At 62.0% G+C, this 56,654-nt stretch carries 53 protein-coding genes, 3 pseudogenes, 1 CRISPR repeat array and 2 riboswitches (2 of these 59 only partly in view); of the genes and pseudogenes, 40 read left to right on the top strand and 16 right to left on the bottom strand.

The features are described from left to right. A protein-coding gene (locus RAH42_RS12920; RefSeq protein ID WP_317539696.1) for an aminotransferase class I/II-fold pyridoxal phosphate-dependent enzyme crosses the window boundary here: on the bottom strand, positions 1 to 445 show its 5' portion. It extends 23 nt beyond the left edge of the window; 445 of the gene's 468 nt are visible here — the first part of the coding sequence; its start codon is at positions 443 to 445; its stop codon lies beyond the left edge, outside the window. A gap of 596 nt (positions 446 to 1,041) precedes the next feature. On the opposite strand from RAH42_RS12920, the gene RAH42_RS12915 reads away from it, so the two are divergent. The 9 genes from RAH42_RS12915 to RAH42_RS12880 all read left to right on the top strand — a co-directional run bounded on the left by RAH42_RS12915 (position 1,042) and on the right by RAH42_RS12880 (position 6,749). Next, positions 1,042 to 1,443: an NAD(P)-binding domain-containing protein gene (locus RAH42_RS12915; RefSeq protein WP_343228912.1), complete on the top strand. Its 402-nt coding sequence runs from the start codon at positions 1,042 to 1,044 to the stop codon at positions 1,441 to 1,443. Further along, a complete protein-coding gene (locus tag RAH42_RS13240; RefSeq protein ID WP_343228920.1) occupies positions 1,362 to 1,610 on the top strand; it encodes an NAD(P)-binding domain-containing protein in 249 nt (82 codons plus the stop codon). Before RAH42_RS12915 ends, RAH42_RS13240 begins: the two co-directional genes overlap by 82 nt. Continuing rightward, positions 1,523 to 1,816: an NAD-binding protein gene (locus RAH42_RS12910; RefSeq protein WP_317539695.1), complete on the top strand. Its 294-nt coding sequence runs from the start codon at positions 1,523 to 1,525 to the stop codon at positions 1,814 to 1,816. Before RAH42_RS13240 ends, RAH42_RS12910 begins: the two co-directional genes overlap by 88 nt. After that, on the top strand, positions 1,774 to 2,262 hold the full coding sequence (locus RAH42_RS12905) for a hypothetical protein (RefSeq protein ID WP_317540265.1): 489 nt from the start codon (positions 1,774 to 1,776) through the stop codon (positions 2,260 to 2,262). The genes RAH42_RS12910 and RAH42_RS12905 overlap by 43 nt, the downstream gene beginning before the upstream one ends. 486 nt (positions 2,263 to 2,748) lie before the next feature. Continuing rightward, positions 2,749 to 4,038: a CRISPR direct-repeat array (repeat unit 27 nt; unit sequence GTCGCGCTCCGCGAGGAGCGCGTGAAT). A gap of 128 nt (positions 4,039 to 4,166) precedes the next feature. Next, on the top strand, positions 4,167 to 4,610 hold the full coding sequence (locus tag RAH42_RS12900) for a hypothetical protein (protein ID WP_317539694.1): 444 nt from the start codon (positions 4,167 to 4,169) through the stop codon (positions 4,608 to 4,610). Next, complete coding sequence (locus RAH42_RS12895) at positions 4,604 to 4,861, top strand: hypothetical protein (RefSeq protein ID WP_317539693.1); 258 nt, start codon at positions 4,604 to 4,606, stop codon at positions 4,859 to 4,861. The genes RAH42_RS12900 and RAH42_RS12895 overlap by 7 nt, the downstream gene beginning before the upstream one ends. 225 nt (positions 4,862 to 5,086) lie before the next feature. Continuing rightward, positions 5,087 to 5,233 carry a hypothetical protein gene (locus RAH42_RS12890; protein WP_317539692.1) on the top strand — a complete coding sequence of 49 codons (147 nt, stop codon included), beginning with the start codon at positions 5,087 to 5,089 and terminating at the stop codon, positions 5,231 to 5,233. Between the two features lie 752 nt (positions 5,234 to 5,985). Beyond that, complete coding sequence (locus RAH42_RS12885; RefSeq protein WP_317539691.1) at positions 5,986 to 6,237, top strand: hypothetical protein; 252 nt, start codon at positions 5,986 to 5,988, stop codon at positions 6,235 to 6,237. Positions 6,238 to 6,374: 137 nt separating this feature from the next. After that, the gene (locus RAH42_RS12880) at positions 6,375 to 6,749 is read left to right on the top strand and encodes a hypothetical protein (RefSeq protein ID WP_317539690.1); all 375 of its coding nucleotides are present in this window, start codon (positions 6,375 to 6,377) and stop codon (positions 6,747 to 6,749) included. Positions 6,750 to 7,404: 655 nt separating this feature from the next. Here the strand turns inward: RAH42_RS12880 and RAH42_RS12875 are convergent. After that, positions 7,405 to 7,992 (bottom strand): hypothetical protein, encoded by a 588-nt coding sequence (locus RAH42_RS12875; RefSeq protein ID WP_317539689.1) that lies wholly within the window; start codon positions 7,990 to 7,992, stop codon positions 7,405 to 7,407. A gap of 848 nt (positions 7,993 to 8,840) precedes the next feature. Between RAH42_RS12875 and RAH42_RS12870 the strand changes: the two genes are divergently transcribed. Beyond that, positions 8,841 to 8,993 (top strand): hypothetical protein, encoded by a 153-nt coding sequence (locus RAH42_RS12870; RefSeq protein ID WP_317539688.1) that lies wholly within the window; start codon positions 8,841 to 8,843, stop codon positions 8,991 to 8,993. 16 nt (positions 8,994 to 9,009) lie between these two features. Here RAH42_RS12870 and RAH42_RS12865 read toward each other — a convergent pair whose 3' ends face one another. The 3 genes and pseudogenes from RAH42_RS12865 to RAH42_RS12855 all read right to left on the bottom strand — a co-directional run bounded on the left by RAH42_RS12865 (position 9,010) and on the right by RAH42_RS12855 (position 12,118). Then, positions 9,010 to 9,447, bottom strand: a complete 438-nt coding sequence (locus tag RAH42_RS12865; RefSeq protein ID WP_317539687.1) for a hypothetical protein — start codon at positions 9,445 to 9,447, stop codon at positions 9,010 to 9,012. 853 nt (positions 9,448 to 10,300) lie between these two features. After that, positions 10,301 to 10,567 carry a hypothetical protein gene (locus RAH42_RS12860; protein ID WP_317539686.1) on the bottom strand — a complete coding sequence of 89 codons (267 nt, stop codon included), beginning with the start codon at positions 10,565 to 10,567 and terminating at the stop codon, positions 10,301 to 10,303. A 106-nt stretch (positions 10,568 to 10,673) separates the two neighbouring features. Next, positions 10,674 to 12,118, bottom strand: a pseudogene (locus RAH42_RS12855) (sodium/glutamate symporter). A gap of 334 nt (positions 12,119 to 12,452) precedes the next feature. Here RAH42_RS12855 and RAH42_RS12850 point away from each other — a divergent pair. From RAH42_RS12850 to RAH42_RS12815, 8 genes and pseudogenes are all read left to right on the top strand, one after another. Beyond that, the gene (locus RAH42_RS12850) at positions 12,453 to 13,151 is read left to right on the top strand and encodes an amidohydrolase family protein (RefSeq protein WP_317539685.1); all 699 of its coding nucleotides are present in this window, start codon (positions 12,453 to 12,455) and stop codon (positions 13,149 to 13,151) included. A gap of 267 nt (positions 13,152 to 13,418) precedes the next feature. Further along, entirely contained in the window at positions 13,419 to 13,691 is a 273-nt protein-coding gene (locus tag RAH42_RS12845; RefSeq protein WP_317539684.1) for a hypothetical protein, read from the top strand. 97 nt (positions 13,692 to 13,788) lie between these two features. Further along, a pseudogene (ftcD, locus tag RAH42_RS12840) lies at positions 13,789 to 14,698 on the top strand (glutamate formimidoyltransferase). A 14-nt stretch (positions 14,699 to 14,712) separates the two neighbouring features. After that, positions 14,713 to 15,342, top strand: a complete 630-nt coding sequence (locus RAH42_RS12835) for a cyclodeaminase/cyclohydrolase family protein (RefSeq protein ID WP_317539683.1) — start codon at positions 14,713 to 14,715, stop codon at positions 15,340 to 15,342. Positions 15,343 to 15,890: 548 nt separating this feature from the next. After that, positions 15,891 to 16,235, top strand: coding sequence for a hypothetical protein (locus tag RAH42_RS12830; protein ID WP_317539682.1), 345 nt, complete (start codon positions 15,891 to 15,893; stop codon positions 16,233 to 16,235). Next, complete coding sequence (locus RAH42_RS12825; RefSeq protein WP_317539681.1) at positions 16,220 to 16,861, top strand: WYL domain-containing protein; 642 nt, start codon at positions 16,220 to 16,222, stop codon at positions 16,859 to 16,861. The genes RAH42_RS12830 and RAH42_RS12825 overlap by 16 nt, the downstream gene beginning before the upstream one ends. A gap of 239 nt (positions 16,862 to 17,100) precedes the next feature. Further along, positions 17,101 to 18,873 (top strand): YadA-like family protein, encoded by a 1,773-nt coding sequence (locus tag RAH42_RS12820; RefSeq protein WP_317539680.1) that lies wholly within the window; start codon positions 17,101 to 17,103, stop codon positions 18,871 to 18,873. A gap of 174 nt (positions 18,874 to 19,047) precedes the next feature. Continuing rightward, the gene (locus RAH42_RS12815; protein WP_317539679.1) at positions 19,048 to 19,548 is read left to right on the top strand and encodes a hypothetical protein; all 501 of its coding nucleotides are present in this window, start codon (positions 19,048 to 19,050) and stop codon (positions 19,546 to 19,548) included. 148 nt (positions 19,549 to 19,696) lie between these two features. On the opposite strand, the gene RAH42_RS12810 is transcribed toward RAH42_RS12815, so the two are convergent. Continuing rightward, positions 19,697 to 20,224, bottom strand: coding sequence for a GNAT family N-acetyltransferase (locus tag RAH42_RS12810; protein WP_317539678.1), 528 nt, complete (start codon positions 20,222 to 20,224; stop codon positions 19,697 to 19,699). A 28-nt stretch (positions 20,225 to 20,252) separates the two neighbouring features. Then, a complete protein-coding gene (locus RAH42_RS12805; protein ID WP_317539677.1) occupies positions 20,253 to 20,786 on the bottom strand; it encodes a GNAT family N-acetyltransferase in 534 nt (177 codons plus the stop codon). 162 nt (positions 20,787 to 20,948) lie between these two features. Continuing rightward, positions 20,949 to 21,033: riboswitch (NiCo riboswitch) on the top strand. Between the two features lie 85 nt (positions 21,034 to 21,118). On the opposite strand from RAH42_RS12805, the gene RAH42_RS12800 reads away from it, so the two are divergent. Continuing rightward, positions 21,119 to 22,024 carry a cation diffusion facilitator family transporter gene (locus tag RAH42_RS12800; protein WP_317539676.1) on the top strand — a complete coding sequence of 302 codons (906 nt, stop codon included), beginning with the start codon at positions 21,119 to 21,121 and terminating at the stop codon, positions 22,022 to 22,024. Positions 22,025 to 22,277: 253 nt separating this feature from the next. Continuing rightward, a complete protein-coding gene (locus RAH42_RS12795) occupies positions 22,278 to 23,435 on the top strand; it encodes an iron-containing alcohol dehydrogenase (protein WP_078016980.1) in 1,158 nt (385 codons plus the stop codon). 231 nt (positions 23,436 to 23,666) lie between these two features. Here RAH42_RS12795 and RAH42_RS12790 read toward each other — a convergent pair whose 3' ends face one another. Beyond that, entirely contained in the window at positions 23,667 to 25,283 is a 1,617-nt protein-coding gene (locus tag RAH42_RS12790) for a C69 family dipeptidase (protein WP_078016981.1), read from the bottom strand. Between the two features lie 217 nt (positions 25,284 to 25,500). Continuing rightward, the gene (locus RAH42_RS12785) at positions 25,501 to 26,670 is read right to left on the bottom strand and encodes a PLP-dependent aminotransferase family protein (RefSeq protein ID WP_317539675.1); all 1,170 of its coding nucleotides are present in this window, start codon (positions 26,668 to 26,670) and stop codon (positions 25,501 to 25,503) included. A 184-nt stretch (positions 26,671 to 26,854) separates the two neighbouring features. On the opposite strand from RAH42_RS12785, the gene RAH42_RS12780 reads away from it, so the two are divergent. Continuing rightward, positions 26,855 to 27,733, top strand: a complete 879-nt coding sequence (locus RAH42_RS12780; protein ID WP_078016983.1) for an NAD(P)-dependent oxidoreductase — start codon at positions 26,855 to 26,857, stop codon at positions 27,731 to 27,733. Here RAH42_RS12780 and RAH42_RS12775 read toward each other — a convergent pair. Together RAH42_RS12775 and RAH42_RS12770 are read right to left on the bottom strand one after the other, a co-directional pair. After that, a complete protein-coding gene (locus RAH42_RS12775; protein WP_317539674.1) occupies positions 27,730 to 28,296 on the bottom strand; it encodes a hypothetical protein in 567 nt (188 codons plus the stop codon). The two genes, RAH42_RS12780 and RAH42_RS12775, sit on opposite strands and share 4 nt — an antisense overlap. Continuing rightward, on the bottom strand, positions 28,260 to 29,123 hold the full coding sequence (locus RAH42_RS12770; RefSeq protein WP_317539673.1) for an ISNCY family transposase: 864 nt from the start codon (positions 29,121 to 29,123) through the stop codon (positions 28,260 to 28,262). Before RAH42_RS12770 ends, RAH42_RS12775 begins: the two co-directional genes overlap by 37 nt. Positions 29,124 to 29,249: 126 nt before the next feature. Next, positions 29,250 to 29,498, top strand: a riboswitch (cobalamin riboswitch). Positions 29,499 to 29,650: 152 nt separating this feature from the next. Between RAH42_RS12770 and RAH42_RS12765 the strand changes: the two genes are divergently transcribed. The 14 genes and pseudogenes from RAH42_RS12765 to RAH42_RS12700 all read left to right on the top strand — a co-directional run bounded on the left by RAH42_RS12765 (position 29,651) and on the right by RAH42_RS12700 (position 46,437). Then, the gene (locus tag RAH42_RS12765; RefSeq protein WP_317539672.1) at positions 29,651 to 31,195 is read left to right on the top strand and encodes an ABC transporter substrate-binding protein; all 1,545 of its coding nucleotides are present in this window, start codon (positions 29,651 to 29,653) and stop codon (positions 31,193 to 31,195) included. Between the two features lie 87 nt (positions 31,196 to 31,282). Then, a complete protein-coding gene (locus RAH42_RS12760; RefSeq protein WP_199674641.1) occupies positions 31,283 to 32,272 on the top strand; it encodes an ABC transporter permease in 990 nt (329 codons plus the stop codon). Further along, on the top strand, positions 32,265 to 33,119 hold the full coding sequence (locus RAH42_RS12755; protein WP_199674642.1) for an ABC transporter permease: 855 nt from the start codon (positions 32,265 to 32,267) through the stop codon (positions 33,117 to 33,119). The genes RAH42_RS12760 and RAH42_RS12755 overlap by 8 nt, the downstream gene beginning before the upstream one ends. 9 nt (positions 33,120 to 33,128) lie before the next feature. Then, entirely contained in the window at positions 33,129 to 33,995 is an 867-nt protein-coding gene (locus tag RAH42_RS12750) for an ABC transporter ATP-binding protein (RefSeq protein ID WP_078016414.1), read from the top strand. Then, positions 33,988 to 34,617, top strand: a complete 630-nt coding sequence (locus tag RAH42_RS12745) for an ATP-binding cassette domain-containing protein (protein ID WP_317539671.1) — start codon at positions 33,988 to 33,990, stop codon at positions 34,615 to 34,617. Before RAH42_RS12750 ends, RAH42_RS12745 begins: the two co-directional genes overlap by 8 nt. 260 nt (positions 34,618 to 34,877) lie before the next feature. Continuing rightward, positions 34,878 to 36,257, top strand: a complete 1,380-nt coding sequence (locus RAH42_RS12740) for an FAD-binding protein (protein WP_078016416.1) — start codon at positions 34,878 to 34,880, stop codon at positions 36,255 to 36,257. 119 nt (positions 36,258 to 36,376) lie between these two features. Then, complete coding sequence (nudC, locus tag RAH42_RS12735) at positions 36,377 to 37,177, top strand: NAD(+) diphosphatase (protein ID WP_078016417.1); 801 nt, start codon at positions 36,377 to 36,379, stop codon at positions 37,175 to 37,177. A gap of 352 nt (positions 37,178 to 37,529) precedes the next feature. Further along, entirely contained in the window at positions 37,530 to 38,660 is a 1,131-nt protein-coding gene (locus tag RAH42_RS12730) for an ABC transporter substrate-binding protein (protein WP_317539670.1), read from the top strand. A gap of 170 nt (positions 38,661 to 38,830) precedes the next feature. Then, the gene (locus RAH42_RS12725) at positions 38,831 to 39,712 is read left to right on the top strand and encodes a branched-chain amino acid ABC transporter permease (protein ID WP_078016419.1); all 882 of its coding nucleotides are present in this window, start codon (positions 38,831 to 38,833) and stop codon (positions 39,710 to 39,712) included. Between the two features lie 2 nt (positions 39,713 to 39,714). Continuing rightward, positions 39,715 to 40,785 carry a branched-chain amino acid ABC transporter permease gene (locus RAH42_RS12720; RefSeq protein ID WP_078016420.1) on the top strand — a complete coding sequence of 357 codons (1,071 nt, stop codon included), beginning with the start codon at positions 39,715 to 39,717 and terminating at the stop codon, positions 40,783 to 40,785. Then, a complete protein-coding gene (locus RAH42_RS12715; protein ID WP_317539669.1) occupies positions 40,775 to 41,608 on the top strand; it encodes an ABC transporter ATP-binding protein in 834 nt (277 codons plus the stop codon). Before RAH42_RS12720 ends, RAH42_RS12715 begins: the two co-directional genes overlap by 11 nt. Positions 41,609 to 41,610: 2 nt before the next feature. Next, positions 41,611 to 42,330, top strand: a complete 720-nt coding sequence (locus tag RAH42_RS12710) for an ABC transporter ATP-binding protein (RefSeq protein ID WP_296428841.1) — start codon at positions 41,611 to 41,613, stop codon at positions 42,328 to 42,330. Positions 42,331 to 42,944: 614 nt separating this feature from the next. Then, a pseudogene (locus tag RAH42_RS12705) lies at positions 42,945 to 44,648 on the top strand (NAD(P)-binding protein); the annotation flags it as partial. Positions 44,649 to 44,703: 55 nt separating this feature from the next. Next, complete coding sequence (locus tag RAH42_RS12700) at positions 44,704 to 46,437, top strand: NADH-dependent [FeFe] hydrogenase, group A6 (protein ID WP_078016423.1); 1,734 nt, start codon at positions 44,704 to 44,706, stop codon at positions 46,435 to 46,437. On the opposite strand, the gene RAH42_RS12695 is transcribed toward RAH42_RS12700, so the two are convergent. Further along, a complete protein-coding gene (locus RAH42_RS12695) occupies positions 46,386 to 46,826 on the bottom strand; it encodes a hypothetical protein (RefSeq protein WP_317539668.1) in 441 nt (146 codons plus the stop codon). The two genes, RAH42_RS12700 and RAH42_RS12695, sit on opposite strands and share 52 nt — an antisense overlap. Positions 46,827 to 46,933: 107 nt before the next feature. Between RAH42_RS12695 and RAH42_RS12690 the strand changes: the two genes are divergently transcribed. The 3 genes from RAH42_RS12690 to RAH42_RS12680 all read left to right on the top strand — a co-directional run bounded on the left by RAH42_RS12690 (position 46,934) and on the right by RAH42_RS12680 (position 50,256). Continuing rightward, on the top strand, positions 46,934 to 47,449 hold the full coding sequence (locus tag RAH42_RS12690; RefSeq protein ID WP_317539667.1) for a hypothetical protein: 516 nt from the start codon (positions 46,934 to 46,936) through the stop codon (positions 47,447 to 47,449). Positions 47,450 to 47,573: 124 nt separating this feature from the next. Further along, a complete protein-coding gene (locus RAH42_RS12685) occupies positions 47,574 to 48,758 on the top strand; it encodes an aminotransferase class I/II-fold pyridoxal phosphate-dependent enzyme (RefSeq protein ID WP_317539666.1) in 1,185 nt (394 codons plus the stop codon). Between the two features lie 76 nt (positions 48,759 to 48,834). Next, positions 48,835 to 50,256, top strand: a complete 1,422-nt coding sequence (locus RAH42_RS12680) for a TIGR00366 family protein (RefSeq protein ID WP_317539665.1) — start codon at positions 48,835 to 48,837, stop codon at positions 50,254 to 50,256. Positions 50,257 to 50,426: 170 nt separating this feature from the next. Here RAH42_RS12680 and RAH42_RS12675 read toward each other — a convergent pair whose 3' ends face one another. The 3 genes from RAH42_RS12675 to RAH42_RS12665 all read right to left on the bottom strand — a co-directional run bounded on the left by RAH42_RS12675 (position 50,427) and on the right by RAH42_RS12665 (position 54,459). Continuing rightward, positions 50,427 to 51,881, bottom strand: a complete 1,455-nt coding sequence (locus tag RAH42_RS12675; protein WP_078016427.1) for a Na+/H+ antiporter NhaC family protein — start codon at positions 51,879 to 51,881, stop codon at positions 50,427 to 50,429. Between the two features lie 270 nt (positions 51,882 to 52,151). Then, a complete protein-coding gene (locus RAH42_RS12670; protein WP_317539664.1) occupies positions 52,152 to 52,745 on the bottom strand; it encodes a hypothetical protein in 594 nt (197 codons plus the stop codon). A 229-nt stretch (positions 52,746 to 52,974) separates the two neighbouring features. Then, a complete protein-coding gene (locus RAH42_RS12665; RefSeq protein WP_317539663.1) occupies positions 52,975 to 54,459 on the bottom strand; it encodes an ankyrin repeat domain-containing protein in 1,485 nt (494 codons plus the stop codon). Between the two features lie 206 nt (positions 54,460 to 54,665). Between RAH42_RS12665 and RAH42_RS12660 the strand changes: the two genes are divergently transcribed. Both RAH42_RS12660 and RAH42_RS12655 read left to right on the top strand, forming a co-directional pair. Next, entirely contained in the window at positions 54,666 to 55,169 is a 504-nt protein-coding gene (locus RAH42_RS12660) for a winged helix-turn-helix domain-containing protein (RefSeq protein WP_317539175.1), read from the top strand. Positions 55,170 to 55,201: 32 nt separating this feature from the next. Further along, a complete protein-coding gene (locus tag RAH42_RS12655; RefSeq protein ID WP_317539662.1) occupies positions 55,202 to 55,705 on the top strand; it encodes an IS630 family transposase in 504 nt (167 codons plus the stop codon). Positions 55,706 to 55,896: 191 nt separating this feature from the next. Here RAH42_RS12655 and RAH42_RS12650 read toward each other — a convergent pair whose 3' ends face one another. Then, positions 55,897 to 56,654: the 3' portion of a M20 family metallopeptidase gene (locus RAH42_RS12650; RefSeq protein WP_317539661.1), read on the bottom strand. It continues 388 nt past the right edge of the window; the window shows 758 of its 1,146 coding nt (coding positions 389-1,146); its start codon lies off the right edge, out of view; it ends in the stop codon at positions 55,897 to 55,899.

Below are 56,654 nucleotides of genomic sequence, written 5' to 3'. Positions count from 1 at the left end.
GATCGCGGCATAACTCGGCGACGTGAGCGTCGAACTGAGGATGTTCGAGCACGCGCGCGGCGGCGCGGTGGAGCAGGGCGGGATAACACAGCGCCGTGGCCTTGAGCGTCATCACGGCGCGCTCGACCAGCTCGTCCGGCAGCACCAGCCAGCCGATGCGCATTCCCGGCGCGATGGTCTTGGAGAGGCTGCCCATGGAGATCGTGCAGTCGGGCGCCAGCGAATGATAGGAAGGCGGCGGCGCGGCGTCGAAGCTCAGCTCGCGATAGGGATCGTCCTCGACGATGAAGAAGCCGTACCGGCGCGCGATCTCCGCGACGGCGCGGCGGCGTTCGGGCGAGGTGCAGCGCCCCGTGGGGTTCTGAAGTTGGGGATGACATAAAGAAGCGCGGCCGGCACTTTTGCGCCAGGCGTTCGAGCTCGTCGGGCAGCGGCCCGCCGGCATCCATGGAGACGCCTGCGAGGCGCGCGCCGGATTTGGTGAAGCAGTCCAGCGTCTCCGGGAACGTGGGCGTTTCGCTCAGCACCGTGTCGCCGGGATCGATAAATAACTGGGCGAGCAGATCGGCGCCGCCGGTGCCGCCGTTGGTGACGACGATCTGTTCCGCCCGGATGCCGGCGCCGCCGTCGAGGCGGTTCTGGCGTTCGGCCAGGGCTTTGCGCAGTTCTTCGTCGCCCTGCGAACCGGGGTAGGCGAGTATCTGCGGCTCCTCGGCGAGCAGCTCGTCGAGGACGGCGCGCAGCAGGGCGCGAGGATAAAGATCCGCCGCGGGCTGTCCTGAGTTGAAGAAGATCATGTCCTTCGCGTCGCGCAGATGAAAGGCGTCCATCATGCAGCGGCGCAGGTTCTGGGCGCGGTGACTGAGTCTGTATTCCATGGTCAGGCCTCCTGACTGGGTTTTTCAAATTTGCGCCATTATAACATTTTCATACCGGCTTGATAAATATCCAGCGGAGAAACTCGTGGCTCTTCATGCGAACGATCCGTGCTAGAATAAAACAAAAAGGAAGACGAGCGCGGCTTGCGCCGCGCGGGATCTGATGAAAAGGAGAGATTCTGATGACTTTGAAGAAGATCGGTTTGTCGGGCTGGGCGTGATGGGGAGAGCGATGGCGGCGAACCTGATGAAAGCCGGTTTCGAGCTGACAGTCTATAATCGCACGAAAGCTTCCGCCGAAACGTTGCTGGCATCCGGCGCGGCATGGGCCGACAGCCCCGCCGCGGTGATGCGCGCGGCCGAGGCGGTGATCACGGTCGTCGGCTATCCGCGCGACGTGGAGCAGGTCTACTTCGGCGAAAAAGGTCTGTTCGCGGGCTTTGCTCTGGGCAAGCTGGTCATCGATATGACACCTCGTCGCCGCTGCTGGCCGCGAAAATCGGCGCCAAAGCGCGGGAGCTGGGCGGCGAGGCGCTCGACGCGCCCGTTTCCGGCGGCGACGTAGGGGCGCGCGAGGCCAAGCTGACGATCATGGCCGGCGGCCGGAAGCGGCGTTCAAGCTGGCGGAGCCGCTGTTCGCCGCCATGGGCAAAGAATGGAGGCTTCAGGGCACATGGGGCGCGGGGCAGCATACCAAGATGGCCAACCAGATCGCCATCGCGTCCAACATGATGGGCGTCTGCGAAGCGCTGGCCTACGCGCGCACGGCCGGGCTCGATCCGCAGTCGGTTCTGACCAGCATCTCCGGCGGCGCGGCGGGCAGCTTTTCGATGAGCAACTTGGCGCCGCGCATGCTGAAGGGCGATTTCAAGCCGGGTTTTACGTCAAGCACTTCATCAAGGACATGGGCATCGCCCTCGACTGCGCGCGGGAGATGAAGCTCGACCTGCCCGGGCTGGAGCTGGCCGACAAACTTTACCGCCGCCTGGCTGACGAAGGCGGCGAAAACGACGGTACCCAGGCGCTGTACAACTGTATCTTGCTTCGCGTGCTAGTTCCTTCGCAAACGACCCCGGCGTCGCGGCAGTGGCACCGGACGGCCATTGGGACGCTTTCCCTGGACAATGCTGCGGGTAAGCACGCTTTCTTTGACGCTGGGAATGAGGATTCCGGCGGTGTGCGCTTTCACAAGCCCGCTTTTCCGTTTCTTTGCCGATGCCTCATCGGAGTTGACTCGTTTTTGACTTTCAACCTCCTTCATCTCGATCCGTCTGCCCTTGGAAACACCCCAGATCCGCCGGTCGACGTTTCACGCACCTCAACCGTCGTTTGGGCCATCCCGAGGCAATCGTCCGCCGCCGGAACGTACCGACGACCTCCGTAGGAGATCATGCCGCCGTGATCCGTCCTGCGAGATTCGCGACGCGCAAAGAGAAAATCCAAATCGACTTTTCCTTCCGGCTTCACATAAACGTCCTCTCCTCAGCCGGATTGACGGCAAACTTCCGATTGTGCCTGGCGATGAGCTTGGGCAAAACCTCGTTGGCCGCCGTCTGCGTTTTTACCTCCTCGGCAACAACTGGGAAAAACGAGTGGAACACATAGGCGCGAAGAAAAGTTACAACCCGGAATCGGCACTCATTCTGTAAGCGCGAACCCCAAGCGCGCAAAAATCGGTGATCCGGCAAACGCACGCCCAACCATTCAGCTGTGAAGAAATTCGTCATACTATTCCTAGGCCGTCGCGGTTAATGGGAACACGGAAATCCCTGTAAGATACACTGTGAAAGCCACAAGGAAATAGAGCTTGCGACGAACTTCGCGGGAACGCTTCGAGAAAGCGGGGAAATACCGTCTCAAAAGTACCACTGTCGCGCTCCGCGAGGAGCGCGTGAATTGAAACAAATGAGTAACCGCACGACCATCTTCGAACAGCTGTCGCGCTCCGCGAGGAGCGCGTGAATTGAAACACCATGGGCGCGGGCATGGTCCTCAACGGCGTTGGTCGCGCTCCGGAGGAGCGCGTGAATTGAAACTCTGATGCAGCTTCGCGACGTCGCGAAGCTGATCGTCGCGCTCCGCGAGGAGCGCGTGAATTGAAACGGAGAAGTCTGAACTGGTGGTGCTCACGTCCGTCGCGCTCCGCGAGGAGCGCGTGAATTGAACGAGTGCTGCAAAGATGCTTGCGACCTCACCGCGTCGCGCTCCGCGAGGAGCGCGTGAATGAAACCGCAGCAAGCGGAACCGATGTTCCGAACGATAGCGTGTCGCGCTCCGCGAGGAGCGCGTGAATTGAAACGCGGAAGCTGAAAAGGAGGCGGGGAACGGCATGACGTCGCGCTCCGCGAGGAGCGCGTGAATTGAAACTGCGAGCGCTTGCTGCGCCTGTGCCACGAGGCGTGTGCGCTCCGCGAGGAGCGCGTGAATTGAAACCCGTAGCGGCTGGCGTCAATTCCAGCTTGTGCCCGTCGCGCTCCGCGAGGAGCGCGTGAATTGAAACCACGGAGGAGACGAAGACCACATCCGCCCGTGTCGCGCTCCGCGAGAGCGCGTGAATTGAAACCGCATGACGTGAGGCGCCCTCGGAGATCGCCAGGGTCGCGCTCCGCGAGGAGCGGTGAATTGAAACTGAGTCTCGACGATATGGACGAGCGCGCGCCGTGTCGCGCTCCGCGAGGACGCGTGAATTGAAACTCGTGAAAAACGTCTTCAGCAGGTAGCTCTTCGGCGAGTCGCGCTCCGCGAGGAGCGCGTGATTGAAACGACGACGCGGTCCCGCTGCGGGCCGTGGTCTCGTCGCGCTCCGCGAGGAGCGCGTGAATTGAAACGACTTCGGCGACGCGCCGGGGGTCTCGGCGTTGTGGTCGCGCTCCGCGAGGAGCGCGTGAATTGAAACGTCAGCCGTTCGGCGTCCAGCCCGGCAAAAAGCGGTCGCGCTCCGCGAGGAGCGCGTGAATTGAAACATCGGCGTCGCACGTGGATAACCTGAAAGATCGGTCGCGCTCCGCGAGGAGCGCGTGAATTGAACGTCGCTTACGCGCTGAATAACCCTCAAAGCGGCGGTCGCGCTCCGCGAGGAGCGCGTGAATTGAAACATGAATCTTAGCATACAGGAAATTGACTGTCAAGGTCGCGCTCCGCGAGTGTCGTTGTTCAGTGATAAAGTCACCATAACTGTTCCAAGAAAATGTCACTCTGAGATATACCGTTCATGAAACAGGAGCGAATGACATTGTCACAAAGGAACTGGATCGTATCAGGATTATCGGAGCGCTTGTCGACGGACGCATGACGAACAGGGAGGCGGCGGAAAAGCTGGGCTCTGTCAACGGCAAATCATCAGGATCAAGAAGGTTCGTCGCTCAGGGGGCGGGGCTTGTTCACGGCAACCGCGGCAGAACGTCTCGGCGCAGGATCGGAGATGAGGTTCGGGAGTCGGTGCTGAAGGCGTATGAGGAGGTCTATTACGATTTCAACTTCTCTCACTTTGCGGAATGCCTGAACGAACGGGAGGGGATCAGGATCAGCCGTTCGAGTGTCGTCCGCATCCTGAAGGACGAGGGGATCAGGAGCAAGAGAGTGTGCGGCGACGGCCGAAGCTTCACCGTTCCCGACCGCGGAAGGTGGCCGCGGGGATGTTGTGGCAGACTGACGCCACGTCGTTTGAATGTTTGGCAGGGGGACGGGCGTGCGACGCTGCACGCTTATATGACGATGCGACGGGGATGGTGACTGGCGCCTATTTCACTGAGAACGAATGTATGGCGGGCTATGTCGCCGCGCTGGGGATGGGGATCGAGGGTATGGCTGCCGATGGCGATTTACAGCGACCGGCATACGATTTTCCGCTCTCCAAGGCACGGGCGCAGGATGATGAGGATCGGATCGAAGGGAATGAAAGAACTAAAGGGAATGAAAGGAATGAAAGGAATGAAAGGAATGAAGAAAATGAAGGGAATGAGGCGGGGAAGGAGAGCCGTTAAGTTGTTCGGACGGGGCTGAAGGATCTGGATCGGGCAGATCTTTGCCTTGACGCCGGAGGCGAAGGGGCGTGTCGAACGTCTTTGGAACACGATGCAGGACAGGCTGCCGGGGACTGAGGCTGCTTGGCGTCTCGGATATCACGGCGGCCAACGAGGTTTTGCCCAAGCTCATCGCCAGGCACAATCGGAAGTTGCCGTCAATCCGGCTGAGGAGAGGACGTTTATGTGAAGCCGGAAGGAAAAGTCGATTTGGATTTTCTCTTTGCGCGTCGCGAATCTCGCAGGACGGATCACGGCGGCATGATCTCCTACGGAGGTCGTCGGTACGTTCCGGCGGGGACGATTGCCTCGGGATGGCCAAACGACGGTTGAGGTGCGTGAAACGTCGACCGGGCGGATCTGGGGTGTTTCCAAGGGCAGACGGATCGAGATGAAGGAGGTGAAAGTCAAAACGAGTCGACTCCGATGAGGCATCGGCAAAGAAACGGAAAAGCGGGCTTGTGAAAGCGCACAAGCCGCTCCGGACCACCATGGCGGCGTGGCGTCGTCAAAGGCAGGGATATCATAGCACAGTCGGGATAAATGTACGTTCGCGTAGACGTTGTTATGGGGCACGATGGGGAGTTCTTTCGAGGTGTCTGCTGTGATGAGAGTGTGATGGGGTGACTTTTCAATGAGCAGTTATGGTGACTTTTTTATTGGTATTGACAGGTCGCGCTCCGCGAGAGCGCGTGAATGAAACGCAAGCCCGAGCTTGCGCCGTGCTGATTCCGGAGGGTCGCGCTCCGCGAGGAGCGCGTGAATTGAAACACTGCGAACGACTGTCGCGCTGGCGGTCTACAACGCGTCGCGCTCCGTGAGAGCGCGCGAATTGAAGCAGCAACGACGACGAATGGGCCGACAAAAGCCGCTGTTGCACCTCACGGACGCGCGAATTAGCTGGCTGATTTACCAGTTGTGGTTGATTCTGGTTGCGTTCGATCTCGAGCGTCTTTTGCGGATCTTTCGCATTTCACCCGATCGGGCGATGTGGAATGGCGGCGGATAGGGTATATGCGACTATGAAAGATCGTCCGCGCGCGAATGTGCGGAGCTTTCAAACTGGAAGACAAGGGGAGATGGAGATGGGGATGGGACTCTTCGGCAACTTTTCGAGAAAAGATCTGTTCCATCTGCGGCGGCGAGATCGGCTGCTTGGCAATCGCAGGCTGGCGGACGGCAATCTGTGCAAGAAGTGCGCCAGAGCTTTCGCATGGTTCGATGAGCGCCGCGAGAGAGGTGGCGCAGATCGACGAACAGTTCGGGACCGCGAACGTAACCTCGAGAACTGCGCGGCTTCTCGAGCTCGCGCGAAGTCGGTAACGGTGGGCGGCTGATGATCGACGAAGCGGGGGGACCTTCGTGTGCTCGAAGATGCCGATGACGACCTGCTGGCCGTCAATCCCGACCTCGTCCTCTGGGCAGGTCGAGCGCGTCGAGCTGGAGGTGAGCACATCAGCCACAGGAGAAGCGCATGATCGACGGCAAGAAGCAGAGTTACGACCGCCGGTTTTCTTCATTACTTCGATTCTGGGAGTCATCACGACAGCCACCATGGGCGAAGCGGATCCGCTTCCGTCTCACGTCCTTCGTTGCCGTGCACGCGAAGCATTGCGCGCCGTCAGCCCATCTCGACGCGTATCACGAGGTAAAAGCGCACATTGAGCGCCTCCGCGGGTTCTTACCGACCTCGGCTCAACGCGCCGTCGCGCTCGATTATGCACCCGGCAGGAGCTGGACGAGTGCGACCGCTGTTGCGAATGCACGCGCTGATCCGGTCCTTGCTGGACGCATGCGGGCGGATCATAAAACTAAAACAGTTTGCCGGATCACTTCAAAGGAGAGATGAGAAGGCAATTTACTGACACCTGCGGAAAGAAGTTCGAAAACGACGAGCAGCACTTTTGCCCTACTGCGGTGCGACCGTCCCGTCGAACAGCCAAGCCGTCGTGAAGACGCCTGCAGACCGGATCCCAAGCGCGTGCGCGTTGACGAAGCGCGCGGTCGTGGCGCCGAAAAGACACAGCGCCGCGGAAGAGCCGCTTCTGGTTCTGGCTGGCTGTCGTTGTCGTTGCCGTGGCGCGGTGGGCTACTTCTTCCCCGCAAGCCGAGTCCCTTCCAGCGCCTCTTCGCGGCGAACCTTTCAGCGTCGTTTTCGACGACACCGTCAAGCAGATTGCGGCGCTCTTCGGCCGATAGAGGAAATCAGTCCGCCGCGGCGCCGGGAAAACAGAAACGTCGAGCGGCGGTGTCCGCGTGGAACGCGCCGCTGCGAAGAATCTGCCGACCTTCCGAAACGCAGGCGGAGCGAACGATACCCGTTCGCTCCGCCTGCGTTCGTTTTCAGGCACGGATAAAGAAGCCCTTCATAATCCTTCGTACTAATTCTTGATAGAAGTATTAACATAGTTTCTGGGCGCCGCGGGGAATTCAGTCGCTCAGAAGGAGCTCGACTGCTGCGCAGCTCGCTTGTGAATCTCCCGCAGCGCTCTTGCGTTCGGCTTTTAAGTAGAAATAATATCAGGCCCGTCGCAGGTTATTGGAGTTCGTTTGTCTTCAGACTGTAGTGTGTACGGTCTGCAGTCGCGGCGGATCGCGATCTCGGCGGTCAACTGCGTGTTGTTGTAAAGGACGGACCACTGCTGTTGCTGGTCACGTCCCCTCTTTGGAGCCTGCGAGGCGTCGATGAGGGCTTTCCAGGCGATCTGCGGCGTGACGTTGTTCTCGTGCTCGGTAAGGATCTTCTCGATGGTGTCGTAGCGTCGCGGCCGCGTCCGAATACGCCGTTCTCTGATAGGGCAGCACTTTGTCCTTGTAGAGCGCGTAAAAATTCGTGATGGCGCGCATGGGCGTGGCGACAAGCGACGCTTTTCGTCGAGACAGTCGAACTCGACGACGCGGCCGTCGCCGGCGGCATCGGTGATGTAGAATGATAATCGGTCCGCTGGTGGCGAACATGTCGTAAGCTTCCAGCAGCTTGACCGCTCGGCGGTGCTGGCCGCCTTGTCGAGCACGAGGCGAATGGCCAGCGTGGTGGCGATGACAGGCTTGCCGGTGTGCTGGCGCGTCGGCGGGCTGTCGAGCGTCAGCACTGCGATGGAGACGCCCTTTTCGTGACGCCGTCGAGACAGACGAAGGGAGCGGCCAGGCATGAGAGTTTGGCTTTGAGGCTTTGATCGGGAGCATTGGCATGAGGTTGTCAAGCGCGGCGAAAGCGACCGATTTGTAGCCGTCTTTCAGCGTTGCGTAGACCAGCATCGCCGAAGTGTTGTTTTGAAATCGTAGTTTCGCCCCATCAGCGCGTCGCCGTCGGCGTCTTGACGCTGAAAGCGCATTCGGCGCCTTGAGGCGCAGCGGCAGGAAAGGAAGCGCTTCCGACATCGTAGCGTCGACGATCGATTGGTCGTCGGCGATGCCGGACGCGATGACATCGTCGAGACGGTAGTCGTACCGACGTTCATACGGTAGAGATTGTAGCCGGAGTCGTAGAAGTGATGCGCCGGATCGACGCGACCGTCTTCAGCCGTGTGCCGTAAACGCCTCCGGCGACGCCGGCGAGCACACGACGAGTGCCGCCCTATCAGTAGCTGCCTTTTGAGTCCTTTCATCCTGATTCCCCTTGGTCATATTGATTTCCCACCGCGCGCCACGCCACCGTAAAACGGCTTGCACGGCGGCTCTGTATTATTGAAAGTGATGATACCTGATGATGGCGAAAAATCAACGCAGAATCCGTCCCCCGCCTTTCATCTCCGGGCTTTCGCCGCGTTTGCCTTGTGCGGCACTGTCGGTTCGCGTCGTTTTGATCGATCTGTTTGTATTTATATCGTTCGAAATGCACTCTTTTATATGCCCTCGTGCGAGGACTTCACGCGGAAGGAGGTGATCGTGATGGAGGTGTGAAGCTGCTGGTCGCTCTGGCGGCGCTCGTGGTCCCGCTTTGACGGGAGAATCGGGCGGCACGCCGGGCGCCGCCCGAGGCGACAGCGGAAGCGAGCCGCATGCTGCGGCTCTGGCGGAACTGGACGCCCGCCAGATGGAATCGCTGTGCTGCCGCTGCTGTGGCGCGGCAGGCATGGACGCCGTTTTTTGAAGAAGCTGGCAGAGCTTCAGGCGAGCTGGAAAAAGCGCCTGACCTTTACCAGCGGGCGGCGCTGCCCCCGCCATAACGCCCGCGTCGGCGGCGTGCCGCATAGCCGGCATCTGACCGGCCAGGCGGCCGACGTGGCGATCGGGCCGCGAACAAGCGCGTTTCTGCGCGCTGGCGCGGCGGCTTGGTTTTCGTTCCGTGCTGCCGGATCCGCGGCGGAATTATGTACATCTGTCGCTGGAGGCGCTGCGGGAATTTTCTGCAAAAAGAGAAGATGATTCGTCGTATCTGCCAGACATAAAACATTTTTCAGGCCAAGAGCAACTCCCCGAAAAATGGCGCCGGCGCGGTTTTTGACGACGCGCCGAACAACCCGCTCGAGGCGGAAGTGACCGAGCGCGCCACCGCGGTTTTGCTGAACACCGAGTAATCGAAACAGAGCGGCCTCCACGTCCACGGGACGCCGCCATGAAAAAAGAGGCGGCGGAAGTTTTTCTTCCGCGCGGAGTGAAATAAATGCCCGACGCTAACATGTCAACCGTTAGCGCGGGCATTTTTGTCATGTGACGGGAGGAGTCCGAGGCGCGGCGGAACGGCGAAGGACTCGCGGTTCTTGATCCAATCAAAGATCCCATACTATTTCTCATTAAATGCCGAATACAGAGGCGCTGCGGGGGAGATTCATAAGCGAGCTGCGCAGACCGTACAGCGGTCGAAATAGTCTGAGCGACTGAACTCCCCGCAGCGCCCGGGAAACTATGTTAATACTTTCTATCAAGAATTAGTATCAGTGCTTCACGGGTCTTGGAAAACGATGCCCGTCGTCTGTTTTTTCAGCCGGGAAGCGAAAACTAAAACTGCCACTTCCCCGTCAGAGCGGCACCGAAGCTGTGCTGGTGGGAACTCAGCGTGCCGCTTAGTTTGACGCCCAGCGAAACCATTTTTTCTGAGCTTCGAGTTTAAAGGGCGCGGAACTGTTTCGTCGGCCATCGCCGTGTTGAAATCCACTGCGCCTGCGCCGCCCGATATGCGGCGCAGCTTGGTGCGGAAGTCCACATCGCCGGCCGCGCGCACGTAGCCAGCTCGAGCGACGGTCTGAGCGACCAGCCCGTCGGCGTATGCGCGGCATCCCAGTCCAAATGCAGCCCGAGAGGAAATGTCCATTGGCTGAATGAGCCGCTGCCCGTGTCGATCAGGGGACGAGCCGCTATCGAGACAGTAAAGGCGTCCTCGCCGTAATGGCGTAGTTGACGCCGAGAAATGGCGTAACCTTGAGACTGCCTGTACGATGCAGCCCCAAAACGACCCCTTCAGCCCGCCGTGAAAATGCGCGCCTTCACCGCGTCGGACTGAAAAGGAATGCCGCGCACCGAACCGCGCAGATTGCCGTCCAGCCAGTGATGCGACAGGCTGGCCGTGACGTTCCACGTGCCCAGCCGCGTGCCGAAAAACGTACCGAAGCCGGCGACGTTGCCCTCCGCGCTGCTGCCGTCAGCCTGCCTTCCTTGAGCGTCGTACCTGCCGAGGTTGAGAACGGCCCCCAGCAGACCTGCGGGAGTGAGCTTGCTGTAGCCCAACGTGACGCCATAGAGTTTGGTGTCGGAGTCCCAAGTTCCAGCGTTTGAGTGGAAGCCGTCGATGCTGTTCTTATAATAGAAAGGAGTCAGCCAGATGCGTTGGGCTTCAACCCAGCGCGCGCCTCTGCATGCTCGGGCTTCCTCCGTTCCGCATGCCGGCAGACAGAACATGACGACTGACAGGATCGCAAATACCGCTTTTCTCAATTGGACGATCTCCTTTTTGGGTCACCCAGACCCGACATAGGTGCCTCTGCTGCCGAAGCGTGCTTGCAGGATTCCAAAAATTCCGAGTTACTTGGCCGCGGCCGTGCACCAGTTGATGAACCAGACGATGTTGGGCAGCCCGACCAGATCGATCAGCACCGCGCCGCAGAGCGGCACGATCAGGAACGCCTTGTGCGACATCACGCCGTAGCGTTCGCAGACGGCCCCATGTTGGCGACGGCGTTGGGCGTGGCGCCCAGACGTGGCCGACGAAGCCGGCGCACATGACGGCGGCGTCGTAATCCCTGCCCAGCAGCGGGAACAGCACGAGGGCGCCGAGCGTCGCGATCAGCAGCGTCTGGAACAGCAGGATGCCCATCAGCGGCAGGACCAGATCGTACAGATCCCAGATGCGCAGGCTCATCATCGCCATGGTCAGGAACACGCCGAGAGCGACGTCGCTGATCAGGTCGACGCAGCGGGTGTTGATCTTGACCAGATGGAGATGATCGTTGAGATTGCGGAAGATCACGGCCACGAACATGGCGGTGACGTAACCGGGCAGGCTGAAGTTCGTTCCCTTGGTGAAGCGGGCGATATAGCCGGAAAGCAGCGAGCCGAGCGCCATGATGACGAGCACGAGGCACAGCGATTTCATGAAGCCGTCGGCGGTGACCTCGCTGTTGCCGCCCTCGTGCATGACTTCGGCGGCGCTCTTTTGATAGATGGCGTCGTCGCTGGCCTGGATGTCGACGTGGTTTTTGTCGATCAGCCATTTGCAGATCGGGCCGCCGAGCAGGCCGCCGGCGATCAGGCCGTAAGTGGCGGAAGCGATGGCGACGGCGGCCGCGCCGGCGACGCCGAGATTTTCGGTGAGAGGGCCGAAAGAAGCGGCCGCGCCGTGTCCGCCTTCGAGCGAGACGGCTCCGGCCATGACGCCGAGGGCGGGATGGATGCGAAGAGCTTTGCCAGCGCCGCGCCCGCGCCGTTCTGGACGACGGCGAGGATCCAGCAGAAGACCAGATAGACGATCAGCGCCTTGCCGCCGCGCCGCAGCAGCGCCAAGCTGCCGCCGATGCCGACGGTGGTGAAGAAGGCCAGCATCATCGGCGACTGCAGCGAGGTGGTGAACTTGACGCTGGCGCCGCCGTTATGATGCAGGACCAGGGCGAGGATGGCCATGAGCAGGCCGCCGACGACCGGCGCGGGGATGCAGAACGTTTCGAAAAAGCGCAGGCGGCGGCGCAGCCCATAGCCGACGATGAGCAGCAGCAGGGCGACGGCGGTGGTCCACAGCGCGTCGAACTTGAGCGATAAAACGTTTTCGGCAAAACTCCACGACATTGACATCACTCCTGGATCAAAAGATATTTTTCGGGCCGCACGGTCCGAATGGATCGAAATCTTGAAATCGAAAAAATTTTATCATATTGTTAGATTCAATACAATGGAAAATTCACGGCATAAAATCACTTGAAAGGCGGTAACGCGCCGCGCCGCCGGCGAGGAAAACGCCATTCGTTGCGGAAAGCCGCGCAGGGCCGGAGACTTGCATAGTTGATAATAAAATGTTTAAATGACAACAGGGACGTGTCGGCGGCGCGCCTGACCGAAAAATTTCAGGGCGGCCGCGGGAAAACGGAACTTCGTAAAAGATTTTTTCGAAGGAGTGATGACCATGGTTCAGCTCACGGGCTGGATCGACGACGGCGCGTCGGTCTTTTACGGACGGATCGGGTGGGACGAGCGCGGCCTCGTGACCGAACTGACGCCGCTCGGCGGCGCGGGCAAATGCCCGTCGGACGCCGCCGTGATCCGGGCGGGGCTTTTCAACGCCCATTCTCATCCCGAGCAGTCGATCTACACCGATATCGCCGACAAAAGCTGGGATCTCGGGACGTGGTGCCGGCACACGATCTACCGCTATTCCACGGCGATGACGCCGCGGCGGGTGCGTCTGGCCTGCGAGCGGGCCTTCGCGCGCATGATGGCTTTCGGTACGACGAGCGTGATGGCGAGTTATTATCTGCACGGCGGGCGCGGCAACGAGCTGGACCGCGAGGTGCTGGCGGCGGCGCGGTCGGTAGGCATCCGTTTGGTCTTCGGCCGCATGAATTACGACGTCGTCAACGAAGACGCCTCCGCGGGCAAAAAAGCCTCGCAGCGCTCCTATTACGAGACGCCGGAAACGGCGGAGCGGTATCTGCGCGAGCTGACGGCGCTCGAAGACGAGGCGCTGATGATCTGTCCGGCGCTGCACAGCATGCACGCCTCCACGGAAGCCGCGATCGCGCGCGGCATCGCGCTGGGCTGGGAACTGCGCCGTCCGTGCAGTTCCATCTTTCTGAGGATCGGGGCGACGTGGATCTGTCGCTGAAGCGGCACGGCTGCCGGCCGATGGTGTTTTTGCAGCGCCTGCTCGACGAGGGGCGCGTGCCGTCGTTGTCGCACGTGATCCTGTCGGATTGCTGCTGGCTCGACGACGAAGAACGCCGCCTCATTGCCCGCAACGGCATGAAGGTCGTGCTCGACGCGCGCATGAACGCGCGCGTCAAGACGGGCTTCCCGACGTGCCGGCGCTGCTGGCCTCGGGATCCCTCTGTGGTGCGGCACCGACGGCGAGGCCAGCAACGACGATCTGAACGTGCAGGGCGAGCGCGAGTTCCTCAAGGCGCGCTACCGCGGCGAGATCGATCCGCGGGTGATCGAAGGCTTCGGCCGCCAGCGCTTCGACTTCGGCGCCGGATATATCGGCGCCCTCGGCGTGGGCGGCTGGGCCGACCTGCAAGTCGTCAGGAGCGGCATGGTACGCGACGTGTACGTGGGCGGGCGCAAAACCATGGAAGACGGCCGTCTGCTCGGGCTGGACGTGGAGCGCGACGTGGAGCGCCGCTGCGCGAGGAAGTCGCCGCGATGACGGCGGCCGCGGCCGAGCCGGAGGTGTAATATCGGTTGAATCAGCCGTCCGCGACGGCGGGAGGTATTTTCGTAAAATCGAGGAGGTTTTGTCACACATGTCTGTACTGATCGAATGCGTCCCAATTTCAGTGAAGGACGGCGCAAGGACGTCATCGAGGCGATCGTCGCCCCGTTCAAGAACCGCAAAGGCTGCTATCTGTTCGATTACCGTGCCGACGAAGACCACAACCGTCTGGTCGTCTCGCTCTGCGGCGAACCGAACGCCATCTGCGACGCCCTGATCGAGGCCGGCAGAGTTGCCGTCGCCAACATCGACCTGAACACCCACAAGGGCGCGCATCCTCGCATGGGCGCCGTCGACGTGATCCCTTCACGCCTATCAAAGGCATCACCATGGACGAATGCGTCGAGTTGTCGCACACGTTCGCGCAGCGCTTCTACGACGAGCTGAAAGTGCCTGTGTTCTATTACGAAGCGTCGTCCGTGCGCCCGACCGCACCCGCCTCGAGCAGGTGCGCAAGGGCCAGTACGAAGCTCTGAAAGAGCTCGTCAAGACCGACCCGACCCGCGCCGCCGACGTTGGCCCCAACGAGCTGCATCCCACCGCGGGCGGCACCGCCATCGGCGCGCGCAAGTTCCTGGTCGCCTTCAACGTCAACCTCAACACCACCAACGTGGAAATCGCCAAGATCATCGGCAAGCGCGTCCGCGCCAGCAACGGCGGTTTCTCCTGCGTCAAGGGCATGGGCGTCGACCTGCCGAGAAAGGCCTCGTTCAGGTCTCCATGAATCTCGTCGATTACGAGAAAACGGCCATGTACCGCGTGCTCGAGTTCATCCGCATGGAAGCGGCCCGCTGGGGCGTCACCGTCAACGGCACCGAAGTTTACGGCATGATCCCGCCGGCGCCATGCTCGACAGCGCCGCCTACTACCTGCAGGTCGACGACTTCCACAACGAGCAGGTGCTCGAATTGAAGCTGCTCGACCTGATGCAGCAGGACTAAGGGAGGCTCCCGCGATGATCCTTCATGAGATGACTCTTCCCGCTTTCGTCACGGAACTGGCTTCCAACTCGCCTGCGCCCGGCGGCGGCAGCATCGCCGCGCTCGGCGGCGCGCTGGCGGCCGGCCTCGTCTCCATGGTCGGCGAGCTCACCCGCGGCCGCGAAAAGTACGCCGCCGTCCAGGCCGACATGGACGCGCTCTGCGCCAAGGGCAAGAAATACGCCGAAACGCTGCTGAAGCTGATCGACGAGGACACCGCGGCCTTCAACGACTTCATGGCCGCCATGAAACTGCCCAAGGACACCGACGAACAGAAAGCCGCCCGCAGGGCCGCTATGCAGGAGGCCGCCAAGAGCACCGTAGAAGTGCCGCTGCGCACGCTGAACCTCTGCGCCGAGGTGGCCAAGCTGGCGCTCGTGGCTGTGCGGGAGGGCAACGTCAACGCCGTAAGCGACGCCGGCACCGCCGGCCAGTTCGCCCGCGCCGCCGGCACCTGCGCCGCTTACAACGTGCGCATCAACCTGCTCGGCATCAAGGACGAGGCTTACGCCGCCGAAAAACGCGCCGCCATGAACGCCGCCCTGAGCGCCATCGACGCCGCCATGGCCGAGCTGACTGAGCTGATGGAAAAAAGACTCGGCTGATTTTCAGCCGCCGCGAAAAAAGCGCGCGTCATCACACAGCGCCCTGACAGACACTGTCAGGGCGCTGTGTTTTTCGTTTTTATCGCCGTGCCGCCCAACCGCGTCGTATCAGGCGTTATGTCGTGCCCGGCAATAATAAAGAAGGGCATTCTTGGCATAGCGCCTGGGGCCAGCGCCGACGCTTCCAATGCGAAAACGCGTTCTCGGCCGAATGGCGGAACTTCTAAAAACGCCTCTTGCGTTCTCACAATCCTTGCGGTTTCTTCTCCGGCAGAATCGCAATTTCTATTTCTCCCTTTCCGGGCCGGATTCACGACCGTATCCGTGACGAAGAAACCGTTGTTCCGCGCTTTCCTTCTCCAGAAAACCTTATGTTGCCCAGAGCCGCGGCGCTGGCTTGCCGTAAGAATCGAGAACGTGCCTTTCTTGTTCCGGCGCATGTTTCGCAAAAACTCAGCGGAAAATTTTTATTTCAATTTTAAGTGACAGAAGCTGTCATAGCGAAACACTATAATGGCGAAAAAAGAGTTCCGTGAAAGGAGAGGGGCATGGAACAGTCAGGAAGTCGAAACAAGATACAGCGCGTATTAAGCCTTTACCAACGCCTGATGGGCGGCTCCACCGTCAACAAGAACGACGAGGCCAAGCGCTTCTGCGTCAACGCACGCAGCATTCAGCGCGACATCGACGATCTCAGAGCCTATCTGTCCAACGCGGCGGCCGAAGGCGAGATACTCAACGACGTTGTATATGACCGGCGCAGCAAAGGCTATCGCCTGCGACGGAGCGAAAACATCAAACTGAGCAACAGCGAAATCCTTGCCGTCTGCAAATTCTGCTGGACAGCCGCGCCTTTGCCCGGCGCGAGATGCTTGCCGTGCTGCAGAAGTTGATCGACAGTTCCGTTCCGAAGGAAGAGCGCAAACGGATCGAGGACTTGATCCGTAACGAGGCCCTTCATTATGTCGAGCTGCGTCATCGCCGCGCTTTTATCGACAAACTTTGGGCCATCGGCGAGGCTATCCGCGACCGGCATTACATCGAAATCGAGTATCGACTCCCTAAAGATAAAACTTTCGTTACGCGCAAATTGCGCCCCGTGGCCGTCATGTTCTCCGAATACTACTTCTACGTGGCCGTCTTCATCGACGACGAAGAGATCCGCCGCGACTTGGGCGGGCCTCGCGAAAATTTTCCCGTCATTTACCGCGTCGACCGCATCATCAATCTGAAGGTCCTCGGAGGGACCTTCGGCGTTCCCTACAGAGACCGCTTTGAAGAGAACAAACTGCGCAAGCGTATTCAGTTTATGTCCGGCGGTCGCCTGCAGCGCGTCATTTTCACCTGCCGGACCTCCGGCGCGGAAGCCGCCCTCGACCGTCTGCCCACGGCAAAAGTCCTGAAGCAGAAAGACGGCGTATATACCATCGCCGCCGAAGCGTTCGGCTCCGGCATCGACTTCTGGCTGCGCAGCCAGGGCGACGCCGTCGCCGTGATCCGGCGCGAAACCCTCTCGTAGCGAAAACGGTCGAAAAAACGCCGCCCCGTGCGGCGAGTTCGTCATCATGCGCTGCAAGGAGGCGATGCCGCAACCATACAGCCAGCTTACGCACTGCGCCGCCGGAAGGCCCCTTCGCTTCGGCCTTCGGCGCCGCGCCGCAGGACGCTCTTTGGGAAGACCGCGGCCCGTCCGCGTGGAAACAACGCCGCGCCAACACCGCGACGCTGAGTTGGAAGAACTTTCAGGAGGAAGAACACATGGCAGAAAATACAAGGATTTACAGAAACAGGCAGCGAAAAGCCGGCATTGTTGCCGCATTGGCCCTGAGCTCGGCTCTACTCACGGTCGGCGCAGGATATGCGAATAATAGTATTTATATTGTTGGTGGTTCTACCTCGAAGGAGTTGTTGACGAGCGGCAATCCATCTGCGCAGCTGATCTTTGAGGGTGCCACGGTAACACAGGCCCCGAATGGTGATGTCACAGTCAGCGGCCTGGGCGGCGGCATCAGCTCGGCCAATGCGGGGAAGAATATTACCATCGGCGACAACAAGATCAACGTTGTTGACGCTCCCACTTTTGACGGTACAGTGACGGCCAAAGGCTTCGACGCTACCGACAATAAGATTGTCAATGTGCTCGCCGGTACGGAAGACACCGACGCGGTTAACTATGCCCAGCTCAAGGCAGTCGAGGACAAGGCCAGCAGCGCCATGCAGAGCTGGAAGCTGAGGGTTGGCAATCAATCGTTTGATGTGAAAAACGGTGACAATGTTAATTTCACATCATCGGATTCCAATCTTACGATTGGATTGAATCAATCTATCGGCGGCGGAGCGAAGACGGGCAATGTTACCATCGCTCTGGCCAAAAACGTCGACCTGACTCCCGAGGGTAGTTTGAAGGCCGGTATCAATACGTTGGATGAGGATGGTCTGAAGATTGGCAGCAACACGACCATCGGCGACGGTACGGCAAAGATCGGCGGCATCACGATTAATGGTACGGGGACTGCTGGCACGATCACCGGGCTGAGCAACACGACCTGGGATCCCAGCGCCATTGTGCGCGGCCAGGCGGCGACGGAAGACCAGCTCAAGGTTCTGGCCGACACGCCGCTGACCTTTATTGACAACGAAGGGAACGAGCTTGACCGCAAACTGGGCGAGAAGCTCAAGATCTACGGCGGCGCCACGACGGCGGGGGAGTACAGCGGCAACAATCTCAAGACGGCGGCGACAGACGGCAGGCTCGAGCTTCGGATGGCGGAAGCGCCCGTATTCGCCGGCAGGGTAACGGCCAAAGGCTTCGACGCCGCGGGCAATAAGATCGAAAACGTCAAAGCCGGGGACGTTAGCGAGACAAGTACCGACGCGATCAACGGTTCCCAGCTCTGGGGCCTCTCGTCGAGCGTTTCCAACCACTTCGGCGGCGGCTCCGCGGTCAACGCCGACGGCACGGTTTCCGCGCCGAGCTACATCATCCGCGGCGGCGCTTACGACAATGTCGGCGACGCGCTCAGCGCCGTGGACCGTGAGTTCGGCAAAGTATACGACAACTTCGACAATGTCTATAATCAGATGGGCGAATTGAGAAAAGACATCAAGAACGTGGGCGCGCTCAGCTCCGCGCTGTCGGGGCTGAAGCCGATGCAGTTTGACCCGATCGCTCCCAGCCAGCTGATGGCGGGCTTCGGCAGCTACCGGGGCGAATGGGCTCTGGCGCTTGGCTTTGCCCATTATCTCAAAGAAGATTTCATGGTGCACGCGGGCGTGGCAATCGCCGACCACGGCGAGTCGATGGCCAACGCCGGCTTTACCTGGAAGATCGGGCGCAAGGCGGAGCGCGATGCGATCCCGGAGCGCTACCGTTCCGGCCCGATCAGCAGCATTTACGTGATGCAGAAGGAGAACGCCGAACTGCAGGCTCAGGTGGCGTCACAGGCTCACGAGATTGCCGAGCTGAAGGCGACGATGCAGGAGCGCGTGGAGAGACTCGAGCGCATGCTGGAGGACTCCAGAAGAAAGTAACCTTTATCGTCGGATGCGAAGGGCGGCGGCGTCATGGCCTGCCGCCTTTCTTGTGGTATGGGGAACGAGTTCTGTTTTTTCGGGAAGCGGAAGGAATGTTTGCCTTTTTCCGACGGGAGCGGCGCCGTGCGGCGCCGCAGCACGTTTTGCCGAGGCAAAAGGCGGTTGCGTGACATGAAACGTTTGGCGTTTCTCGTTCTGTTGGTGGCGGCTATGGCCGGAACGGCGCGGGGTACTGAGATCGCCGTGGTGAACGCGGAGCGGATTCTCGATCAGTCGCTCCCCGGCAGGAAGGGGCAGGAGCATCTGAAGGCGGTGCAGAAGGTGCTGCAGAAGGGGTACGATGATCTGCGGGAACTGTACCGCGGCCGCGAGAACACGGCGGAGGCGGAGATCTGGCGCAAGAAGAACGCCAGGTATCAGGCGGTGATGGGGCGGCAGTTGTTCCTCACGGTCGATCCGCGGCTTGACTTCACTTCTGCGGTGATGAGAGAGATGAACCGGAAGACGCCGAAATTCCCCAAGCTGCCGGTAGTGACGGTGACTAAACCATCGTCGGGGGGAAAGAAAGTAGCTTCGTCAAAACCGAACGGCGGAAACAAAAGCTGCCACGGAGGCACGGAGAAAGTCAAAGACCTTACCGCGGCTTCACCGCGAAAAACGGAACTGGCTTGACATTGCGTCAAAGGCACGACGCTCGATTGGGCGTCGTGCCTTTTTGTCGGTACTGATCTTCAATTATGGTGACTTTGCCGCGAAGCGACAGTCCCGCCCTTTCTTTTGTTTTTCTCCGTGCCTCCGCGTCTTCGTGGCGGCCTTTGTTTTACAGCGCGTATTCGAAGAGGCGCACGATGGTGTCGCCGAGGTCGTCGTAGTGGACGCGCCGGGTTCCCGCAAAGGCGAAGCCGGCTTCGAGGTAGAGTTTTTCGGCGGCCAGGTTGCCTTCGATCACGTCGAGGTGAACGGCGCGCAGGCCTCGCGCGCGGGCGCGCTCGAACAGGGATGCCAGCATTTCCCGCGCCGCGCCCCGGCCGCGAAAGTCCGGGTGGACGGCGAAAAGGTGCAGCGCCGCGACCTGTTCGGGAGGCGCGCCCAGCGGCCACGGCACGCCGAGGTACATCTCGTCCTCGCCGCCGGTAACGGCCATGGCGGCGGCGAGGCGGCCGTCTTTCCAGCCGGTGAGGATCTCGCCGGCGGCGACGTGTCCTTTCAGGTCCGCGGCGGCGGGATAGACGCCGAGGTGCCAGTCGGGCCCGTATTCGTCGCGTTCCTGGGCGCGGCAGACGTCTTCGTAAAAGCGCCAGAGCGCGCCGAAGTCTTCCGTGCCGGCGGTGCGTATATGGTCGAGCATGGGCGGTCTCCTTCCCGGCGAACGGGCGTCACTCGACGGCGATCCAGTAGCGCTGGATCGTGCCCGAGCGCCCCATGCCGACGTCGTCTTCGATCTCGTTTTCCAGCACGCCGCCGTTGGCGGCGATCGTGCGCGCAGAGGCGACGTTGGCCTTGTCGCAGGTGAGGAGCACGCGATCGAGGTCCAGCTTCCGGCACTCTTCCAGGGCGAGGCGGAGCATTTCTGTGGCGCAGCCCCGGCGCCGCTGCGAGGGCAGGACGCTGTAGCCGATGTGCCCGCCGTAGCGGAGCAGGAAAGGGGTAAGGCGGTGGCGGATCTCGAGGATGCCGGCGAGCGTTTCGTCCTCCGTCCTCACGGCGAGGAACACCGAGGAGGGGACGTAGCCGTCGCCGTACTTTTTCGAAAGACGGTTTTCGAAGTCGAGCCACTCGGCGTAGTTTTCGACGTCTTCGAGCCCGGCGCAGCCGGCGAAATATTCGCCGTTTTCCAGAAAAACGCGGCGGTAGTCCATGACCTGCGCTTCGTGCGCCGCGTCCGGACGGATCAGTTTCAATCTGTTCATAAGGGGCCCCTCCTCTGGGCGATGTCCGCGCCGCGGCGCGGCGGGATTTTGTCGTTCATTATAGCGGCGCCCCCTCGTTCCGGCAAGCGCGCGGCGATATGCCTTGACTAATCCCGAGGCCGGTTGTTAAGATTTATTCAAGGCTTTGACACGGCCTTCAACACAGCATAAACTGAACAGGCCGTCCCCTCGGGGAGCGGGCCGGGCCGCCGCGGCGCGGCAGCGGACGACGATCCGCGGGACGGAAGCGATTCGAGCGCGTCCCGCGGATTTTTTCGTGCTCCGCGAGGCGGGCGGATCTCATGAAACCATCCGTTCAGGAGGAAATTGTCATGAATCGGGAAACGCGCGCCGACGCGCCGGAAAAAACTCAGTTCGAAAAAATCGCCACGCGCGTCTCCGTCGTCTGCGGCGCGGGCAATCTGCTGCTGGCGGCGTTCAAGTTCGCATCCGGCGCGATCGGGCATTCCGGCGCCATGATCAGCGACGCCGTCCACTCTACGTCCGACATCCTCGGCAGCGTCATCGTCGTCGCGGGAGTCAAGGTCTCGGCGCGGCCGTCGGACCGCTCGCATCCTTACGGGCACGAGCGGCTCGAATGCGTGGCGGGGCTGATCCTCGGCGGCATCCTGGCGGCGGTCGGACTGCTGATCGGCTGGGGCGCCGTGGAAAAGATCTGGAGCGGCGCGTACCGGAACATGCCGCAGCCGGGCGGCATCGCGCTCTTCGCGGCGGCCCTGTCGATCGCCGTCAAGGAGTCGATGTTCTGGTACACGTGGCTGCGGGCGCGGCGCATCGACTCCACGGCGCTGAAAGCCGAAGCGTGGCATCACCGCTCCGACGCGCTGTCGTCGGTGGGCGCTCTGATCGGCATCGGCGGCGCGCGCATGGGATCTCCGGTGCTGGAACCGGCGGCCAGCCTCGTCATCTGTCTGTTCATCGTCAAAGCGGCGATCGACATCTTCAAGGACGCCACCGACAAGATGGTCGATCACGCCTGCGACGAGGCTACCGAATGGGCGCTGCGCGAGTGCGTGGCCGCTCAGGCGGGCGTGCGCCGCATCGACCTGATGAACACGCGCGAGTTCGGCAGCCGCGTCTACGTCGACATCGAGATCGGCGTGGACGGCCGCTGTTCGCTGGCCGCCGCCCACGCCGTCGCCGAAAGGGTCCATGACGCGGTCGAAACGAACTTTCCGCAGGTCAAGCACGTGATGGTCCACGTCAATCCGCTTTGAGTCCTCGCGGAATAAAAGTCGCCGCTAAGCCGCGAAAAAGATATCATTTGTATGACATGCTTTTTGACTCGTTGTAAATACATGAACGAAGAAAAATGTTCCACGTGGAACGCTAAAAACGTTTCCTCTTTTGCCGCAGACGGCGGCGATTTTTTCTTCACGCCGCGACATCCTGGCGGTGGACTTTGCGCGGCTTTCCCCTTAAACTGACGATAGGTGCAAACGATCCCGATCTGCAAAGGAGGTCTTTCTCATGCGCGATTTTGTCTTTTCCTATCCGACCGTCACCTATTTCGGCGCGGACGCCGCCGTCCGCGCGCTGCGGGCCGAACTCCCCAAGTACGGCCGTACGGTGATGCTCGCCTACGGCGGCGGCTCCGTCAAAAGAAACGGCGTCTACGGTACGGTCATGAAGCTTCTGGGCGAAGCCAATAAAGACGTGGTCGAGTTCAGCGGCATCATGCCCAACCCGACGTACGCCAAAGTCCGGGAGGGCGCGCGCCTGGCCCGCGAGAAGCGCGTCGACCTGATCCTCGCCGTCGGCGGCGGTTCGGTGAGCGACTGTTGCAAGGTCGTGGCCGCTCAGGCCCTGACCGACGAAGACCTGTGGGAGATGAAGTTCCGCTTTCAGGCCGCCCCGGCGCAGTTCATCCCCCTCGGCGTCGTCGTTACCGTGGCCGGTACCGGCTCCGAGCAAAACGACATCGCCGTGATCACCAACGAAGAGAAGAAGATCAAGGGCAGCATGACCGGCGCGGCGCCGTCCTTCGCGGCGCTCGATCCCGCCTATACGCTCTCCGCGCCGAGGGCGCAGGTCCTTTCGGGCGCGTTCGACACGCTCTCGCACTGCATGGAGAGCTACTTCGGCAAGCCGCTCGACGACAACCTCACCGACGAGATCGCCGAGGCCATGATGCGCCACGTCATCCGCAGCACGCGCGCCCTCGTGAAAGATCCGGGCGATCTGCGCGTGCGCGGCGAGCTGATGTGGGCGGCGGCCGTGAGCGAAAACGGTCTGCTCAAGATCGGCAAAGTCACCGACTTTCAGGCCCACCAGATCGAGCATCAGGTCGGCGCGTACACCAACTGCAACCACGGCATGGGGCTGGCCGTGATCCAGCCGATCCTCTACCGTCACCTCTACAAGGCCGCGCCGCAGCGTTTCGCGCGCTGGGCGAAAAACGTCTGGGGCGTAGCCGACCGCGGCGACGACCGCGAGACCGCGCTGGCCGGCATCGCCGCGCTGGAACAGTTCGTGATTGACGTCGGCCTGCCCAACAGCTTCCGCAAGATGGGCATCGCCGACCGCTCCTTCTACAACGCCGTCGCCCGCAGCACCAACATCAAGGAAGGCTGCTGCCGCCAGCTCACCGTCGGCGAGATTTTCGACATCCTCACCGAATGTTATTGAGCCGGGCGCAGTCAGTTTTAAACGGAACCGACTGCGGAGAAGCGGCGAAGCGGAGAAAAGCGAAAATTGAATGATCAATTACAGAAAAAGAGTCGATGATCAACGTGACCATCGGCTCTTTTCATTGCTCAAAGAATCCCCTGACGGTCGTCGCCCGTCAGGGATTTGTGTCGGTTGTCGTCTTCGTTTTCGCTTTTCTCCGTGTCTTCGTTTCTCCGTTGCGTTCTTAGGTTACTTGGTGCCGTCGGGACGGAGGAAGGGGCCTTTCCAGATCAGACGGCTCCACTCTTCGGGATAGGTTTTGTACTCCATGTTGGTGCCGTTCAGGCAGTATTTGGCGAAGAGACGGTTGCCCAGTTCGTTCCAGCCCTTGTGGCGGGCGACGGCGTTGCCGCAGGCGTAGTCGGTGATCAAGTCGAGAGCTTTGTCGCTCTGGCCGTTTTTGATCAGCTCGGCCGCCTGCTTTTGAATCTCGTGCGCCTTGACGTAATCGGCTTCCATGAGGGGCGTGCGGTAGTCGATGATCTCCTTGCGGATGTCCTGGTAGCGCAGTTCGGCGATGTGCTGCACGCGGATGCACTCCCACCAGGCGGACTTGGGGTCGAAGGGGCCTTTGCGCGTGCCGGTGGTGAAGGGCTCGGGCAGAGCTTTCATGCTGGCCCAGAAGGGCGTCAGATAGGTGGTGTCGGCGGCGCCGTAACCGAACCAGACGATGCCGCGCACGGCTTCGGGCAGGGTGGGATCGACCTCGCAGATCTGCACGTAGGTGTGGCGGTAGTCGTTGATGGCGCGGGGGAATTCGTTGTCGTTCCAGCCCAGTTTGATCTCTTTGCGGTAGCGGTTGGGATTGCCGTAGGGACCGGCGGCGGGGCCTTTGCTGAGGTCGAACTCGGTGCCTTCGTACCAGTCGCCGTAAATACGGAACAGGTCGGCGACGGTGACGGGTTTGTCGGGCTTGACCGACTTGGGGAAATAGTGGGCGTAGGGATCGAGTTTGAGGGAGGGTGCGAAGAGGGTGAGCGCGCGCCATTCGCGCAGCGCGGAGTAAAGGCGCAGCGTGGGATAGAACACGTCGGCGGGGCTGAAGCTCTTCATGTTCACGTCTTTGGCGTCGATGAAGCCCTGCTCGACGGCGTACTCGACCATGCCGGGAGCGTAGGCGACGTTTTCCGTATCGGTCAGGTCGAGTTCGCGCAGACGGGCGCGGTTCGCGGCCACGAAAATCTCGTCGTCGGGCACGCGCCAGGCGGCCCACATCTTGTTGCCGTAGGCTTCGACGATCCATACTTCGTCGCCGTCGGTGATCGGCATGGTCTCGCCGGCCTCGTACCAGCCGTATTCGTCGATCAGATCGCCGATGACCTTTACGGCCTCGCGGGCGGTGCCGGCGCGTTCGAGGGCGATGTCCTGAACGATATGGCAGTTCGTCATGCCGAAAGCGTTGGTTTCCATGACTTCCAGCACTTTTTCGCTGCGTTTGTCGTCGGCGGTCATCGTCATGGTCGATTCGCCCATGGCCAGTCCCTTGTCGTTGAGGAACGAGTAGCGGCTGGTCAGATACTGATTGGTCTGCGGAACTTCGGGGATTTTGCCGATCACGCCGGGATCGGCGCCGGCGTCGCAGCCTTTGCCTTCTTTGAGCAAAAAGCGCTCAGCGCCCGCTTCATGCGACGCGGCGGGAATCAGGTGCAGCTGAAACGTGTCCGACATGGAGTCGCAGGAATGCGAAACCATGGCGTGCCCCGTCGCGGACACATTCTTTCCGACGCCAAAAACGGTGCAGCCCAGAGCCGCTTCACAGGTGATTCCGATCAGAAGGAGCAGAACGCTTAAAAATTTCTTCGACATTGCATTGCCTCCTTTTCGTTTTGTGAAACAAGGTGCAATGAATCTAACATATATTTTATGAATATGTCAAGAAGCAGCGCTTCATCGTTTCCCGTTGAATAGAGACCGTACGGTCCCGTCCTTTTCACAGGGCTGTGCCGCAAACCGCGCGACGCATGTTTATGCGAGTCCTGTCCCCACGGCGCCGAAACTCTGCGTCAGTTCGCGGCGAAGCTCTTCAGCGCCGCGGCGATGCGGCGTACGCCTTCGGCCATCTGGGCGTCGGTCTGGCGCGCGAAGGTAAGGCGCAGCGAGAAGTCTTCCCCTTCGTAGTTGGGTGTGAAACACACGCCGGGGAAAAAGGCCACGTGCCAACGATCGCGGGCGCGCACGGCGAAGTCCATGGCCGAGACGCCGTCATGCAGGCGGCACCACAGGAACATTCCCCCAGCGGCGTTTCCCACGTCAGCCATCCCGTTGGGATCTGTGCGCTCATCAATCCAGTCAAAAGCTGGTAACGTCGCTTCAGATCGCGGCATAACTCGGCGACGTGAGCGTCGAACTGAGGATGTTCGAGCACGCGCGCGGCGGCGCGGTGGAGCAGGGCGGGATAACACAGCGCCGTGGCCTTGAGCGTCATCACGGCGCGCTCGACCAGCTCGTCCGGCAGCACCAGCCAGCCGATGCGCATTCCCGGCGCGATGGTCTTGGAGAGGCTGCCCATGGAGATCGTGCAGTCGGGCGCCAGCGAATGATAGGAAGGCGGCGGCGCGGCGTCGAAGCTCAGCTCGCGATAGGGATCGTCCTCGACGATGAAGAAGCCGTACCGGCGCGCGATCTCCGCGACGGCGCGGCGGCGTTCGGGCGAGGTGCAGCGCCCCGTGGGGTTCTGAAAGTTGGGGATGACATAAAAGAAGCGCGGCCGGCACTTTTGCGCCAGGCGTTCGAGCTCGTCGGGCAGCGGCCCGCCGGCATCCATGGAGACGCCTGCGAGGCGCGCGCCGGATTTGGTGAAGCAGTCCAGCGTCTCCGGGAACGTGGGCGTTTCGCTCAGCACCGTGTCGCCGGGATCGATAAATAACTGGGCGAGCAGATCGGCGCCGCCGGTGCCGCCGTTGGTGACGACGATCTGTTCCGCCCGGATGCCGGCGCCGCCGTCGAGGCGGTTCTGGCGTTCGGCCAGGGCTTTGCGCAGTTCTTCGTCGCCCTGCGAACCGGGGTAGGCGAGTATCTGCGGCTCCTCGGCGAGCAGCTCGTCGAGGACGGCGCGCAGCAGGGCGCGAGGATAAAGATCCGCCGCGGGCTGTCCTGAGTTGAAGAAGATCATGTCCTTCGCGTCGCGCAGATGAAAGGCGTCCATCATGCAGCGGCGCAGGTTCTGGGCGCGGTGACTGAGTCTGTATTCCATGGTCAGGCCTCCTGACTGGGTTTTTCAAATTTGCGCCATTATAACATTTTCATACCGGCTTGATAAATATCCAGCGGAGAAAACTCGTGGCTCTTCATGCGAACGATCCGTGCTAGAATAAAACAAAAAGGAAGACGAGCGCGGCTTGCGCCGCGCGGGATCTGATGAAAAAGGAGAGATTCTGATGACTTTGAAGAAGATCGGTTTTGTCGGGCTGGGCGTGATGGGGAGAGCGATGGCGGCGAACCTGATGAAAGCCGGTTTCGAGCTGACAGTCTATAATCGCACGAAAGCTTCCGCCGAAACGTTGCTGGCATCCGGCGCGGCATGGGCCGACAGCCCCGCCGCGGTGATGCGCGCGGCCGAGGCGGTGATCACGGTCGTCGGCTATCCGCGCGACGTGGAGCAGGTCTACTTCGGCGAAAAAGGTCTGTTCGCGGGCTTTGCTCTGGGCAAGCTGGTCATCGATATGACCACCTCGTCGCCGCTGCTGGCCGCGAAAATCGGCGCCAAAGCGCGGGAGCTGGGCGGCGAGGCGCTCGACGCGCCCGTTTCCGGCGGCGACGTAGGGGCGCGCGAGGCCAAGCTGACGATCATGGCCGGCGGCCCGGAAGCGGCGTTCAAGCTGGCGGAGCCGCTGTTCGCCGCCATGGGCAAAGAATGGAGGCTTCAGGGCACATGGGGCGCGGGGCAGCATACCAAGATGGCCAACCAGATCGCCATCGCGTCCAACATGATGGGCGTCTGCGAAGCGCTGGCCTACGCGCGCACGGCCGGGCTCGATCCGCAGTCGGTTCTGACCAGCATCTCCGGCGGCGCGGCGGGCAGCTTTTCGATGAGCAACTTGGCGCCGCGCATGCTGAAGGGCGATTTCAAGCCCGGGTTTTACGTCAAGCACTTCATCAAGGACATGGGCATCGCCCTCGACTGCGCGCGGGAGATGAAGCTCGACCTGCCCGGGCTGGAGCTGGCCGACAAACTTTACCGCCGCCTGGCTGACGAAGGCGGCGAAAACGACGGTACCCAGGCGCTGTACAAACTGTATCTTGCTTCGCGTGCCTAGTTCCTTCGCAAACGACCCCCGGCGTCGCGGCAGTGGCACCGGACGGGCCATTGGGACGCTTTCCCTGGACAATGCTGCGGGTAAGCCACGCTTTCTTTGACGCTGGGAATGAGGATTCCGGCGGTGTGCGCTTTCACAAGCCCGCTTTTCCGTTTCTTTGCCGATGCCTCATCGGAGTTGACTCGTTTTTGACTTTCAACCTCCTTCATCTCGATCCGTCTGCCCTTGGAAACACCCCAGATCCGCCCGGTCGACGTTTCACGCACCTCAACCGTCGTTTGGGCCATCCCGAGGCAATCGTCCGCCGCCGGAACGTACCGACGACCTCCGTAGGAGATCATGCCGCCGTGATCCGTCCTGCGAGATTCGCGACGCGCAAAGAGAAAATCCAAATCGACTTTTCCTTCCGGCTTCACATAAACGTCCTCTCCCTCAGCCGGATTGACGGCAAACTTCCGATTGTGCCTGGCGATGAGCTTGGGCAAAACCTCGTTGGCCGCCGTGATATCCGAGACGCCAAGCAGCCTCAGCTCCCCGGCAGCCTGTCCTGCATCGTGTTCCAAAGACGTTCGACACGCCCCTTCGCCTCCGGCGTCAAGGCAAAGATCTGCCCGATCCCAAGATCCTTCAGCCCCCGTCCGAAACAACTTAACGGCTCCTCCTTCCCCGCCTCATTCCCTTCATTTTCTTCATTCCCTTCGATCCGATCCTCATCATCCTGCGCCCGTGCCTTTGGAGAGCGGAAAATCGTATGCCGGTCGCTGTAAATCGCCATCGGCAGCCCATACCCCTCGATCCCCATCCCCAGCGCGGCGACATAGCCCGCCATACATTCGTTCTCAGTGAAACAGGCGCCAGTCACGATCCCCGTCGCATCGTCAATATAAGCGTGCAGCGTCGCACGCCCGTTCCCCCTGCCAAACCATTCAAACGACGTGGCGTCAGTCTGCCACAACATCCCCGCGGCCACCTTCCGCGGTCGAGAACGGTGAAGCTTCGGCCGCCGCCGCGCACTCTTCTTGCTCCTGATCCCCTCGTCCTTCAGAATGCGGACGACACTCGAACGACTGATCCCGATCCCCTCTCGTTCGTTCAGGCATTCCGCAAAGTGAGAGAAGTTGAAATCGTAATAGACCTCCTCATACGCCTTCAGCACCGACTCCCGAACCTCATCTCCGATCCTGCGCCGAGACGTTCTGCCGCGGTTGCCGTGAACAAGCCCCGCCGCCCCTTGAACGACGAACCTCTTTTTGATCCTGATGATTTGCCGTTGACAGAGCCCCAGCTTTTCCGCCGCCTCCCTGTTCGTCATGCGTCCGTCGACAAGCGCTCCGATAATCCTGATACGATCCAGTTCCTTTTGTGACAATGTCATTCGCTCCTGTTTCATGAACGGTATTATCTCAGAGTGACATTTTCTTGGAACAGTTATGGGGGACTTTATCACTGAACAACGACATCTCTTCTTTGTCGTCAATTGATTTTTTCACGAAGTTATATTAAACTCGCTGCATGGAAAGAATTGCGGAAAATGTGTCGCCGTTTCCCTTCCGTTCGGCGGAAACGGCGTAAATGGAATGGGGTGAAAATCCCCGCGCGGCCGGCACTGTAAGCGCGAGGTCACGCCGAAGCGCCGCCGTGGTATGGGCGCCGGGACGAAAGTCCGTCACTGTGGCTTCGCCATGGGAAGACAGGCGTGAACGCGGCAAGACCATCGTCTTCCAGAGCGCGAGTCAGGAGACTTACACATTTTCGAAAGAAGCGTTCGCCGTGCCCAAAGCGAGCGCCGAGTGCGCGTGAAAACGGACGCGCCGGTTTGTGTCCTTGCGGACGCAGCCGGCGTGTTTTTTCGTTTTCACTCTCCGGCCAAAGCGCCAAGAGCGCGGTTTTCCGCGCAAGCATACTTTGGAGGCAGACATGAAAAAGAGTTTTCTTGCGGCGTTGGCTCTGGCAGCCGTGCTCTGCGGCACGGCCATGGCGAAGGACGAGATCGTGATCTCTACGGGCGTCAACATGGTGGCGGGCAAATTCGATCCCATTCTCGGGCACGGCGTATGGGGGCCCGATATTTTTCACTGCCACCTGCTGAAGTCGGGAAAGGACAACGTGCTCGAAAAAGATCTGGCGATACGCGAGAAAATCAGCGGCGACGGTCTCAGCTACACGTATGAGATCCGCCGCGACGCAAAGTTCGCCGACGGCACGCCGCTGACCGCCCAAGACATCGTCTTCACCTACGAGAAGACCAAGGCCAGCGCTTCGGCCGCCGACCTGACGGTCATGGAGAGCGTGAAGGCCCTCGACGATTTCACGGTAGAATTCACGTTGAGCGAGCCTTCGTCGCTGTTCCCTTACGCTCTGAGCTTTGTGGGCATCGTGCCGGCGCACGCTTATCACGAAGCGTACGGCGACCGGCCGGTGTGTTCGGGAGCCTGGCGCGTCGTCGATTTCCAGAAAGATCAGCAGTTGATTCTCGAACCGAACCCCTATTATTACGGCACAAAATCGCCGTTCCGGCGTGTCACGATTCTCAAGATCGACGAAGACGCGGCGTTGGCCGCCGCTCAATCGGGGCAGCTGGATCTCGTCCTCGTCAATTCCGAGTACGCGCACTCGGCGGTGGAAGGGATGGAGCTGCTGAGCCTCGACGTCCTGGGGACGTTGGCGGTGAACCTGCCGGTCATTCCGGAGGGAACGGCCCCCGACGGAAGCAAGACGGGCAACAACGTGACGTGCGACCCCGCGATCCGCAAGGCGCTGGATATCGGCATCAACCGCCGGCAGCTGGTGGAACGCGCTCTGAACGGCATGGGCACGCCGGCCTGCTCGATTGGCAGCGACACGCTTCCTTGGGCGGCTCATATCGATTTTGAGGACAATCGCGTCGAAGAAGCCAAAAAGCTCCTCGAAGACGCCGGCTGGAAAGATACCGACGGAGACGGCATCCGCGAGAAAAACGGCGTCAAGGCCGAGTTCACCGTCACCGGCCGCAGCAACGATCTGGATCGCTACAATACGGTGGTGGCGCTGGCTGATAACGCCAAAGCTCTCGGCATCCGCATCATCGCCAGATCGGCGCCCTGGGCGGAATGCCGAAAAGCCCGCGCGGTCCCTACGTGTTGGAGCGTCGGCGCTCCCAGCCCCATGGACTTCAGACTGTATTACCATTCCTCCAACATCAACAAGGCCGTCATCAACAATCCGTCGTCCTACAGCAATCCCGACGTCGACGCGCTCATCGACCAGGCGATGCGCGCCACGGACCAGAACACGGCCAGCGCGTTCTGGAGCAAGGCCGAGGCCCGTGCCGCCGCGGACGTGCCGTTTCTGTACATCAGCCGTCCCCGGAACAATTATCTCGTCCGCAAGGGGCTACGCCTCCCCCCGCTGAATAAGATCCCCGTACGCAATCAGGGACTTTCGGTCGTCGAGAACATGAACGAGTGGTCCTGGGACGACTGAGGCTTTTCATGAAGTTCTGCCGAAAGGCGGAATTCAGCCATGCTTTCGTTTTTTCGACACAGGACAAAGGAAGGAGCTCCCGTTCCCGTGAATAAAAGCCTTCTGAAATATCTGAGCGGCTCGCTGACGCGAATGCTGCTCTTGCTTGCATCCGCTTCGATGCTCAGTTTCTTTCTGGTCACCGCCTCGCCGATGAACGCCGTCGACGCCTTTCTGGGCGAGATCAACGTCTCCGACGAACAGCGGGCCCACATCGAAGAACAATGGGATTTGGACAAGCCGCCGCTCCAGCGCTATGTGATCTGGGCAAAACGCGCGCTTCACGGCGATTTGGGCAGGTCGGTGTCGCTGCATCAGCCGGTTGCGTCGGTGCTGCGCGAGCGTTTCAAGGCCTCGCTGCTGCTGATGGGCACGGCATGGACGCTCTCCGGCGCGCTGGGGCTCGTTCTTGGCGTCGCCGCCGGCACGTATCGCGACAGCTGGCTCGATAAGATCGTCAGGACGTTCAGCCTCGTGCTGGCGTCGACGCCGACGTTCTGGATCGGTCTGCTGGTGCTGGTGGTCTTCGCCGTCGAGCTGCGCTGGTTCCCGCTGGGACTCTCCATTCCGATCGGGCGCCTCGCCTCGGAGGTCACCTGGGGCGAACGGCTCCATCACCTCGTCCTGCCGGCGCTGACATTGTCCATCACAGGCGTGGCCAACATCGCGCTGCACACGCGGCAGAAGCTGATCGACGTGCTCGAGAGCGAGTACGTCGTCTTCGCCCGCGCCCGCGGCGAGACGCTCGGCCAGATCATCCGCCGCCACGGCCTGCGCAACATCGCCCTGCCGGCGGTGACGCTGCAGTGCGCTTCGGTGAGCGAACTGTTCGGCGGCTCGGTGCTGGCGGAGAAAGTTTTCTCCTATCCAGGGCTTGGCGCCACCGCCGTCGAGGCGGGGCTTCACGCCGACGCGCCGCTGCTGATGGGAATCGCGTTGTTCAGCGTCCTTTTCGTGTTCGCCGGCAACCTCGCGGCCAACCTCATTTACGGCTTCGTCGACCCGCAGATCCGCGAGGGAGGGCGCTCCAGTGTCTGAGCTTGCCTGCGCAAAACCGGCGAGGGCCTGGCTGAATCGCCGCCGCAAAACGCTGCTGATGATCGGCACGGGAACGCTGATCCTGTCGGGCGTATTCGTCTGGGGGCTGCTGCTGCCGCCGGAAAGTTTCGAGGCAAACTATTCGGCCCGCCGCCTGGCGCCGTCGCTGGCGCATCTGTTCGGCACGGACAATCTCGGGCGAGACATGTTCTACCGCACGGTCGCGGGGCTGTCGCTGAGCATCCGTATCGGCCTGCTGTCGGCGGCGATCAGTTCGGTGATCGCACTGGTCCTCGGCAGTCTGTCGGCGATCTTCGGCGGCACGGTGGACGCCGTGGTCAACTATCTCGTCGATCTGTGCATGGGCGTGCCGCACCTGATCCTGCTCATTCTGATTTCCATCGCCATGGGCGGCGGCGCGGCCGGCGTCATCACGGGCGTGGCGGTGACGCACTGGCCCAACCTGACGCGACTGATTCGCGCCGAGGTCATGCAGATCCGTTCGGCCCAGTACGTGCAGGTGGCCCGCAGGCTGGGCAAAGGGCCGCTGCACATCGCCGTACGGCACATCGTCCCGCACGTCTTCCCGCAGTACGTGGTGGGTCTGATCCTGCTGTTTCCGCACGCGATCCTGCACGAAGCGGGCATCACCTTCCTCGGCTACGGTCTGCCGCTGGACACGCCGGCCATGGGCGTGATCCTCTCGGAATCGATGAAGTATCTGGCGGCGGGGATGTGGTGGCCGGCGTTCTTCCCCGGAGTCGCGCTGCTGCTGGTGACGCAGCTTTTCGACGGCGTCGGCGACTATCTGCGGGTACTGATCGACCCGCACAGCGCCCGCGAATAGGAGGCCCTCATGAACGAAGACAAGCACATCCTGCTTGACGTGCGCCACCTGTCGGTCGGTTTCGAGAGCTACGACGCGCGGCTGGAGAAAGTGACGTTCCAGGCCATCGCCGATCTGAGCGTGACGCTGAGCGCGGGCGAGATTCTCGCCGTGGTCGGTTCCAGCGGTTCCGGCAAAAGCCTGCTGGCGCACGCGGTGATGGGCATTCTGCCCGGCAACGCGCGCACCGGCGGCGAGATGTTCTACCGCGGCGAAGCGATGACGGCGGAAACGAAAGCGCGGCTGCGCGGGCGCGAGATCGCCTTCATCCCCCAGTCGGTGGCGTTTCTCGACCCGCTGATGCGCGTCGGTCCCCAAGTCTGCGGCGTCCCGGGCAGGGGACGGTGTGCGAAGATGCGCGAAGCGTTCGCCCATTTCGGTCTGAAGCCGGGCGTGGAAAAACTCTATCCATTCCAGCTTTCGGGCGGCATGGCGCGGCGCGTGCTGCTCTCCACGGCCTACGTGGCCGACGCCGAACTGATCATCGCCGACGAGCCGACGCCGGGGCTCGATTTGGAGATCGCGCTGGAGGCGCTCAAAGACTTCCGCGTCATGGCCGATCACGGCAAGGCGGTGCTGCTGATCACGCACGACATCGACCTGGCGCTGCACGTCGCCGACGCGATCTCGATCTTTTACGACGGACGCGTCGTGGAGACGGCGGCCGTCAGCTCTTTCAGCGGCGACGGAGAAGGGCTGAAGCACCCGTACAGCCGCGCGCTGTTCCGGGCGCTGCCGCAGAACGGCTTTCGCCTCGACCGCTGCGCGGCGTGCGGTTCCAGCGGCGCGACCTGGGACGTGGACGAACGGGGAATGAGGTGCGGCTGCCATGCTTGAGGTGAAAAAAATTTCTTTCCGCTACGGCAGCGGTCCGTGGATTTTGAAGGACGTCAGCCTCTCCGTGGCGGAAGGCGAGCGCGTCGCCATTCTCGGCCCCAGCGGCTACGGCAAGAGCACGCTGGCCAAGGTGATGGCCGGCTACGAGCGTCCCGGCAGCGGCGCAGTGCTGTGGAACGGCGCGCCGCTGCCGGCGAGAGGCTACTGCCCCGTGCAGCTCGTCTATCAGCATCCTGAAAAAGCGCTCAACCCGCGCTGGAAGATGGAAAGATCTCTGTACGAAGCGGGGCCGTTGGACGGCGAGGTGCTGAACGAAATGGGCATCCGTTCCATCTGGTACGACCGCTGGCCCGTCGAGCTGTCCGGCGGCGAACTGCAGCGCTTCTGCGTCGCCCGCGTGATGCGCCCCGAGACGCGCCTGCTGATCGCCGACGAGATGACCACCATGCTCGACGCGCTCAATCAGGCGCACATCTGGAACTTCGTGCTGAACTACGCCGAGCGCCATCGCATGGGACTCGTCGCCATCACGCACAATCCTTCGCTGGCCGAGCGCGTGGCCACGCGGATTATCCGCATCCCCGAACTGAACCGCGTGGAAGTGGACCGCCGCGACCTGTAACAGACCGGGCACTGACGGCAAACGGCCGCGCGACGATGGATTTTTTCATCGTCGCGCGGCCGTTTATATTGTTCCACGTGGAACATTTTCGCCTGAATCCTCTCGGCGTCAGGATCGAAGAGTTTCTCGCCCAGGGCAGTTCGACGAGAGCGCACCGCTTTTTCCGCGCCGACATTTTTGTTTTTCCCGGCATGCTATAATTCATCAAGATCTCGAACGGTAAAATCAAACGTTCCCAAAAAGAACTTGGGGGAAGAATCATGAACTACGATGCGATCATCGTCGGCGCGGGGCCGGCGGGGATTTTCGCGGCGCAGGAACTGGCCGGCGCCGGCAAAAGAGTGCTGATCGTCGACAAGGGGCGGCTGATCAGGGAACGAATCTGCCCGATCATGGCGGGGCAAGCCGACCGCTGCGTCAACTGCCCGTCCTGCGCGGTGGTGTCCGGCTGGGGCGGCGCGGGGTCGGCTTCCGACGGCAAGCTGACGATCACGACCGGCTACGGCGGCAACCTCGAAGAGTACGTCGGCACGGCGGAGCTGGAGCGCCTGATGAAAGCCGTGGACGACCGTTTCGTCGCCGACGGCGCCGATCCCCATCTTTACGAGCCGAGCGGGCAGAACGTGCACGACACGATCCGCCGGGCCGCCTCGAAAGGCATCAAGGTGCTGCCGGCCAGGATCCGCCACATCGGCACCGACGCCTCGCGCGAGGTGCTCGACGCCATGTACCGCTCCCTGCGCGACAAATGCGACATCCTCATGAACACCTTCGTACAGGACATCCTTGTCGAAAACGGCGCCGCCGTCGGCGTGGTCACGAGCGACGGCACGGAACACCGAGCCGCCGACGTCATCGTCGCGCCGGGACGCGACGGCGCTTCGTGGCTGGAGGGGATCGTCAGACGACTGAAGCTGCCGATCGCCTCGATGCCGGTGGACATCGGCGTGCGCGTCGAAGTGCCCGACAGCGCCTGCGAAGAGCTGACCCGCGACTTTTACGAAGTCAAATGTCTCTACAACACGCCCACGTTCGACGACCGCGTGCGCACTTTCTGCATGAACCCGTCGGGCTTCGTGGTCTCCGAGTTCAACCGCACGCACGGCCTCGTCACCGTCAACGGGCACAGTCTCAAGAACACCAAGTCGCACAACACCAACTTCGCCGTGCTCGTCACCAAGAATTTCACGCGCCCGTTCACCGACCCGATCGGCTACGCCACGCACATCGCCCGCCTCGCCAACATGCTGGCCGGCGGCGGATTGCTGGTGCAGCGCCTCGGCGACCTGCGCGACGGTCGCCGCTCCACGCCCGACCGCATCGCCCGCGGCATGATCGAGCAGACCGGTCCCGCCGTCCCCGGCGACCTCAGCCTCGTGCTGCCCCACCGCCACATGACCGACATCGTCGAGTTCCTCGACGCGCTGAACGTGATCATGCCCGGCGTCAACCAGAACGACACGCTGCTCTACGGCGTGGAGATCAAGCTCTATTCGCTGCGTCTCGAGCTGGGAAACAACCTCGCCGTGCCCAACGTCAAACATCTGTACATGGCCGGCGACGGGGCCGGCGTCAGCCGCGGCATCATCCAGGCGGCGGCCAGCGGACTTGTGGCCGGAAGGGCCGTTCTCGGCGCCTGAACTCTTAAAAATCTTCTTTGGAATGCAGGGAGGCTGATTCTTCATGGAAGAAAAACGCGTTACGCCCGGCGCGCCCCGCGTCATGTCCATTCGGGCCGCGAAAGCCGGAGGCGCTCTGAATGCTTGACGAAAACACGGCCGTACTTTTTCAGGGCGATTCGGTCCTGCTCTTTCAGGGGCGCCTGCCCGGCGCCGCCGAGGCGGGGCGGTTGCCGTTGAGCGACTCGGGGCCCTTCGGCAGTCTCGGTCCCGCTGGCTGCGTCTGGGGACGCGTCGAAGCGGACGCAAAACTCCCCGAGGGCTGGAGCGCCGTCAGCCGCCGCTCCTTCGGCGAGCAGTTCGGCAGGGAAGACTTTCAGGCCATGAGCGCCGCCTGGGGCCTGGCCGACTGGCATCGTCAGGCCCGCTATTGCGGCTGCTGCGGCGCGAAGATGGAGCCCGCGCCCGGCGAGCAGCACGCCATGAAGTGCCCCAGCTGCGGGCACACGCTCTTTCCCGTCATCTGCCCGGCCATGATCGTGGCCGTCGAGCGCGACGGCAAGCTACTGCTGGCCATGAACCGGCGGAACAGATTCAACCGTTTCAGCGTGCTGGCGGGATTTCTCGAAGTCGGCGAGTCGATCGAAGACGCCGTCGTCCGCGAGGTGCGCGAGGAAGTGAACGTCGAAGTGGACCGGGACAGCATCCAGTATCTGTACAGCCAGTACTGGCCGTTTCCCCGCTCGCTGATGCTGGCCTGCCGCGCCCGCTGGAAGAGCGGCGAGCTCCGCCCCGACGGCGTGGAGATCGGCGAGGCCCGCTGGTTCGCCCCCGAGGAGATCCCCGACAATATCCCCGGCACGCTCACCGTGGCCGGTTGGCTGATCCGCGACTTTCTCGCGCGCCACCCGCGCCGCGGAAACGCCGCCGAAAACCGCTGACACCGGTTCCCGGCTGCCTAAAATCTATTCGATAAAACGAGGGCTGACCGATCTTTTCGGCCAGTCCTCGTTTTTTTTGCTCGCCGCCGTTCAACAACTCAAGAATAAATATTCTGATTATTTTATTATTTGCCGTCTAAACTTTAGGCTTGAATTAACGCAATAATTGCAATATTACTTATTTTAAAGGCGTCGACAGTTTACTTTTCGCTGAGCCGCTCATATAATTCATTTTCATAAACGCGAAAAGGCATGGCGTTCCTTCGCCAGAGCGGACCGCGCGCCTTCGCGTCGGCAGACCTGCCTGAAAGCGCATGCTCTGCAAATTCTCGCTGAAAGGATGTTTTACACGATGAAAAAGGATGTATTCGTATTCGCTTTCGTTTTCGCCGCCTCCATGATGGCTGGCTGCGCCTTCGGCGCCGACGCCTTCAAGCTGGGCGGCACGGCTCCGCTGACGGGAGGCGCCGCCATTTACGGCAATGCCGCCAAGAACGGCGCGCAGATCGCCGTCGACGAGATCAACGCGGCCGGCGGCATTCGGTTTGAGCTGAATTACGAGGACGACACGCACGACGCCGAAAAGGCCGTCAACGCCTACAACGCCCTCAAGGACTGGGGCATGCAGCTCTCGCTCGGCTCGGTCACGTCCAAACCCTGCGAGGCGACGGCCGCCGAGAACTTCGCCGACCGCATCTTCGCGCTCACTCCTTCCGCTTCGGCCGTCGCCGTGACCGCCGGCAAGGACAACGTGTTCCAGATGTGCTTCGTCGATCCCAATCAGGGCTCCGCCTCCGCACAGTACATCGCCGGCAAAGCTTTGGCCAGGAAAGTCGCCGTGATCTGGAAGAACGACGACGTGTACTCCAAGGGCATTCATGACACATTCGCGACCAAGGCGGCCGAAGCCGGCCTCGAAGTGGTCAGCGACACCACGTTCGCCGACGGCAACGACACCGACTTCTCGGTGCAGCTGGCCGACGCCCAGAAGTCCGGCGCGGAGCTGGTCTTCCTGCCCATGTACTATCAGCACGCCTCGCTGATCCTCGCTCAGGCGGCGGCCATGAACTTTGCGCCCAAGTGGTTCGGCGTGGACGGCATGGACGGCATCCTGACCATGGAAGGCTTCAACAAGGATCTGGCCGAAGGCGTCATGTTGCTGACGCCGTTCAACGCAGATTCCACGGACGAGCGCACGGCCGCTTTCGTGGCCGAGTATCGGAAGCGTTTCGGCGAAGTTCCCAATCAGTTCGCCGCCGACGCGTACGACTGCGTTTACGCTTACAAACAGGCGCTCGAAAACGCCAAGGCCGCGCCCGACATGAACGCCGAGAAGCTCTGCGAGCTGATGATCGGGCAGTTCACGACGATGACGTTCAACGGACTGACGGGCGGCAACATGACGTGGAAGGCCAACGGCGAGATCTCCAAGGATCCCAAGGGCATGATCATCAGAAACGGCGCTTACGTCGGGCTCGATTAAGTTTCACGGGCGCAAGCGAACGGCGCGCCGTTCCGCCTCGCCTAAGAGCGTCGCCGGAAGGCCGGCCTGACCGGTCCTTTCGGCGACGCTCTCGCTTTTCTCTTCCGAACGGCTCCATCCCGCCGTTCGCCGCTTTTCCACTTTTTTGCGAGATCTTTCGAGGTGAACTCATGACCTTTCTGAACTTCTTTATCAGCGGCGTCGGCCTGGGCAGCATCTACGCAATCATCGCGCTGGGCTACACCATGGTCTACGGCATCGCCAAGATGCTCAACTTCGCTCACGGCGACGTGATCATGGTCGGCGCCTATGTCTGTTTCTACGCCGTGTTTCGCTTCCACCTGCCGGCGATCGCCGGCGTTGTTCTGGCCATGGCGGTCTGCACGCTGCTGGGCATCGTCGTGGAAAAGCTGGCCTACAAGCCGCTGCGCCAGGCCCCGTCGCTGGCGGTGCTGATCACGGCCATCGGCGTCAGTTACTTTTTGCAGAACACGGCGCTGCTGCTGTGGACGTCGAATCCCAAGGTGTTCCCCTCGGTGGTCGGGCACGGCGCGGTCAAACTGTTCGGCGGCCGGCTTTCCATCTCTCACGTGACGATTGTGACGATCGTCTCCTGTCTGGCGATCATGACGGCGCTGTCGTGGTTCGTCGGACGCACGCGCATGGGCAAGGCGATGCGCGCCTGTTCGGAAGACAAGGGCGCGGCGCTGCTGATGGGCATCAACGTCAACGCCACCATTTCGCTGACGTTCGCCATCGGTTCCGGGCTGGCGGCCGCAGCCGGCGCGCTGCTGTGCTCGGCCTATCCGACGCTGATGCCGACGACGGGTTCGCTGCCGGGCATCAAGGCGTTCACGGCGGCCGTTTTCGGCGGCATCGGCTCCATTCCCGGCGCTTTTCTGGGCGGGCTGCTGCTGGGCGTGATCGAGATCTTCGCCAAGGCATACATCTCCACGCAGCTCTCCGACGCCGTGGTCTTCGCCGTGCTGATCGTGGTACTGCTGGTCAAGCCCGCGGGACTGCTGGGCCGTCAGATGCAGGAAAAGGTGTAGCCGTGAAACGTCTGATCAACCTCAAAAGACCCGAAGCCCGCCGCGTTTACGGCACGTACGCGCTGGTGGCGCTGGCCTACGTCGTTCTCCAGACCATGATCTCGACGCGGACGCTCAGTTCGTCCATGAGGGGGATGCTGGTGCCGATCTGCGCCTACATGGTCATGGCCGTAGCGCTGAATCTGGTGGTGGGCGTGCTCGGCGAGCTGTCGCTGGGGCACGCCGGCTTCATGTCCGTGGGCGCGTTCACGGGCGTCGCCTGCGCCATCTTGCTGCAAGATCTCGTCCCCTTTGCGCCCCTGCGTCTGTCCGTTTCCATGGCGGCGGGGGCGGCGTTCGCGGCGCTGGCCGGTTTTTTGATCGGCATTCCCGTGCTGCGGCTCAAGGGCGATTACCTGGCCATCGTCACGCTGGCGTTCGGCGAGATCATCAAAAGCGTGCTGAACAACTTTTACATGGGCGTCGACAAGGCGGGGCTGCACTTCAGCATGCTGGCCGACACAACGGGGCTGCTGCCCGGCGGCCGTTTGATCGTCGGCGGCCCGATGGGCGTCGGCGGCATCCGCAAGATCGCCACGTTCGGCGCCGGCTTCGCGCTGGTGATGATCGCGCTGGTCGTCGTCTACAATCTCATCAACAGCCGTATGGGGCGCGCCTTCCAGGCCGTCCGCGACGACCGTATCGCCGCCGAGAGCGTCGGCATCGACGTCACCAGGTACAAGATGACCGCCTTCGTCGTTTCCGCGGCGCTGGCGGGCGCGGCCGGCTGCCTGTTCGCCATGAACTACTCCACGATCGTCGCCAACAAGTTCGACTTCAACACTTCGATCCTGATCCTCGTCTTCGTTGTTTTGGGCGGCCAGGGCAACATGCTCGGCTCCATCGTCGCCGCCGCGGCGCTGACGATCCTGCCGGAAAAGCTGCGCGAGTTCCGCGATTACCGCATGCTGATCTACGCGGTGCTGCTGATCGCCATCATGCTGGGCTCCAACAACGCGGCCGTGAGGAATTTCTTCGCGCGGCTGAAACTTTTCGGCCGCGCCTCAAAGGAGGAAGCCCTCCATGGCCACTAAACTCGTTCCCGTCCCCTCGCGCGCGCTGGTTCCCGAGCGCGACGCCGGACGCGCCCCGATCCTGGAGTGCGTCAATCTCGGACTGACGATCGGCGGTCTGAAGATCGTCGAGAACTTCAACCTCACCATCGGTCGCACGGAGATCGCCGGGCTGATCGGTCCCAACGGCGCCGGCAAGACGACGGTCTTCAACCTGCTCACCAAAGTCTACCACCCCACCACGGGCACCGTGCTGCTCGACGGGCAGGATACCGTCGGCATGACGCCGGCGCAGGCCAACCGCCTCGGCATCGCCCGCACGTTCCAGAACATCCGACTTTTCAAGAACCTCAGCGTCGCCGACAACGTCAAAGTCGCCATGACCAACGACATCCACTACGGCCTGTTCGGCGCGATCCTGCGCCTGCCGCGCTACCGCCGCCAGGAACTGGCCGCCCATCGCCGCGCTCTCAAGCTGCTGTCCATCTTCGACATGCAGGGTCTGGCCGACGTCAAGGCCGGTTCGCTGCCCTACGGCGCGCAGCGCCGCCTCGAGATCGTGCGCGCTCTCGCCACCTACCCGTCGCTGTTGCTGCTCGACGAGCCGGCGGCAGGCATGAATCCCTCGGAAACGCGCGAGCTGATCGACAGCATCCGCCGCGTGCACGAGATGTTCCCGATCGCCATCATGCTCATCGAACACGACATGAATCTGGTCATGAACCTGTGCGAGGGCATCTGCGTGCTCAACTTCGGGCGCGTCATCGCCAAGGGCGCGCCGGCGGACATCCAGAGCGACCCCGCCGTCATCGAGGCCTACCTCGGCCGGCAGAAGGAGGGCTAACCATGGCCGATCCAATCCTCAAAGTTGACGATGTTCACGTTTTTTACGGCAGCATCCACGCCATCAAGGGCATTTCCTTCGAAGTCTTTCAGGGCGAGATCGTCACGCTGATCGGCGCCAACGGCGCCGGCAAATCCACGACGCTGAACGCCATCTCCGGCCTGCTGCCGCGCACGGGCGGCGTCTCTTTCTTCGGCCGCCGACTGGCGAAAGTGCCGCCCTACAAGGTGGTCGAGCTCGGCCTGGCGCAGGTCCCCGAGGGGCGCCGCGTCTTTCTGCACATGTCGGTGCAGGAAAATCTGGAAATGGGCGCCTACACGCGCCATGCCGCCGGCGCGCAGAGCCTCGCCGCCGATCTGGAAAAAGTCTTCGCGCTCTTCCCGCGCCTGAAGGAACGCCGCCGTCAGGTGGCCGGCACGCTCTCCGGCGGCGAGCAGCAGATGCTCGCCATGGGACGCGCGCTGATGAGCCGTCCCAAGCTGCTCATGCTCGACGAGCCCTCCATGGGCTTGGCGCCGCTGCTCGTCGAAGCCATTTTCGACATCATCGGCAATCTGCACGCGAACGGCGCCACGATCCTGCTCGTCGAACAGAACGCGCGCATGGCGCTCTCCATCGCCGACCGCGGCTACGTGCTGGAAACCGGCCGCATCGTCGCCACCGGCACCGGGCGCGAACTGCTCGACTCTCCCGCCATCAAAAAAGCCTATCTGGGCGGCTGACAAACGGATGAAGAAATTCCCATCAAACGCTCGATCTCAACAAGGATCCGAAAGCGGACTATGATCCATGCGTCCGTTTCCGGATCTTTTGCTTTCAGGAGATCGTATTGTACCTTGACTGAGATATCAAACGGCCAAAATGCCGGGGGGAATCCACAAAACGAGCTCGCAGAGCGCACAACGGAAAAGATAGCCCCGAGCGGCTGCCCCCTCGGAGTGCGGAACGCTCGGCGTAAAGCCGTTCTATTGAGGATTTGCATGAAACCGAATCGTTCCGAGAGCCAAAAAGCCATGCGGCGTTTTACATTATTATGATGCAAAATGCCGTTTGCGTTTTATAAGCCCAGATCAAGTTAGTCTCATCAAATCAATTTGAGAAAAATAATTCCCTATTGAAACTTTTCCCCATACTGTCTAGAATAGGATCATATTACTGTTTTTTGCAGAGATAGAGAAAAAGAACGCTTTCGCAAAAACAGCATGCCTTGAACCGGAGATTCGGAGGGGACCGGCGAAAAGGCATATTTTCCAAAACAGGGGGAAGAATCGTGAGCAGACTCAGCATCGTCACAAAGAATCAGGCGCAGACGACCGTCGAAGGCCTGTACAAGGACATGGAGCGCCGCATTCAGGCCAGTCCTCCCGAACTGTGTCCGGTCGATCTGGCCGTTTCGTTCCTGCACATCTGCCACTCGCAGTCGTGCGGCAAGTGCGTGCCCTGCCGCGTCGGCCTCAGCCGTCTGGAAGAACTTCTCAATTCCGTGCTGGACGGCCGCGCCGACATGGGCACCATCGACACCATCGAGCGAACGGCCGAGAGCGTCTACCTCACCTCGGACTGCGCCATCGGACAGGAAGCCGCCCGCATGGTGCTCAAAGGCGTGCGCGGCTTCCGCGACGACTTCGTCGAACACATTCAGCACGGCCGCTGCATGTGCCTGCAAAACCAGCCCGTGCCCTGCGTCTCGCTGTGCCCGGCGCACGTGGACATTCCCGGCTACATCGCCCTGATCCATGCCGGCCGTTACGGCGACGCCGTGCAGCTGATCCGCAAGGACAATCCGCTGCCCGCCGTGTGCGGCATGATCTGCGAGCATCCCTGCGAGACTCGCTGCCGCCGCACGCTGGTCGACAATCCCATCAACATCCGCGGCTTGAAGCGCTACGCCGTGGAGCACGAGGAGACGATCCCCGTGCCGAAGCGCGCCCCCGCCACGGGCAAAAAAGTCGCCGTCGTCGGCGGCGGCCCCGGCGGACTGAGCGCCGCCTATTATCTGTCCATCATGGGGCACGACGTGACCGTTTACGAGCAGCGTCAGCAGCTGGGCGGCATGCTCCGCTACGGCATCCCCGCCTACCGCCTGCCCCGCGAAGTGCTCGACCGCGAGATCGCCGGTCTCCTTTCGGCAGGGATCCACGTCAAAACCGGGATCAGCGTCGGCAACGACGTCTCCGTCAAGGAACTGTACGATCAGTACGACGCGCTGTACCTTTCCATCGGCGCCCACATCGACAAGAAACTGGGCATCGAGGGCGAAGAGGCCGAGGGCGTCATCTCCGCCGTGGAGATGCTGCGCGCCATCGGCGACGACCATTATCCCGACTTCACCGGGCTCGACGTGATCGTCGTCGGCGGCGGCAACGTCGCCATGGACGTGGCCCGCTCGGCGGTAAGGTGCCACGCCAAGTCGGTGCGCCTCGTCTACCGCCGCCGCAAGGAGGACATGACCGCCCTGCCCGAGGAGGTGGAAGGCGCCATCGCCGACGGCGTGGAGATCGTCGAGCTTCACGCGCCGCTTCGCATCATCAGGGACGAAAACAACAAGGTCGTTTCGCTCTGCACGCAGCCGCAGATCATCGGCGGATTCAAAAACGGCCGGCCGGCGCCGGTCGACGCGGACGCGCCGGAGATCGACTTCCGCTGCGACCGCGTGCTGGTGGCCATCGGCCAGGGCATCGAGTCGCGCACGTTCGAGCAGTACGGCATCCCCGTCAAGCGCGGCGCGATCGAGAGCATGGACACCACCGGCATCAGGAACGCCGACGGCATCTTCGCCGGCGGCGACTGCGTCACCGGGCCTGCCACGGTCATCCGCGCCATCGCCGGCGGCAAGGTCGCGGCGGCCAATATCGACGAGTATCTGGGCTTCGACCACGTCATCACGAGCGGCATCGAGGTGCCGCAGGTGCGCTTCGACGACCACGCATCCTGCGGCCGCGTGAACATGGTGGAACGCCCCGCTGCGGAGCGGATCCACGATTTCGATCTGATGGAGCTGCCGATGAGCGACCAGGAAGCGTGCCAGGAATCCGGCCGCTGCCTGCGCTGTGATCACTTCGGCTACGGCGTGTTCAAGGGGGGCGTGTGGAAAAATGGTAAACGTCGTCATCGATGGCAAACACATTCAGGTTCCGGAAAGAACGACGATCCTCGACGCCGCCAAGAGCGCGGGGATCAGGATCCCCACGCTCTGCTTCCTCGCCGGCGTCAACGAGATCGGCGCCTGCCGCGTCTGCGTCGTCGAGGTGGAAGGGTACGAGCGGCTCTTCACGGCCTGCAACAATCCCGTTGAAGAGGGCATGGTCATCCACACCAACAGCAAAAAAGCCCGCGAGGCCCGCCGCGCCAACGTGCGCATGATCCTCTCCGAGCACGACGACCACTGCCCGACGTGCGTGCGCAGCGGCAACTGCGAGCTGCAGCGCATCGCCAACGAGCTCAACATCCATGACACGCCGTTTGAAAAGCATTACGTCGACCGGCGGACCAGTCCCGATTTTCCGCTCATCCGCGACTTTTCGCTCTGCATCAAGTGCATGCGCTGCGTGCAAGTCTGCGACAAGATCCAGCACGCCAACGTCTGGGACGTGGTCAACACCGGGGCCAAGACCACCGTCGACGTGGCCCGCGTCTATCGTCTCGAAGACGCCGACTGCGCCCTGTGCGGCCAGTGCATCACTCATTGTCCCGTGGGCGCGCTGCACGAACGCGACGACACGCAGAAAGTGCTCGACGCCATCGACGATCCCGAAAAGATCGTGCTCGTCCAGATCGCTCCGGCCATCCGCACCGCCTGGGGCGAGGAGTTCGGCATGAAGCCCGAAGAGGCCACCGTCACGCGTCTGGCCGCGGCGCTGCGCCTCGTCGGCTTCGACTACGTGTTCGACACCGACTTCTCCGCCGACCTCACGATCATGGAGGAAGGCAGCGAGTTCGTAGAGCGTCTCAAGCACCGCGACCGCGAGAAGTTCCCGATGTTCACCTCCTGCTGCCCGGGCTGGATCCGTTTCGTCAAGAGCCACTGGCCGCAGTACGTCGACCAGCTGTCGTCGGCCAAGTCGCCGCAGCAAATGTTCGGCGCCATCGCCAAGAGCTGGTACGCGCAGACGCTCGGCGTCGATCCGTCCAGGATCTTCTCCGTCTCCATCATGCCCTGTCTGGCCAAAAAGGCCGAGTGCGCGCTGCCCGGCATGGACGACGCCGGCGCGGGACAGGACGTGGACGTGGCGCTGACCACGCGCGAAGTGTCGCGCCTGATCCGCTCGCTGCAGATCCAGCCGCAGGACCTCGAAGACGAAGCGCTCGACATGCCGCTCGGCGTCGGCAGCGGCGCGGGCGCGATCTTCGGCGCCACCGGCGGCGTCATGGAGGCGGCGCTGCGCAGCGCCTTCTTCCTCGTCACCGGCAAAAACCCCGAACCCGACGCCTTCAAATCGGTGCGCGGCATGGACGGCTGGAAAGAGGCCGAGTTCGACATCGCCGGCGCGTCGCTCAAGGTCGCCGTCGTCAACGGCCTCGGCAACGCCGACAAATTGCTGGCCGCGCTCGACCGCGGCGACGTGCGCTACGATTTCGTCGAGGTCATGGCCTGCCCCGGCGGCTGCGTCGGCGGCGGCGGGCAGCCCATCCACGACCGCGTGGAAATGGCCCCGAAACGCGCCCCCACGCTCTACGACATCGACCGCGGCATGGCGCTGCGCTTTTCGCACGAGAACCCGTCCGTCCTCGAGTGCTACAAACAGTTCCTCGGCGCGCCGCTGTCGGAAAAGGCGCATCATCTGCTCCACACGACGTACCACGGCTGGAAGATGCCCGGCGAAAAGTAGCGGACCGCTTCGCGCCGCGACAAAAAAGTTCCGCCCCGTTCGCCCGGGGCGGAACTTTTTTGCGCGCCCCGCAAAGGCCGAGAGGCGCCGCTCTTTCCAGTGGACAGGGCGGCGCCTTTGTTGTATCTTTGGCGATATGACCTTTTTTCCGCGGCGCGAAAGGAGCGGTGGACGTGAACGAACGGAGCGATTTTTTCAAAGCCGTCGACTTCGGCGACGGCATCCTGCGCCTCGAGGGCAGCGGCAGCGTCTATTGTTATCTTGTCGAGGGGCGCCAGGGCGCGTTGCTGATCGACACGATGACCGGCCTCGGCAATCTGCGCACCTTCGTGAAAAAACTGACCCGCCTGCCTCTGACCGTCGTATGTACGCACGGTCACTTCGACCATATCGGCGGCGCGCTCGACTTCGAAGAAGCCCGGATCCCGGCGCGCGACGCCGGCATGATCGCCGAGCAGAATGCCGTGGAACGCAAATTCCAGTTCGAAAGCCGTCTTTGCTCGCTGCGCAGGGTCCCCTGCAGTTCACGCGGGACGACTTCACGCCGCCCCATCCCATCAAATGGCGACCGCTGTACGACGGCGGACGTTTCGACCTCGGCCGCCGCATCGTCACCGCCGTCGACGTCCCCGGGCACACGCGCGGCTCCATGGGGTTCCTCGACTCCAAGACGGGCATTTTCTTCTCCGGCGACGCGGGCAGCCGCAGCACCTTTCTGTTTCTCGACTGCTCCGCCACGGCCGCGGCCTGTCTGAGAGGGCTGCAGCGCCTCAAACGCATGCGCGAGTGTCAGATCAGCCAGTGGTACAACTTCCACAACTACACGGAAATGCCGGCTTCGATCCTCGACGAGCTGATTCAGGGCTGCCGGGACGCGCTCGCCGGCAACGCGAGCGGCCCCGCCTTTCGCGGCAACGACGACTGCCGCTTCGTCTATCCTGTCGACGCCAAGTGGAAAAGGCTGGACGGCGGTTTCGGCAATCTGATCGTCTCGCTCCGCCGCCTGCGCTGAAAGCCTTACAGGGCAGCCGCTTGCGAAGAACAATTTTACAGATCCGGAATTCTGGCATAAAATCAAACTGCACTCCGGCAGTTTCGCGATCACAATCTCACCGACAGAAAAGGGGCGTTTTTCCATGGAACGGAAACCAAGCGTCAATACGCTGGCGGTCCACGCCGGCGCGCGCAGGGACGATGCTTTCGGCGCGATCAACACGCCGGTCTACATGACCTCCAACTACCGCATCCCCACCGACGGCACGCCCGTCGACTGGAGCGGCATCAACAGCAACATCTACCAGCGCAACCGCAACGTCAACCAGATGGTGCTGCAGGACCGGCTCTGCGCCCTCACCGGCGCCGAGGACGGCGCGGTGTTCGCCAGCGGCGTGGCGGCGCTGATGAGCGTGTTCACCACGTTCCTCAACTCGGGCGACCACGCGGTCATTTCCGAGGTCTGCTACAGCGCCACGAACCTGCAGTTCCGCAAGTTTTTGCCGAAAAAGTACGGCATCCAGGTGACCTTCGTCGACATCACCGACGCGGAGGCGGTGCGCCGCGCCGTGCGCCCCAACACGAAGCTGATCCACGCCGAAACGCCCGGCAACCCGACCACGGGCATCGCCGACCTCGACGCGCTGGCGCGGATCGCCCGCGAGGCGGGGGCGCTGCTCTCCGTCGACGCCACGTTCGCCGGGCCGCTCTGCCTGCGCCCGCTCGAACACGGGGCCGACCTCGAAATCCACAGCATGACCAAGTACATCAACGGCCACGGCGATTCGCTCGGCGGCTGCGTGCTGGGCAGCCGCGGGCTGCTGACGAAGATCAAGGAAGAGGCCATGGTCAACTACGGCGGCATCCTCAGCCCGTTCAACGCCTGGCTGGTGGCGCGCGGCCTGGCGACGGTGCCGCTGCGCATGGCCCAGCACTGCCGCGCCGCGCAGGCCGTGGCGGAATTCCTCGAACGGAGCCCGGCCGTGCGTTTCGTCTGGTACCCGGGGCTGGCGAGCCACCCGCAGCACGAACTGGCCAAGCGCCTCATGCACGGCCAGTACTCGGGCATGATCTCGTTCGACATCAACGGCGACGAGAAGGTCCACCAGAAGTTCCTCGACAGCCTGCGGCTGATCACGCACGCCGTGTCGCTCGGCGACATCGAAAGTCTGATCGTCTACTACGACAAGAACAGCGACAAGCTGCCCCACTATCCGCCCGTCTACCGCGAAGGCTTCTTCCGCTTCAGCGTCGGCCTCGAAGACCCCGACGACCTGACCGCCGACTTGCAGCAGGCGCTCGAGGCCAGCGGCGCGCCGAAAGCGTAGTTCGCGCGGGACGGAAAGGACTGGCGGGCCGCGGCAAAAGCGCGCCTTCAAAAACGTTTTCGAGGAGGCTTTCATCATGAGCGAACCAACCGCCCAAGCGGCGGCAAAAAGAAAACTGCACATGCCCGACACCTGGCTGGTCGTCTTCGCCATCGTCGCGGTCATGGCCGCGTTGTCTTGGGTGATCCCGTCGGGCAGCTTCGACTACCAGAAGGTCGACGTCAACGGCACGATGCGCAGCGTCGCCGTCGCCGGATCGTACCACGCCATCCCCAAGGCGCAGACGAAGCCCACCGGTTTCATCGGCCTGTTCGCCTCGCTTTATCAGGGCTGCTACGAGGCCGCCGACATCATCTTCGTCATCCTCACCTGCGCGGCCACGTTCGGCGTCATGGTCAAGACCGGAGCCTTCCACGCCGGCATCGGCAAGGTCATGAAAAAGGTCGGCCGCCGCGAAAAGCTGCTCATCCCCATCCTCATGATCCTCTTCGGCCTGGGCGGCTCGGTCTTCGGCATGCTCAGCGAGTTTTACGGCTTCTACCCGCTGATCGTCGGCCTCGGTGTCGCCATCGGCTACGACGCGATGACGGGATTTGCCATCCTCGCCCTCGGCGAGTACGTGGGCTTCATGGCCGCGACGCTCAACCCCTATTCGGTCGCCGTCGCCCAATCCATCGCCGGCGTGCCGCTCTACTCCGGCGTCGTCTACCGCGCCGTCTGCTTCGTCGTGTTCATGGGCCTCTGCATCGCCTACGTGATGCGCTACGCCGCGAAAGTGAAAAGATCGCCGCAGGCGTCGGTGATGTACGGCGAACCCTGCCTCCACTCGTTCGACCGCGGCGAGCTCGACCAGTACGATTTCACCTGGCGGCACGCCCTGATCCTGCTCGACGTGCTCGTCACGCTGGCCGTGCTGATGATCGGCCTGACGCAATGGGGCTGGGGCTACAAAGAGCTCTGCGGGCTGTTCATCGTCATGTCGGCCGCGGCAGCGCTGATCTCCGGCTGGAACCCCAACACGTACTGCGCCGAAATGCTGACGGGCGCCAAGGGCGTGCTCTGGGGCTGCATCCTCACCGGTCTGGCCAAGAGCATCGTCGTGATCATGAAGGACGCCCAAATCATGGACACGATCATCAACGCGCTCGCCAATCTGCTCAAAAACGCGCCCTCGGCCATCTCCGCGCAGCTGATGTTCGTCGTGCAGACGGTCATCAACTTCCTCGTGCCCTCGGCTTCCGGCCAGGCAGCCGTGACCATGCCGATCATGGCGCCGCTGGCCGACGCGCTGGGCGTCAGCCGTCAGGTGGCCTGCCTGGCCTATCAGTTCGGCGACGGCCTCTCCAACATCCTCTGGCCGACCTGCGGCATCGTCGTCATCTGCGGCCTCGCCGACATCCGTTACGACCTGTGGCTGAAATGGTTTGCCAAGCTCTTCGCCATGCTCTTCGCCGCGCAGATGATCATGATCGAGATCGCCGTGCTGATGGGCTGGTAGCGCAAACGCCGCCGCGGAGAAACGGCGAAAGGCGAAAAAACGCTACAACCAGAAAATAACGCAACGCCCGGCAGCCGATGAGCTGCCGGGCGTTTTTCAGCGGCGATGTTCCACGTGGAACATCGCCGTTCCGCTCATTTTTTCAGACAACGCGCGCGAAACCTCTCGCGTCAAACCTCCTTTTTCAAACTGACCTCCGGTTCGCGGGGGATGCTGAACAGCGGGATGAAGCGGTCCCAGCCGGTGATCGTCAGGACCAGCATCGAGATCACGGCGATCCAGGCGAAATAGTTGTGCGTGATCACGCCCATCACCGTCAGCGTGTCGGCCGCCAGCGGATACACCGACATGGCGATGCCCATGAAGAAGCCCATGTAGGCGTGCCACGGGATCAGCTGCGACCCGAGCACGGCCATGGCGTCGGAATACGTGGCGTTGCGCAGCGCCAGACGGTACATGGCCTTCTCGTCGCCCCGCACCGATTTCTCCGTGAGATTCTTGATGATCGGGCTGATCGTGACGATCTGCGCCATCTCGTCGGCCATCGCCGCGTTGCCGATCAGGCACAGCAGCGCGTTGCAGAACATCAGCTGGCGCACCTTGGAGACGACCCTCAAGATCATCGCGGCGATCGAATCGAACGCGTTCATCTTGCGCATGACGCCGCCGAAGGCGCCGACCCAGAGCATCATGGCGATCGACCAGCCGCCCGCGGCCGACGCGCCGTCGTAAACCAGCTGCAGGAACTTGTCGATGTCGGTCACCGTGCCGGCCATCCAGCCGAAGATGCCGGAGAAAAGGATGCCCGCGCCGAGGCAGATCAGCGTGCTGACGTTGCGTACGGCAAGAAGAAGCACGACCAGCAGCGGGATCACCATGTAATAGGGCACGCCCGCCTGGACCTGCTTCAGCAGCGTCACCGCCGCGGGACGTTTGTCGGCCAGGACCGTCCACACGCCCTCGGGGATCTGCTGGATCGCCACGGCCGCCGAACCTTCCGTGTCGGGCAGTCCCATCGCCACGGCCGCAAAGTAGAAGACCACGGCGCTGACGATCAGGCACAGCCCCGACCACACGCCCTGATAGCGCATGCGGTCGACCAGCTGCACGTTCTGCATGCCGCAGCTGACCACCGTCGTGTCGGAGATCAGGCCGATATTGTCGCCGAAGCACGAGCCGCCGGCGATCGCGCCGACCGTCAGCACCACGCTGCCGCCGACGATATGGTTCAGCCACAGGAAGATCGGCGCGCAGGCCGCGAACGTCCCCCACGACGTGCCCGTGGCGACGGACAGCACGCAGGTGACGAGGAATCCCACCACCGCCACCAGCTTGGCCGTCAGCCCCAGCGACAGCGCCAGATTGATGATCGCGGCCGCCACGCCCGTGGCCATGAAACACTCGGCGACGGCGTAGGCCGCTTCCAGGATCAGGAACACGATCAGGAAGTTTTTCAGGTTGTCCAGCGCCGCGTCGAGCAGTTCGCTGAACTTGTAACGCTCCGTGACCATCGCCACGAGGCAGGCGCAGATGAAGGAAATCGGCGACGCCAGCAGGATGTCCATGCCGGAAAGCATCAGCCCGGCCATAACGCAGATCGGCAACAGCTTTACCAGTGCGATCATACAAAAAAACCTCCCTTTCGGATTCTTCGGCGGCTTCTCACGAAAAAAAGCGATTCACCAACGGGATCTTCTGCATTCTCCTCCCGGCGTGTCCTCTTCTCTCCTCTCTCCTCCCCAAAGTATCGCTGCATTTCATGAGCGCCGCGCCGATTAACAGTTTTTAAATTATACAATACAGGATATCCGAATTCAAGAGAACCCCTCGCCCTTTTCTCGGGGCTCCAGCCGCTCCGTCTCTCGGCCGGAGCCAGCGCCGTCCTTTCGTCCGCTTCAAGCGCGGGCGGATTCGTCGAGGCGCAGGCGCCGTTCCACGACGGCGCGGACGGCTTCGTAGTTTTCGGGCGTGCAGAACAGGTAGATCTTGTCGGCGGCGTTCGCTTTGACGACGATCAGCCGCTCCTTGGGATTGAATCTGGCAGAGCGCAGCGAGCTCCAGCGCAGGGAACGCCGCAGCGAGCCGCGAGCCAGCAGCGACGAGCCGGCGGCCGTGAAGCTGCGCGCGAACATGGAAAGGAACAGCCCCAGCCGGAAGAGCGCGCTCAGCCGCCTGCGCTGACGCTCCTGATTGGCCGCGTAAACGCCGCTTTCGTCGAGACGGTATTCCACGTCGTAGCCGCCGCCGAAGACAGCGATCACGAAGAGCGCGCCGATCGCGAGAAAAAAGCCGACAAAATAAAAAGCATAGCGCGCTTCCCGCACGCCGTCGGCAAACCCGAGCTTGCCCATCCAGAGCAGCAGCAGGCCGAACGGAATTCCTATGACCGCCGCGATCTGCCGCGTCACCGGATTGTTGCGGAAAAAAGAGACGCGCGTTCTCCACTCAATGGGCTCCGCACCGGGAGCGCCGTTCTTTGGCGCCGTCATGGAACATTCCTCCTTCGGGATACGGGGCGTCGCGGCGCGCCTGTTCGGGCTCCGCCGCGACGCCTGTTTCATTAACGAAAAGATCATGGCTGAAGCGTAGCGCCGCAAGGGGTGATCTTTTTTCGAACGTCTCATGCCAAAGCGTGATAGTGCGTTTTCGGCAAAAGCGAACGGCCTTTCGCCGTCGCGAGACGAAAAAGCGGCGGCCTCCCGCGGCCGCCGCACGGCGTTACATTTTCGATTTCAGGTATTCGGGAACTCCCGGCACGCCCCAGCTCTCGGCCAGGGACAGCGCCGTTTTCCCGTCCGCGGCGGCGATCTTCGGATCGGCGCCGGCTTCGACGAGCGTCTGCACGACCTTCAGCGGCGCGCCCCAGCCGGACGCGACCAACAGCGGGGTCTCTCCGTTCTTTCCGTACCGCTCGTTGAGCGGCACGCCCTTGTCGCAAAGCAGGCGGAAGCAGGCCAGAGCGTCGTTCCACGCCCGGTCGGCGCCCTCTTTCGTGCGTTCCTGATCTTTGGCGGCGTCGCACAGCTTCCCGGCAACGATGTGCATCAGCCCGTATCCGTCCTTGGAAGCGATCTTCGGATCGGCGCCGGCGTCGAGCAAGGCCGTCAGCAGGTTGGGATCGGCCGCTCTGCCGAGCGCCAGCGCCGAAATGCTGGCGCCGTCCTTGTCGCGCTCGTTGACGTCGTACAGCCTCAGCGAGATCAGCCAGAGCAGCCGCGCGGCCGCGTTCTTGCTTCTGGCGGCGTAGTACAGCGCGGAGTTGCCGTTCTTGTCGGCGCCCTTGGGGTCGGCGCCGTGGTCGAGCAGCCACTGCAGCGTCTCCGGCGTAAAGTTCTCCCGCGCCGCGGCTATCATGAAGGGCGTCACGCCGCCGTCTCCCACGATGTCGAGCTTCGCGCCCCGCGCCAGCAGCGCCTTGGGGATCTCCAGATTTTCGTCGCCGGGCTGGTCAAGCCGCAGCGCCCACAGCAGCGGCGCCGCGCCGCCCGCGGCGACGTTGACGTCCGCGCCGCGCTCGACGAGCAGGAGCGCCGCGGGGCGGTTGTAGTTTTTCAGCGCCCAGGTCAGCGGCGAATACGCTTTCTTGTTGGGGCGCAGGTTGACGTCGGCGCCCTTGTCGAGCAGCAGCTTCGCCACGGCGAGGTTGTCCGTTTCGCCGACGGCGAAGATCAGCGGCGAACGGCCGTCGGAAGTCAGAACGTTGACGTCGGCGCCGCGGGCCAGCAGCAGCTCCGTCAGCTCCGCGTTGCCCTCGGAGGCGGCGTAGTGCAGCGCACGGAAACCCTTCGCGGTGGCGGCGTTGGGGTCGGCGCCGTGTTTCAGCAGCAGCTCCGCGACCGGCAGCCCTTTCTCCTCCTGGGCGGCCAGGATCAGCGCCGTGACGCCGCCCTTTTCCGTCGAACCGCCCGCGGTCGGAGCGTTGGCGTCGGCGCCGTGGGCCAGCAGCAGTTCCGTGATCGCCGCGTCGCCGTTGCGCGCGGCCTCGTGCAACGCGTTGTACCCCGCCCTGTCGGTGTCACAGACGCTCACGTCGGCGCCCAGCTTGAGCTGTTCTTCCGCTTTTTTCAGCTCGCCGTAGCGGGCAGCGTTCATCAGCTCCGTGCGCCCGTAGCGGTCGACCGCGTTGACGTCCGCCGCTCCCGCGCTGCCGCACAGGGCCAGAACGGCCGCGGCGCACACCCAGAACTTCACGATCTTTTTCATGCGTTCGCCTCCTTTTGATATGTCAGCCGCCAGCGGCCGACGACGTACCAAACGAAAATTCCCGCGGCGCGGAGCGCCGCCCTGCCGATCGAAAATTTTAATCGGCAAAGACATGAATTTTACGTCGTGTTTTTATTTTATACTATTTCATTATAGTATAGCCAAAGTATCCGTACCTCAGTTATAATGCCCCGAGGTGATGGAGAATGCCCGTAAAATACGAGATCACATCGGAACAGCAAGCGGAAATCGAAGCGGCGCGGAAAAAGAATCGCAACAAGAAGATCGAAGCCAAACTGAGAATCCTCAGCTTGCGCGCCGAAGGGAAAACCCTGAAAGAAATCAGCGAAATCACGGAATACCACTTCACGAACGTCAGCAAGATCATCTCGCAGTTTATCCATCGCGGTCTCTCGTATGTGCTGCAATGCCATTACCTCGGCAACCATCGGAACATGACCTATGAGCAGGAAGAAGCCGTACTTGCTCCTTACCTGGAGAAAGCCGGGAAAGGAGAAATCGTTTCGGTGGCGGAAATAGCCCAAGCCTATCAGACCGCGGTGGGACATACTATCAGTCCGACTCAGATTTACGCGGTCCTGAAACGTCATGGCTGGAGAAAAGTCATGCCGCGCAGCCGTCACCCCAGGAAAGCGAACGAGGAGGCCATCGAGGCCTCAAAAAAATTAACGCTCAAGTTCAGGAATTAAAAGAGTTATCCACAACAGGGAACGTCAGACTGATGTTTCAGGACGAAGCCGGCTTCGGCAGAATCAACACGCCCAAATACTGCTGGTGCAGGAAAGGCATTCGACCGAACGTTCCCTGCCTTCACATCCGCGAATACCGCTATGCTTACGGTGCCGTAGAGCCGCTTACGGGAGAAAGCCTCTTTCTGATCATGCCCAACTGCGACAGCGATTGCATGAACGTTTTCCTGCGGGAACTTTCACACCGATTTCCGGAAGACCATATTCTGCTCTGCTGTGACGGAGCTGCCTGGCACAAGTCCAAAGCGCTTCAGGTTCCTGCCAACATCACCCTGTTCCATATTCCCCCCTATACCCCCGAGATGAACCCCATTGAGCAGATCTGGAGAGAGCTGCGCTGTCAGGGCTTTCGAAACGAGATTTTTTCGACGCTTGAGAACGTTGTCGAGCGTCTGTGCCGCACGATCAGAAATCTCACCGCTCAGACCATAAGGAGTATTACCGCAAGACAATGGATTGTTAGGTGCTTTAAATGAGAAATAGTATTATAGGTTATTTTATCATAAAAACAAGATCATACAAGCGCATCCATAAAACAAAAAGCCGCCGCGAACACACGGGGACGCCGAGAAAGATCCGGAAACGAAACGCCGCGGGGCGGCCGTTCGTTTTTCGCCTTTCTTCGCGCCTTTGCGTCTTCGCAGCGGCTCTTGTTTGCCTTTGTCCTTTACGCCTGACTCTGCGCCCAGGCGGCGATCAGCGCCGCGCCGACGGGCAGGCAGCCCTCGTCGGGATAAAAGCGCGGGCTGTGCAGCGGCTCTTCGGCCCCGCCGGGGCCGCGCGCGCCGAGATCGACGTAGCAGCCCGGCACGCGTTCGGCGATGCAGGCGAAGTCGTCCACGCCCAGCTGCGGGCAGGGCGGCGTGATCACGTTTTCCGCGCCCAGCTCGCGCGCGCCGGCGCGGCGCACGGCTTCGGCGACTTCGGCGTCGTTGACCAGCGCCGGATAGCCTTCGATGAATTCCACTTCGGCGCTCAGCCGCAGGGCCGCGGCCACGCCCTCGACCAGTTCGCGCACGCGCGCCGCCATGCGCGCGCGCGTGGCGGGGTCCAGCGTGCGCACGATGCCCTCGAACCCGGCGCTGTCGGGAATGATATTGCGCGCCGTGCCGGCGGCGAACCTGCCCACAGTCAGCACGGCCGGATCGAGCGGGCTGGTCTCGCGGCTGACCAGCAGCTGCAGGGCCGAGATGATCTGGGCGCCGCCGGCAACGACGTCGGCCCCCAGATGGGGATAGGCGCCGTGGCAGCCGCGCCCGCGCAGCGTGACGTTGAACATGTCGCTGGCGCCGCGCGCCGGGCCGGAGATGACGCCGATCTGACCGACCGCGAGCGACGAGGCGACGTGCAGGCACAGCGCCGACGAAACGCCGTCGAGCGCTCCGGCCTCGATCATCTTCGCCGCGCCGCCGTCGGTCTCCTCGG

It is taken from the genome of Pyramidobacter sp. YE332, assembly GCF_033060595.1.
Taxonomy (GTDB): domain Bacteria; phylum Synergistota; class Synergistia; order Synergistales; family Dethiosulfovibrionaceae; genus Pyramidobacter.
The sequence above is the reverse complement of the archived record's forward strand: the minus strand, read 5'-3'. Positions and strand labels throughout refer to the sequence as shown.

Coding starts and splice junctions, on each gene's coding strand:
- RAH42_RS12710 (WP_296428841.1), top strand. CDS start 41,611: ATGGCCGATCCAATCCTCAAAGTTGACGATGTTCACGTTTTTTACGGC.
- RAH42_RS12880 (WP_317539690.1), top strand. CDS start 6,375: ATGATCGACGGCAAGAAGCAGAGTTACGACCGCCGGTTTTCTTCATTA.
- RAH42_RS12895 (WP_317539693.1), top strand. CDS start 4,604: ATGGTGACTGGCGCCTATTTCACTGAGAACGAATGTATGGCGGGCTAT.
- RAH42_RS12685 (WP_317539666.1), top strand. CDS start 47,574: ATGGAACGGAAACCAAGCGTCAATACGCTGGCGGTCCACGCCGGCGCG.
- RAH42_RS12725 (WP_078016419.1), top strand. CDS start 38,831: ATGACCTTTCTGAACTTCTTTATCAGCGGCGTCGGCCTGGGCAGCATC.
- RAH42_RS12850 (WP_317539685.1), top strand. CDS start 12,453: ATGGTTCAGCTCACGGGCTGGATCGACGACGGCGCGTCGGTCTTTTAC.
- RAH42_RS12715 (WP_317539669.1), top strand. CDS start 40,775: ATGGCCACTAAACTCGTTCCCGTCCCCTCGCGCGCGCTGGTTCCCGAG.
- RAH42_RS12730 (WP_317539670.1), top strand. CDS start 37,530: ATGAAAAAGGATGTATTCGTATTCGCTTTCGTTTTCGCCGCCTCCATG.
- RAH42_RS12695 (WP_317539668.1), bottom strand. CDS start 46,826: ATGGTCGAAGTGACCGTGCGTACATACGACGGTCAGAGGCAGGCGGGT.
- RAH42_RS12830 (WP_317539682.1), top strand. CDS start 15,891: ATGGAACAGTCAGGAAGTCGAAACAAGATACAGCGCGTATTAAGCCTT.
- RAH42_RS12915 (WP_343228912.1), top strand. CDS start 1,042: ATGAAAAGGAGAGATTCTGATGACTTTGAAGAAGATCGGTTTGTCGGG.
- RAH42_RS12885 (WP_317539691.1), top strand. CDS start 5,986: ATGGGGATGGGACTCTTCGGCAACTTTTCGAGAAAAGATCTGTTCCAT.
- RAH42_RS12815 (WP_317539679.1), top strand. CDS start 19,048: ATGAAACGTTTGGCGTTTCTCGTTCTGTTGGTGGCGGCTATGGCCGGA.
- RAH42_RS12805 (WP_317539677.1), bottom strand. CDS start 20,786: ATGAACAGATTGAAACTGATCCGTCCGGACGCGGCGCACGAAGCGCAG.
- RAH42_RS12745 (WP_317539671.1), top strand. CDS start 33,988: ATGCTTGAGGTGAAAAAAATTTCTTTCCGCTACGGCAGCGGTCCGTGG.
- RAH42_RS12770 (WP_317539673.1), bottom strand. CDS start 29,123: ATGAAACAGGAGCGAATGACATTGTCACAAAAGGAACTGGATCGTATC.
- RAH42_RS12820 (WP_317539680.1), top strand. CDS start 17,101: ATGGCAGAAAATACAAGGATTTACAGAAACAGGCAGCGAAAAGCCGGC.
- RAH42_RS12740 (WP_078016416.1), top strand. CDS start 34,878: ATGAACTACGATGCGATCATCGTCGGCGCGGGGCCGGCGGGGATTTTC.
- RAH42_RS12655 (WP_317539662.1), top strand. CDS start 55,202: ATGTTTCAGGACGAAGCCGGCTTCGGCAGAATCAACACGCCCAAATAC.
- RAH42_RS12665 (WP_317539663.1), bottom strand. CDS start 54,459: ATGAAAAAGATCGTGAAGTTCTGGGTGTGCGCCGCGGCCGTTCTGGCC.
- RAH42_RS12800 (WP_317539676.1), top strand. CDS start 21,119: ATGAATCGGGAAACGCGCGCCGACGCGCCGGAAAAAACTCAGTTCGAA.
- RAH42_RS12795 (WP_078016980.1), top strand. CDS start 22,278: ATGCGCGATTTTGTCTTTTCCTATCCGACCGTCACCTATTTCGGCGCG.
- RAH42_RS12810 (WP_317539678.1), bottom strand. CDS start 20,224: ATGCTCGACCATATACGCACCGCCGGCACGGAAGACTTCGGCGCGCTC.
- RAH42_RS12910 (WP_317539695.1), top strand. CDS start 1,523: ATGGGCAAAGAATGGAGGCTTCAGGGCACATGGGGCGCGGGGCAGCAT.
- RAH42_RS12900 (WP_317539694.1), top strand. CDS start 4,167: ATGACGAACAGGGAGGCGGCGGAAAAGCTGGGCTCTGTCAACGGCAAA.
- nudC (WP_078016417.1), top strand. CDS start 36,377: ATGCTTGACGAAAACACGGCCGTACTTTTTCAGGGCGATTCGGTCCTG.
- RAH42_RS12660 (WP_317539175.1), top strand. CDS start 54,666: ATGCCCGTAAAATACGAGATCACATCGGAACAGCAAGCGGAAATCGAA.
- RAH42_RS12790 (WP_078016981.1), bottom strand. CDS start 25,283: ATGTCGAAGAAATTTTTAAGCGTTCTGCTCCTTCTGATCGGAATCACC.
- RAH42_RS12785 (WP_317539675.1), bottom strand. CDS start 26,670: ATGGAATACAGACTCAGTCACCGCGCCCAGAACCTGCGCCGCTGCATG.
- RAH42_RS12700 (WP_078016423.1), top strand. CDS start 44,704: ATGGTAAACGTCGTCATCGATGGCAAACACATTCAGGTTCCGGAAAGA.
- RAH42_RS12835 (WP_317539683.1), top strand. CDS start 14,713: ATGATCCTTCATGAGATGACTCTTCCCGCTTTCGTCACGGAACTGGCT.
- RAH42_RS12675 (WP_078016427.1), bottom strand. CDS start 51,881: ATGATCGCACTGGTAAAGCTGTTGCCGATCTGCGTTATGGCCGGGCTG.
- RAH42_RS12670 (WP_317539664.1), bottom strand. CDS start 52,745: ATGACGGCGCCAAAGAACGGCGCTCCCGGTGCGGAGCCCATTGAGTGG.
- RAH42_RS12780 (WP_078016983.1), top strand. CDS start 26,855: ATGACTTTGAAGAAGATCGGTTTTGTCGGGCTGGGCGTGATGGGGAGA.
- RAH42_RS12765 (WP_317539672.1), top strand. CDS start 29,651: ATGAAAAAGAGTTTTCTTGCGGCGTTGGCTCTGGCAGCCGTGCTCTGC.
- RAH42_RS12750 (WP_078016414.1), top strand. CDS start 33,129: ATGAACGAAGACAAGCACATCCTGCTTGACGTGCGCCACCTGTCGGTC.
- RAH42_RS12680 (WP_317539665.1), top strand. CDS start 48,835: ATGAGCGAACCAACCGCCCAAGCGGCGGCAAAAAGAAAACTGCACATG.